This window comes from Rhodococcus sp. KB6 (genome assembly GCF_001445685.1).
Taxonomy (GTDB): Bacteria; Actinomycetota; Actinomycetes; order Mycobacteriales; family Mycobacteriaceae; genus Rhodococcus_F; species Rhodococcus_F qingshengii.
Genome location: NZ_LNAK01000112.1, coordinates 1 through 56199 on the forward strand (window position 1 = coordinate 1; position 56199 = coordinate 56199).

At 62.2% G+C, this 56199-nt stretch carries 59 protein-coding genes and 3 tRNA genes (1 of these 62 only partly in view); 42 read left to right on the plus strand and 20 right to left on the minus strand.

Annotation, left to right across the window (positions count from 1 at the left end):
* The first annotated feature begins 667 nt into the window (after positions 1-667).
* The 12 genes from amt to ASU23_RS15160 all read left to right on the plus strand — a co-directional run bounded on the left by amt (position 668) and on the right by ASU23_RS15160 (position 11327).
* Positions 668-2347, plus strand: a complete 1680-nt coding sequence (gene amt, locus ASU23_RS15105) for an ammonium transporter (protein WP_228117877.1) — start codon at positions 668-670, stop codon at positions 2345-2347.
* Between the two features lie 51 nt (positions 2348-2398).
* Positions 2399-2701, plus strand: coding sequence for an urease subunit gamma (locus tag ASU23_RS15110; protein WP_007731718.1), 303 nt, complete (start codon positions 2399-2401; stop codon positions 2699-2701).
* A gap of 29 nt (positions 2702-2730) precedes the next feature.
* Positions 2731-3168 (plus strand): urease subunit beta, encoded by a 438-nt coding sequence (locus ASU23_RS15115; protein ID WP_003943812.1) that lies wholly within the window; start codon positions 2731-2733, stop codon positions 3166-3168.
* A gap of 35 nt (positions 3169-3203) precedes the next feature.
* Complete coding sequence (locus tag ASU23_RS15120; protein ID WP_003943847.1) at positions 3204-4922, plus strand: urease subunit alpha; 1719 nt, start codon at positions 3204-3206, stop codon at positions 4920-4922.
* Between the two features lie 9 nt (positions 4923-4931).
* A complete protein-coding gene (gene ureE, locus ASU23_RS15125; RefSeq protein ID WP_058038191.1) occupies positions 4932-5579 on the plus strand; it encodes an urease accessory protein UreE in 648 nt (215 codons plus the stop codon).
* Complete coding sequence (locus tag ASU23_RS15130) at positions 5563-6276, plus strand: urease accessory protein UreF (RefSeq protein ID WP_047271507.1); 714 nt, start codon at positions 5563-5565, stop codon at positions 6274-6276. The genes ureE and ASU23_RS15130 overlap by 17 nt, the downstream gene beginning before the upstream one ends.
* 10 nt (positions 6277-6286) lie before the next feature.
* Positions 6287-6928 carry an urease accessory protein UreG gene (gene ureG, locus ASU23_RS15135; protein WP_007731713.1) on the plus strand — a complete coding sequence of 214 codons (642 nt, stop codon included), beginning with the start codon at positions 6287-6289 and terminating at the stop codon, positions 6926-6928.
* Positions 6925-7872 carry an urease accessory protein UreD gene (locus ASU23_RS15140; RefSeq protein ID WP_058038192.1) on the plus strand — a complete coding sequence of 316 codons (948 nt, stop codon included), beginning with the start codon at positions 6925-6927 and terminating at the stop codon, positions 7870-7872. Before ureG ends, ASU23_RS15140 begins: the two co-directional genes overlap by 4 nt.
* A gap of 34 nt (positions 7873-7906) precedes the next feature.
* Positions 7907-8950 (plus strand): urea transporter, encoded by a 1044-nt coding sequence (gene yut, locus ASU23_RS15145; RefSeq protein ID WP_030535783.1) that lies wholly within the window; start codon positions 7907-7909, stop codon positions 8948-8950.
* Between the two features lie 104 nt (positions 8951-9054).
* A complete protein-coding gene (locus ASU23_RS15150; protein WP_030535782.1) occupies positions 9055-9576 on the plus strand; it encodes a gluconokinase in 522 nt (173 codons plus the stop codon).
* Entirely contained in the window at positions 9573-10355 is a 783-nt protein-coding gene (locus tag ASU23_RS15155; protein WP_007731708.1) for an SDR family oxidoreductase, read from the plus strand. The genes ASU23_RS15150 and ASU23_RS15155 overlap by 4 nt, the downstream gene beginning before the upstream one ends.
* Before the next feature lie 45 nt (positions 10356-10400).
* Positions 10401-11327, plus strand: coding sequence for a D-isomer specific 2-hydroxyacid dehydrogenase family protein (locus tag ASU23_RS15160; RefSeq protein ID WP_007731707.1), 927 nt, complete (start codon positions 10401-10403; stop codon positions 11325-11327).
* Here ASU23_RS15160 and nac read toward each other — a convergent pair.
* The gene (nac, locus tag ASU23_RS15165) at positions 11321-12244 is read right to left on the minus strand and encodes a nitrogen assimilation transcriptional regulator NAC (protein WP_030535780.1); all 924 of its coding nucleotides are present in this window, start codon (positions 12242-12244) and stop codon (positions 11321-11323) included. The genes ASU23_RS15160 and nac overlap by 7 nt on opposite strands.
* Before the next feature lie 191 nt (positions 12245-12435).
* On the opposite strand from nac, the gene ASU23_RS15170 reads away from it, so the two are divergent.
* The 6 genes from ASU23_RS15170 (at position 12436) to ASU23_RS15195 (ending at position 18246) form a co-directional block, all read left to right on the plus strand.
* Entirely contained in the window at positions 12436-13239 is an 804-nt protein-coding gene (locus ASU23_RS15170) for a LamB/YcsF family protein (RefSeq protein ID WP_030535779.1), read from the plus strand.
* Positions 13236-13943 (plus strand): allophanate hydrolase subunit 1, encoded by a 708-nt coding sequence (locus ASU23_RS15175; protein ID WP_172403470.1) that lies wholly within the window; start codon positions 13236-13238, stop codon positions 13941-13943. Before ASU23_RS15170 ends, ASU23_RS15175 begins: the two co-directional genes overlap by 4 nt.
* Entirely contained in the window at positions 13936-15009 is a 1074-nt protein-coding gene (locus ASU23_RS15180; RefSeq protein ID WP_058038193.1) for a biotin-dependent carboxyltransferase family protein, read from the plus strand. The genes ASU23_RS15175 and ASU23_RS15180 overlap by 8 nt, the downstream gene beginning before the upstream one ends.
* Complete coding sequence (locus ASU23_RS15185) at positions 15006-16340, plus strand: MFS transporter (protein WP_042447696.1); 1335 nt, start codon at positions 15006-15008, stop codon at positions 16338-16340. The genes ASU23_RS15180 and ASU23_RS15185 overlap by 4 nt, the downstream gene beginning before the upstream one ends.
* Positions 16341-16435: 95 nt before the next feature.
* On the plus strand, positions 16436-17191 hold the full coding sequence (locus ASU23_RS15190) for an SDR family oxidoreductase (RefSeq protein WP_007731698.1): 756 nt from the start codon (positions 16436-16438) through the stop codon (positions 17189-17191).
* 11 nt (positions 17192-17202) lie between these two features.
* Entirely contained in the window at positions 17203-18246 is a 1044-nt protein-coding gene (locus ASU23_RS15195; protein WP_030535776.1) for an L-idonate 5-dehydrogenase, read from the plus strand.
* Positions 18247-18305: 59 nt separating this feature from the next.
* Here the strand turns inward: ASU23_RS15195 and ASU23_RS15200 are convergent, their stop codons facing one another.
* The 4 genes from ASU23_RS15200 to ASU23_RS15215 all read right to left on the minus strand — a co-directional run bounded on the left by ASU23_RS15200 (position 18306) and on the right by ASU23_RS15215 (position 21419).
* Positions 18306-18974: a 4-carboxy-4-hydroxy-2-oxoadipate aldolase/oxaloacetate decarboxylase gene (locus ASU23_RS15200; protein WP_058038194.1), complete on the minus strand. Its 669-nt coding sequence runs from the start codon at positions 18972-18974 to the stop codon at positions 18306-18308.
* A 25-nt stretch (positions 18975-18999) separates the two neighbouring features.
* A complete protein-coding gene (locus tag ASU23_RS15205) occupies positions 19000-20208 on the minus strand; it encodes an aspartate transaminase (RefSeq protein WP_058038195.1) in 1209 nt (402 codons plus the stop codon).
* A 160-nt stretch (positions 20209-20368) separates the two neighbouring features.
* Positions 20369-20773, minus strand: coding sequence for a DUF4259 domain-containing protein (locus tag ASU23_RS15210; RefSeq protein WP_054781385.1), 405 nt, complete (start codon positions 20771-20773; stop codon positions 20369-20371).
* A gap of 25 nt (positions 20774-20798) precedes the next feature.
* On the minus strand, positions 20799-21419 hold the full coding sequence (locus ASU23_RS15215; protein ID WP_007731691.1) for a LysE family translocator: 621 nt from the start codon (positions 21417-21419) through the stop codon (positions 20799-20801).
* A gap of 426 nt (positions 21420-21845) precedes the next feature.
* On the opposite strand from ASU23_RS15215, the gene ASU23_RS15220 reads away from it, so the two are divergent.
* The gene (locus tag ASU23_RS15220) at positions 21846-22829 is read left to right on the plus strand and encodes an alpha/beta hydrolase family protein (protein WP_092765342.1); all 984 of its coding nucleotides are present in this window, start codon (positions 21846-21848) and stop codon (positions 22827-22829) included.
* 8 nt (positions 22830-22837) lie between these two features.
* Here ASU23_RS15220 and ASU23_RS15225 read toward each other — a convergent pair whose 3' ends face one another.
* The 3 genes from ASU23_RS15225 to hisC form a co-directional block, all read right to left on the minus strand.
* A complete protein-coding gene (locus ASU23_RS15225) occupies positions 22838-23707 on the minus strand; it encodes an MYG1 family protein (protein ID WP_003943978.1) in 870 nt (289 codons plus the stop codon).
* 37 nt (positions 23708-23744) lie between these two features.
* The gene (locus tag ASU23_RS15230; RefSeq protein WP_058038196.1) at positions 23745-25439 is read right to left on the minus strand and encodes a bifunctional UDP-sugar hydrolase/5'-nucleotidase; all 1695 of its coding nucleotides are present in this window, start codon (positions 25437-25439) and stop codon (positions 23745-23747) included.
* A gap of 100 nt (positions 25440-25539) precedes the next feature.
* Positions 25540-26616 carry a histidinol-phosphate transaminase gene (gene hisC, locus ASU23_RS15235; RefSeq protein ID WP_007731684.1) on the minus strand — a complete coding sequence of 359 codons (1077 nt, stop codon included), beginning with the start codon at positions 26614-26616 and terminating at the stop codon, positions 25540-25542.
* 61 nt (positions 26617-26677) lie between these two features.
* Here hisC and ASU23_RS15240 point away from each other — a divergent pair, with 61 nt between their 5' ends.
* From ASU23_RS15240 to ASU23_RS15265, 6 genes are all read left to right on the plus strand, one after another.
* Positions 26678-27397, plus strand: coding sequence for a dienelactone hydrolase family protein (locus ASU23_RS15240; protein WP_003943860.1), 720 nt, complete (start codon positions 26678-26680; stop codon positions 27395-27397).
* Positions 27398-27493: 96 nt separating this feature from the next.
* A tRNA-Ser gene (locus ASU23_RS15245) sits at positions 27494-27585 on the plus strand.
* A gap of 82 nt (positions 27586-27667) precedes the next feature.
* Positions 27668-27740, plus strand: a tRNA-Arg gene (locus tag ASU23_RS15250).
* 237 nt (positions 27741-27977) lie between these two features.
* Positions 27978-28439 carry a hypothetical protein gene (locus tag ASU23_RS15255; protein WP_047271527.1) on the plus strand — a complete coding sequence of 154 codons (462 nt, stop codon included), beginning with the start codon at positions 27978-27980 and terminating at the stop codon, positions 28437-28439.
* A gap of 188 nt (positions 28440-28627) precedes the next feature.
* A complete protein-coding gene (locus ASU23_RS15260; RefSeq protein WP_058038197.1) occupies positions 28628-29848 on the plus strand; it encodes a cation:proton antiporter in 1221 nt (406 codons plus the stop codon).
* A 164-nt stretch (positions 29849-30012) separates the two neighbouring features.
* Positions 30013-30714, plus strand: a complete 702-nt coding sequence (locus tag ASU23_RS15265) for a DUF732 domain-containing protein (RefSeq protein WP_082661409.1) — start codon at positions 30013-30015, stop codon at positions 30712-30714.
* Positions 30715-30931: 217 nt separating this feature from the next.
* Here the strand turns inward: ASU23_RS15265 and ASU23_RS15270 are convergent, their stop codons facing one another.
* The 5 genes from ASU23_RS15270 to ASU23_RS15290 form a co-directional block, all read right to left on the minus strand.
* Positions 30932-32176 carry a S9 family peptidase gene (locus ASU23_RS15270; RefSeq protein WP_058038198.1) on the minus strand — a complete coding sequence of 415 codons (1245 nt, stop codon included), beginning with the start codon at positions 32174-32176 and terminating at the stop codon, positions 30932-30934.
* A 79-nt stretch (positions 32177-32255) separates the two neighbouring features.
* Positions 32256-32945, minus strand: coding sequence for a DUF998 domain-containing protein (locus tag ASU23_RS15275; protein ID WP_007731663.1), 690 nt, complete (start codon positions 32943-32945; stop codon positions 32256-32258).
* Positions 32946-32955: 10 nt separating this feature from the next.
* Positions 32956-33360 carry a very short patch repair endonuclease gene (locus ASU23_RS15280; protein ID WP_003943838.1) on the minus strand — a complete coding sequence of 135 codons (405 nt, stop codon included), beginning with the start codon at positions 33358-33360 and terminating at the stop codon, positions 32956-32958.
* A 10-nt stretch (positions 33361-33370) separates the two neighbouring features.
* On the minus strand, positions 33371-34231 hold the full coding sequence (locus ASU23_RS15285) for a hypothetical protein (RefSeq protein WP_003943911.1): 861 nt from the start codon (positions 34229-34231) through the stop codon (positions 33371-33373).
* Positions 34228-35373 (minus strand): DNA cytosine methyltransferase, encoded by a 1146-nt coding sequence (locus tag ASU23_RS15290; RefSeq protein ID WP_030535749.1) that lies wholly within the window; start codon positions 35371-35373, stop codon positions 34228-34230. Before ASU23_RS15290 ends, ASU23_RS15285 begins: the two co-directional genes overlap by 4 nt.
* Positions 35374-35611: 238 nt before the next feature.
* Between ASU23_RS15290 and ASU23_RS15295 the strand changes: the two genes are divergently transcribed.
* On the plus strand, positions 35612-36199 hold the full coding sequence (locus tag ASU23_RS15295; RefSeq protein WP_080712702.1) for a putative glycolipid-binding domain-containing protein: 588 nt from the start codon (positions 35612-35614) through the stop codon (positions 36197-36199).
* 11 nt (positions 36200-36210) lie between these two features.
* Here the strand turns inward: ASU23_RS15295 and ASU23_RS15300 are convergent, their stop codons facing one another.
* Positions 36211-37185 (minus strand): prephenate dehydrogenase, encoded by a 975-nt coding sequence (locus ASU23_RS15300; RefSeq protein WP_007731661.1) that lies wholly within the window; start codon positions 37183-37185, stop codon positions 36211-36213.
* A gap of 48 nt (positions 37186-37233) precedes the next feature.
* Here ASU23_RS15300 and ASU23_RS15305 point away from each other — a divergent pair, with 48 nt between their 5' ends.
* The 4 genes from ASU23_RS15305 to ASU23_RS15320 all read left to right on the plus strand — a co-directional run bounded on the left by ASU23_RS15305 (position 37234) and on the right by ASU23_RS15320 (position 38712).
* Positions 37234-37773, plus strand: coding sequence for a tRNA adenosine deaminase-associated protein (locus ASU23_RS15305; RefSeq protein WP_058038199.1), 540 nt, complete (start codon positions 37234-37236; stop codon positions 37771-37773).
* Entirely contained in the window at positions 37774-38235 is a 462-nt protein-coding gene (locus ASU23_RS15310; protein WP_003943976.1) for a nucleoside deaminase, read from the plus strand. It begins immediately after the preceding gene.
* A gap of 138 nt (positions 38236-38373) precedes the next feature.
* Positions 38374-38565: a CsbD family protein gene (locus tag ASU23_RS15315; RefSeq protein ID WP_003943869.1), complete on the plus strand. Its 192-nt coding sequence runs from the start codon at positions 38374-38376 to the stop codon at positions 38563-38565.
* Positions 38566-38621: 56 nt separating this feature from the next.
* Positions 38622-38712 (plus strand) — tRNA-Ser (locus ASU23_RS15320).
* Between the two features lie 53 nt (positions 38713-38765).
* Here the strand turns inward: ASU23_RS15320 and ASU23_RS15325 are convergent.
* Both ASU23_RS15325 and ASU23_RS34260 read right to left on the minus strand, forming a co-directional pair.
* Positions 38766-40253 (minus strand): DUF1254 domain-containing protein, encoded by a 1488-nt coding sequence (locus ASU23_RS15325; RefSeq protein WP_253741356.1) that lies wholly within the window; start codon positions 40251-40253, stop codon positions 38766-38768.
* Between the two features lie 98 nt (positions 40254-40351).
* A complete protein-coding gene (locus ASU23_RS34260) occupies positions 40352-40525 on the minus strand; it encodes a hypothetical protein (RefSeq protein WP_003943953.1) in 174 nt (57 codons plus the stop codon).
* A 246-nt stretch (positions 40526-40771) separates the two neighbouring features.
* Here ASU23_RS34260 and ASU23_RS15335 point away from each other — a divergent pair, with 246 nt between their 5' ends.
* From ASU23_RS15335 to ASU23_RS15345, 3 genes are all read left to right on the plus strand, one after another.
* The gene (locus ASU23_RS15335; RefSeq protein WP_058038201.1) at positions 40772-41455 is read left to right on the plus strand and encodes a YceI family protein; all 684 of its coding nucleotides are present in this window, start codon (positions 40772-40774) and stop codon (positions 41453-41455) included.
* A 123-nt stretch (positions 41456-41578) separates the two neighbouring features.
* Positions 41579-41929 carry a YidH family protein gene (locus ASU23_RS15340; RefSeq protein ID WP_003943804.1) on the plus strand — a complete coding sequence of 117 codons (351 nt, stop codon included), beginning with the start codon at positions 41579-41581 and terminating at the stop codon, positions 41927-41929.
* Positions 41930-42268, plus strand: a complete 339-nt coding sequence (locus ASU23_RS15345; RefSeq protein ID WP_003943794.1) for a DUF202 domain-containing protein — start codon at positions 41930-41932, stop codon at positions 42266-42268.
* Here the strand turns inward: ASU23_RS15345 and ASU23_RS15350 are convergent.
* The gene (locus ASU23_RS15350; RefSeq protein WP_003943902.1) at positions 42234-43175 is read right to left on the minus strand and encodes a sterol desaturase family protein; all 942 of its coding nucleotides are present in this window, start codon (positions 43173-43175) and stop codon (positions 42234-42236) included. The two genes, ASU23_RS15345 and ASU23_RS15350, sit on opposite strands and share 35 nt — an antisense overlap.
* Positions 43176-43303: 128 nt before the next feature.
* Here ASU23_RS15350 and ASU23_RS15355 point away from each other — a divergent pair, with 128 nt between their 5' ends.
* Positions 43304-43759, plus strand: a complete 456-nt coding sequence (locus ASU23_RS15355; RefSeq protein WP_003943908.1) for an Rrf2 family transcriptional regulator — start codon at positions 43304-43306, stop codon at positions 43757-43759.
* Between the two features lie 12 nt (positions 43760-43771).
* Here ASU23_RS15355 and ASU23_RS15360 read toward each other — a convergent pair whose 3' ends face one another.
* Positions 43772-44881, minus strand: coding sequence for a GGDEF domain-containing protein (locus ASU23_RS15360; RefSeq protein ID WP_003943790.1), 1110 nt, complete (start codon positions 44879-44881; stop codon positions 43772-43774).
* A 250-nt stretch (positions 44882-45131) separates the two neighbouring features.
* Here ASU23_RS15360 and ASU23_RS15365 point away from each other — a divergent pair, with 250 nt between their 5' ends.
* From ASU23_RS15365 to ASU23_RS15385, 5 genes are all read left to right on the plus strand, one after another.
* Positions 45132-45761 (plus strand): TetR/AcrR family transcriptional regulator, encoded by a 630-nt coding sequence (locus tag ASU23_RS15365; RefSeq protein ID WP_007731646.1) that lies wholly within the window; start codon positions 45132-45134, stop codon positions 45759-45761.
* Between the two features lie 71 nt (positions 45762-45832).
* Positions 45833-48187, plus strand: coding sequence for an MMPL family transporter (locus tag ASU23_RS15370; RefSeq protein WP_058038202.1), 2355 nt, complete (start codon positions 45833-45835; stop codon positions 48185-48187).
* A gap of 114 nt (positions 48188-48301) precedes the next feature.
* Entirely contained in the window at positions 48302-50035 is a 1734-nt protein-coding gene (locus tag ASU23_RS15375; protein WP_054188631.1) for an ABC transporter ATP-binding protein, read from the plus strand.
* Positions 50032-51963 (plus strand): ABC transporter ATP-binding protein, encoded by a 1932-nt coding sequence (locus ASU23_RS15380; RefSeq protein WP_007731644.1) that lies wholly within the window; start codon positions 50032-50034, stop codon positions 51961-51963. Before ASU23_RS15375 ends, ASU23_RS15380 begins: the two co-directional genes overlap by 4 nt.
* 70 nt (positions 51964-52033) lie before the next feature.
* Positions 52034-52777: an IclR family transcriptional regulator gene (locus ASU23_RS15385; protein WP_007731643.1), complete on the plus strand. Its 744-nt coding sequence runs from the start codon at positions 52034-52036 to the stop codon at positions 52775-52777.
* 5 nt (positions 52778-52782) lie between these two features.
* Here the strand turns inward: ASU23_RS15385 and ASU23_RS15390 are convergent, their stop codons facing one another.
* Positions 52783-53964, minus strand: a complete 1182-nt coding sequence (locus ASU23_RS15390) for a multidrug effflux MFS transporter (protein WP_058038203.1) — start codon at positions 53962-53964, stop codon at positions 52783-52785.
* A 7-nt stretch (positions 53965-53971) separates the two neighbouring features.
* Positions 53972-54823 carry an alpha/beta fold hydrolase gene (locus tag ASU23_RS15395; protein WP_007731641.1) on the minus strand — a complete coding sequence of 284 codons (852 nt, stop codon included), beginning with the start codon at positions 54821-54823 and terminating at the stop codon, positions 53972-53974.
* A 101-nt stretch (positions 54824-54924) separates the two neighbouring features.
* Here ASU23_RS15395 and ASU23_RS15400 point away from each other — a divergent pair, with 101 nt between their 5' ends.
* The 3 genes from ASU23_RS15400 to ASU23_RS15410 all read left to right on the plus strand — a co-directional run.
* Complete coding sequence (locus ASU23_RS15400) at positions 54925-55410, plus strand: MaoC family dehydratase N-terminal domain-containing protein (protein WP_058038204.1); 486 nt, start codon at positions 54925-54927, stop codon at positions 55408-55410.
* Positions 55407-55805 (plus strand): hypothetical protein, encoded by a 399-nt coding sequence (locus tag ASU23_RS15405; protein WP_007731636.1) that lies wholly within the window; start codon positions 55407-55409, stop codon positions 55803-55805. Before ASU23_RS15400 ends, ASU23_RS15405 begins: the two co-directional genes overlap by 4 nt.
* An 81-nt stretch (positions 55806-55886) precedes the next feature.
* Positions 55887-56199: the 5' portion of a Rieske 2Fe-2S domain-containing protein gene (locus tag ASU23_RS15410; RefSeq protein ID WP_058038205.1), read on the plus strand. The gene runs 977 nt beyond the window's last position; only the first 313 of its 1290 coding nucleotides appear in the window; it begins with the start codon at positions 55887-55889; its stop codon lies off the right edge, out of view.

The window sequence follows — 56199 nt, forward strand, 5'->3', positions numbered from 1 at the left end:
CCGCATTCAACACGCGGAGGACGACCGCCCGCCGCTTACCGCCGGCACCGCGTAACTAACGTCCGTTCCTCATACATCTAGGTTCTGCATAACAAAATAGTTACAGCGAAAATTATTTCACCTTTAAAGGTTATCGAAAGGTGATCTTCGACTTTCCGGTCGAAATATCCAGTACGGATGAATAACATATTAACGACAGGATTGCCCTCAGTGCGGTGAAGGTTAATCATCTGAGCAGGTGAGAAGATGTTCGGTGAAATTACCTACCCGATTGGATAGGCGGGTCACCGACGTTGGTAATCAAATAAGGCGCTCGCAGCTGTCTTGGTTAGGGAGCTAAGTCCCGAGCTGGAAACGGCATTTCTGCTCCGAAAGTGGCGCTCACCTGCGGCTACGTTCCCCATTTTGCAAGATTTAAACCACTTTCGGCGAGAATTAGTCCCGCAATTGTAGGTTGTGGAGCGTCCGCAATGTTTAGGCAAAGTCCCATCTTTTCCCAGAACAATGCTCTACTAAACGTGAAAACCGGATGTTCCCCCGATTTTGCTGAGAAGGTGCAACTATGGGACGTAGCGTAACTGTCGCAGCGAACCGGAACATCGCGAATTGCTGCTCTAACCAATGACTTTGTTCAGGTCCGAATAATGCTCGGAGGTCGTCGATGTCGATGGAAATGGTGTTAGCCGAAGCAGTGATAGACAGTGGGGACACGGCGTGGGTGCTGATCTCCGCGGGTCTGGTTCTCTTCATGGTTCCCGGACTCGCCTTCTTCTACGCCGGTCTGGTGCGTGGTAGCAGTGCGCTCGTCATGTTGCAGCAGAACCTCGTCCCACTCGGACTCGTCTCGATTACCTGGGTCGTGTTCGGATACAGCTTCGCGTTCAGTGGAGACTGGGGTTCCGGCTTCCTCGGTGACCTCAAATTGTTCGGCTTGCAGGACATACACACTGCCGCCGCCCCGGGCTTCCACCTGATCGAAGGTGCAGTCGCGGTACCGACTCTGGCGTTCGTGGTCTATCAGATGATGTTCGCGATCATCACGCCTGCGCTGATCACCGGTGCGACCGCAAACCGGCTCAAGCCCTTGGGCTGGGCCGTTCTGCTCGTGCTGTGGTCGATCATCGTCTACCCCCCGATTGCGCACTGGCTCTTCAATCCCGAAGGCTGGTTGGCGCTCCGCGGAGCTCAGGACTGGGCCGGCGGAATTGTCGTCCACGCATCCGCCGGCGCCGCCGCCCTGGCAATCTTGCTGGTGGTAGGTAAACGTCCGGGATGGCCCAACGCCGAGGCAGTCCCGCACTCGGTGCCTCTGGCGTTGATCGGCGCAGGCATCCTGTGGTTCGGCTGGTTCGGATTCAACGCGGGCGACGGATTGGCTGCCGATGGTGTTGCGGCACAGGCCTTGATGAACACTCACATCGCCGCAGCGGGCGGTATGGTCGTCTGGCTCGTCATCGAAAGGTACACCGAGGGCAAGGCCACGGCGATCGGCGGAATCACCGGCGCGGTAGCCGGTCTCGCGACCGTCACCCCTTGCGCCGGCTTCGTCAGCACCTTCTCCGCGTTGGCGATCGGCGCGCTTGCCGGACTGGTCTGCCACTTCGCGCTCGCGCTCAAGTCGATCTTCAAGTTCGACGACGCGCTCGACGTCATCGCGGTCCACTTCATCGGCGGCATCCTCGGTTCACTCCTTCTCGGTTTGTTCGGCGAAAAAGCCATCAATTCGATCGGCCGCGACGGACTCTTCTTCGGCGGCGGGGCAGGACTACTCGGCGAGCAGGCGCTGGCGTTGATCGTCGTCATCGCTTTCTCGTTCGTGGTGACCTGGCTGATCGCCACGGGCATCGAGAAGACCATCGGTCTCAAGCTGGCCCCAAAAGACCAGGTGGACATCGACCGTCGTCAGCAAGGCATGGACGCATACCGCTACAACGCCGCATTCGTCGACGCAGGTGGTGCGCCGCAGACCAGCGGGTTCGACTCGGGGGTCCTGGTCGAGGGGGCAAAACTTGTTCCGAACCTCGGCGCCCCGAAGCACGAACTCATCACCGCGGTATTGCAGACCATCGAGTCCGAGAAGCTACGGGAGGCGCTGCTGGCCGCCGGAGCGGAGTCGATAGTCGTATCGGAAGCGCATGTCTCCGCGAGTGACTCGGCCTCGCTCAAGTTCCGCGGACAACGCAACGACGTCGTGTTCACCGAGCGGTTGCGTGTCGAGGTGCTGGTCGCCTCGGAACATGCACAGGCGGTTCTGGACGCGATCAACGAGTACTCGGGCGGCAGGAGGAGCGGTTTCGTCCAGCAAGCGGCCGAACCTCTCACCGAAGCGACGGAACAGGGGAGCTGACATGTATTCGACGACAGGGAGTTACCGCATGATCGACAAGGAGCGTTCAGAATGCATCTGACACCGCGAGAACTCGACAAGCTGACAATCCTCATGTTGGCGGATGTCGCACTGAGGCGAAAGGCAAAGGGGCTCAAACTCAATCACCCGGAGTCCGTCGCAGTTATCACTGCAGCCGCCCTGGAGGGAGCTCGGGAGGGCAAGACTCTCGAGGAGGTCATGGCCGACGCATCGCACGCCTTGACGGTCGACGACGTGATGGACGGTGTCGCGGAGATGATTCCACGTGTGCAGGTCGAGGCGGTGTTCCTCGACGGTAGCCGGCTCGTCACCGTGCACTCTCCGATCCAGTAGCCCGACCGAGATGTCAGGAGCACTCCAAGATGGCAAGCAAATCGACGAAGAAGGATTCCGGCGGCGAGAAGAAAGTGCCGGTCGGCGGATACGTGTTGCGGGACGAGCCGATCGAACTCAACGAGGGCCGTCCACGTTTGAAGTTGCGAGTCCGAAACACCGGTGACCGTCCCATCCAGGTGGGTTCGCACTACCACTTCATGGAAGTCAATCGCGCGTTGTCCTTCGATCGTGAACAGTCCTTCGGCTGGCGCCTCGACATTCCCGCGGGCACGGCGGTCAGGTTCGAGCCGGGCGACGAGAAGGAAGTGACGTTGGTGCCGTTCGGCGGCAAGCAACGAGTGCAAGGCTTCAACGGACTTGTCGACGGTTGGGCGCCGACCCACGCCGCCTACCGGCCTCGGCTTCCCGGAGCCGTCCAGCGTGCCGAAGAACTCGGCTTTCTGTCCGAACCTCAAACCGACTGATTCTCGTTCACGGCGGACGAAGGAGAGCAACACCCATGACAAGCATTTCGAGACAAGAGTATTCGGGTCTGTTCGGGGTCACCACGGGTGACCAGATCAGACTGGGCAATACCGACCTGTACATCGAGGTCGAGGAAGATCTTCGAACGATCGGCGACGAGTCGATCTACGGCGGCGGCAAGACGCTGCGCGACGGCATGGGCCAGGATCCGGAGTCATGCAGCATCGACGGTGCCCTCGACCTCGTGATCACCAACGTGGTCATCGTCGATGCAACCATCGGCGTCGTCAAGGCAGACGTGGGAATCAAGGACGGCAAGATCGTTGGCTGGGGCAAGGCGGGAAACTCCAGCACGATGGAAGGCGTCACCCCGGGGCTGACCACCGGTCCGGCGACCGACGCGATTTCCGGTGAGCAGATGATCCTCACTGCCGCCGGCATCGATCCACACGTTCACCTCGTGTCACCACAGCAGGCGTACCACGCACTCAGTGGGGGAGTGACGACGCTGATCGGTGGTGGTATCGGCCCGACCGACGGAACCAACGGCACCACCATCACTTCCGGTATCTGGAACATGGAGATGATGCTCAAGGCCAACGAGGGTTTGCCGGTCAACGTCTGCATGTTGGGCAAGGGGAACTCGTCCGGGCATCAGTCGCTGGTCGAACAGATCAAGGCCGGTGCGGCCGGTCTGAAGGTCCACGAGGACTGGGGCGCGACACCGGCCACAATTCGTGAGTCTCTGCGGGTGGCAGACGAAATGGACGTTCAGGTCGCCATTCACACGGATACCCTCAACGAGGCCGGATACGTCGAGGACACCATCGCGGCCTTCGAAGGCCGTACGATTCACACCTATCACAGCGAGGGTGCGGGCGGCGGTCACGCACCCGACATCCTGCGAGTGACGGGCGAGGACAACGTACTTCCGGCGTCGACCAATCCGACGTTGCCGTACGGCATCAACACTCAGGCCGAGCTCTTCGACATGATCATGGTCTGTCACAACCTCAATCCCAAAGTGCCCTCGGATGTTTCGTTTGCCGAGTCCCGCGTTCGCGCCGAGACGATCGGTGCCGAGAACGTACTGCAGGACATGGGCGTCATCTCGATGTTCTCGAGTGACTCACAGGCGATGGGCCGGGTTGGAGAAAACTGGCTACGCGCGATCCAAACAGCGGACTGCATGAAGCGGTCCCGCGGAAAGCTGCCCGAGGATTCACCGACGCACGACAACTTCCGCGTGTTGCGCTACGTCGCGAAGGTCACGATCAATCCCGCGTTGACGTTTGGTCTTTCGCATGTGGTCGGGTCGATCGGTGTCGGGAAGATGGCGGATCTTGTTCTCTGGGAGCCCGCATTTTTCGGTGCGAAGCCGAAGACGATCATCAAGAACGGTCTGATCAGTTGGCATGCCATGGGAGATCCGAATGCTTCACTCCCGACACCACAACCGGTGATCTACCGGCCGATGTTCGGTGGATTCGGCAAGGCGTTGCCGCAGAGTTCGGTCTCGTTCGTCTCGCGAGCGGCACTCGACGACGGCATCAAGGACCGGCTCGGTCTCGAACGTCAGGTTGTTGCTGTCGAGGGGACCAGAACAGTCACCAAGCGTGATCTGGTTCGCAACTCGGCCACTCCGGAAATCAAGGTGGACCCGGAGACCTTCGCGGTGACTGCGGACGGCGTCCACGCATACGTCGAACCTGCCGAATCCATTCGCTTGAACCAACTTTACTTCTTCAGCTAGGGGTCTCCAGTGTCGGGAACAATCACACACACGCACGGCGCCGATGCGACGCCACACACGCACGGCGAGATGACCGCGCCGAGCGGAAAGCCGACGCGAGTCGACGTGCTGCTCGGGAAGGAGACCGACGAGGAGTGGGCCGGTCGACTCGACAATGCGGTAGTCGACGTCTTGTCGCTCGATCAGTGGGAAGCGCAGAAGAGTCGGTTACGACGCACCACGATCGGTGGCCGTGAATTGGCCGTCTCGCTCGATCGGGGTATTCAGTTGCAGGACGGCGACATTCTGCTGTGGGACGAGCAGGCGAACACCGTCGTCGTGGCGAGGATCAACCTCAAGGACGTGTTGGAGATCGACCTGAGCGCACTGGTCGAGGTGACGCCCGAGAAGATGATTCAGACGTGCTTGGAGTTGGGACATGCCGTGGGTAACCAGCACTGGCCTGCGGTGGTGAAGGGAATGAAGGTCTACGTTCCGTTGACGGTCGACAAGGCGGTCATGGGCTCGGTGATGCGGACACATGCTTTCGAGGGCATCGAGTACACCTTCATCCCGGGCGCCGAGGTCATTCCCTACATCGCTCCACACGAGGCACGCCGTTTGTTCGGTGCGGCCGCGCGTGAGGGCGAGGGGCATACCCATGACCCTCTCGTCTGAGGGATCCGGGCTCAGCATCAACCGCGCGATGCGGATGATGCAGTTTTCCGATTCCATGTTCCCGGTCGGTTCCTTCTCGTTCTCCAACGGTTTGGAATCGGCCGTGGCGCAGGGAATTGTCACGGGTGGTCCGTCGCTGCGGGAGTTTGTGCTCTCGGCCGCCCATCAGGGCGCGACGTGCGACGGTATCGCCGTACTCGCGGCGCACCGGGGTGCGGCAGCCGGTGATTTCTCGGCGATCCTCGCCGCTGATCATGCAGTGATCGAACGCAAACTCAACGAAGAAGCACGCACGATGAGTACCCGCATGGGTAAGAAGTTGGCCGAACTCGGCGGGCGCTTGGCCGGTGAGACCCTGTTCAACAAGTGGTTGGCCGCGATCGCATCGGGGGAGACGCCGGGTACCTACCCCGTCGGCCTCGGAATTGCTTTCGCGGAGATGGGTTCTCCGGAAGAGGACGCTTTCACGGTCAATCAGTACGGTGTCGCGATGACGTTGCTCGGCGCTGCCCTTCGTATCGTCCGAGTCGATCACCTCACGACGCAAGAGATTCTGTTCGAGGTCAATCAGAGCGCCGGCCGTGAGTACGCCGCAGTGCGTGACTACGGACTCGACGACATGTCCAATTTCGCCCCGATGATCGACATTCTGGCTGCGGTTCACGTCAAGGCGCACGTCCGAATGTTCATGAACTAGAAGGAGAACGATGAAGAAGACAACGCGCATCGGAATCGGCGGACCCGTGGGTTCGGGTAAGACCGCACTCATCGAGGCGATCACGCCGGAGTTCATCAAGCGGGGCACCAGCGTTCTGATCATCACCAATGACGTGGTCACCACCGAAGATGCCAAGCATGTGCGCAAGGCTCTCAAAGGTGTTCTCGTGGAGGAACGTATCGTCGGCGTGGAGACGGGAGCCTGCCCACACACCGCCGTCCGCGAAGACCCGAGTATGAATCTCGCGGCGGTCGAGGACATGGAGAAGACGTTCCCGGACACCGACGTGGTGTTCATCGAAAGTGGTGGCGACAACCTCACACTGACGTTCAGTCCAGCTCTGGTCGACTTCTTCATCTACGTCATCGACGTAGCCGCAGGCGACAAGATTCCGCGCAAGAACGGTCCGGGAATCTCGCAGTCCGACATCCTGGTCATCAACAAGACCGATCTCGCACCGTACGTCAACGCCGATCTCGGAGTCATGGATCGCGACTCCAAGGGGATGCGCGGCGACAAGCCGTTCGTCTTCACCAATTGCATGACCGGGGAAGGCATCAAGGAAGTGGTGGACCTCATCGTGCACGGAGTCCTCTTCGACGAAGAGGAAGTGGGAGCGAGCGCACCGTGAGCGCAACGTCCGTCCCGGGAGCATCGCGGTCGCTCCCGGGGCCGATCCCGACCATCCCGGAACTCGACCAGTACCAGGACCAGCCGAAGCAGGCCCCGGCCGGCAAGGTCGGGAAGACCGGCGTTCTCGAGATGCGATTTGTCGACCGTGGCGACAAGACGATTCTGCGGGACATGTACCGCAAAACACCGCTGCTCGTTCAGCAGGCGCTGTACTGGGACGAAGCGTTGCCGACCATGCCGTGCGTCTACATGATCTCGACGTCCGGCAGTGTGTTGCAAGGCGATCGACTGTTCCTGACCATCGAAATGGAGCCAGGTTCCCTTGCACACGTGACCACCCAGTCGGCTACCAAAGTCCACCGGATGGATGCCAATCACGCGTCACAACTCCAGAAAGTGGTGCTGGCCGAGAATTCGTATCTCGAACTGATGCCGGGAGTGACGATCCCACACCGCAGCGCGAGGTACTACGCGCGCACCGACATCACGGTGGATCCGACTGCAACGCTGTTGTTCTCGGAGATCGTGATGCCGGGTCGCAAGTACCACGACGGCGGAGAGATGTTCGTCTACGACCTGTACTCCACCTTGATCAAGGCGAAGCGCCCGGACGGGAAGAATCTCTTCACCGAGAAGTTGGTGATCGAACCGGCACGCTTCCCCGTGCGATACGGCGGAATCATGGGCGACCACGACGTCTTCGGCAATGTCATCCTACTGACACCGAAGGAGCACGCAGACGCCATTCTCGAGGAGATAGTTCCGGGCCGTGACGGCAAGGTCGTCTCCGGGGCGAGCCGGCTACCGAACGACGCCGGTCTCATCTTCAAAGTCCTCGGTCCGGAGAGCGAACCCGTCAAGGCGAAGGTCCGTGATTTCTGGTCTCTGGTACGAAAGGCAGTTCTGGACACCACCATTCCGCCCGTCCCGCTGTGGGGATGACGCGGATCGTCGGAGAAGGATCGAGGGACGTGCGATGACCACCATCACCAAACCCTGGGACGACGTCGCGGACAAGAACGTCGTGCTCAGATTCATCGACACCAATCTCAAAGGCTCCGGGCAGGTGATGTTCCAGGGCAATGCGCTGACGGGCCTGCTGTTTCTGGTCGGTATCTTCTGGGGAGCGATAGCCGCGGACACGATCACCGTCGCAATTGGTGCCGTGGTGGGTCTGGTGGTATCCACCGTCACCGGCATGATGCTGCACTCCGACGACGATTCGATGCGTATCGGCCTGTACGGATACAACGGAGTTCTTGTGGGAGCTGCCTTTCCGACGTTCCTTGCCGGCGGTGTGATGCTGTGGATCTACCTCGTGGTGGGAGCTGCCGCGTCGACGATCGCGTTCCTGGCCGTTGCCAATGTCTTCAAGACGTGGGGCGTACCGGCGCTGACCTTTCCGTTCAACCTCGTCAACTGGTTCTTCCTCCTCGCGGCGTTCCAGTTCCTGCGGATCGAAACGTCAGACCTCAGCGCGGGCCAGTTTCCCCAGCACATCGGGGACGCGTCAGTTCATGCCGAAATTACTTTCAGCTTCCTGTGGGACACGCTGTTCCGCAACGTCTCCCAGATCTTTCTGATCAACAACACCGTCACCGGCATTATCTTCGTGATCGCGCTGCTGGTCGCGTCGCGTTGGGCGGCGTTGTTCGCGCTCATCGGTTCCGCGATAGCGATGGGTTCGGTACTGGCGCTGGGCGCAAACACCGTCGACATCGGCAATGGTCTCTACGGGCTCAGTTCGGTGCTGACGGCAATTGCTCTCGGATCGGTGTTCTACAACCCGTCGTGGCGTGTGTTCGTCTACACCGTCTTCGGAGTACTGGTGACTGTTGTCATCCACGGCACGCTGGTGTCTGCCTTTGCTCCGATCAGCCTGCCGGCCGGAACGGGCCCGTTCGTCTTCGCGACGTGGCTGTTCCTGCTGCCGAAGAAGAAGTTCGTTCCCATCCAGCACGACACCATCGAGGGTGGAGCGGCCGAGGGCAAGGATTCGATCGCGAAGGCGAACGGATAGGGCTCGAACGGGCAGAAGTTCCTAGATCGTTCCGCTATGGCACCCTCGCGAACCGGTATCACTCGAGTATTGTCTGGCCTTCGGTAGTCGGGCATGGTCGAAGCATGACCGTGCAGGTAGTTGTGATGGGTGTGGCCGGTGCTGGAAAAAGCACCGTGGCAGTGGGTCTCGCCACGTCTCTCGGGGCAGACTTCGTCGACGGTGACGATCTGCACCCCGAGTCCAATGTCGCCAAAATGCGTTCGGGGACACCGTTGACCGACGAAGACCGTGTGCCGTGGCTCGACGCGATCGCGGCCTGGCTTTCCGAGCGTGCCGATGCGGGACGAACAGGCGTCGTTGCCTGTTCGGCTCTGCGAAAGGACTATCGGGGCCGGTTGCGCCCGGACGGTCTCGACGTGCAGTTCGTCCACCTGGCCGGTGATTTCGAGACTATCTCCGCACGTATGCGTTTCCGCGCCGGGCACTTCATGCCGGAGAGTCTGCTCATCTCCCAGTTCGAGGCTCTCGAACCGCTTACAGACGACGAGCGCGGCATCACGCTGAATGTCGTCTCCGAACCGAGCACACTGGTGGGCGAGGCAGTCGACTACATCCATACATCTCAGAGGAGCGTCACAGCGTGAGTAGCACCGCAAGCCCCGGCCCGTTCGACATTTCCGGGAAGGTCGCGCTGGTGACGGGTTCGAGCCGAGGCATCGGCTCGGCCCTCGCGACTGGTCTCGCCGAGGCGGGTGCGGTGGTGGTGCTCAACAGCCGAAATTCCGACGTGCTCGAAGCCGAGCGTCGACGCATCGCCGACGCGACCGGCGCAACGGTGCACGCATACGCGTTCGACGTCACCGATTCGGCCGCCGTCCGGGATGCGGCGACACGCATCGAGGCGGAGGTCGGCCCGGTCGAGATCGTTGTCAACAACACCGGCGTGCAGCACCGCGCCCCGCTTCTCGAGTTCGGCGACGACGACTTCCGGCGTGTCATGGACACCAACCTGACCAGTGCGTTCTACGTCGGACGTGAATTCGCCCGCGGCATGGTCGAGCGCGGACACGGGAAGATCGTCAACATCTGCTCGGTGCAGAGCGAACTCGGCCGAGCGGGAATCGCACCGTACGCGGCCAGCAAGGGCGGGCTCAAGATGCTCACCCGCGGAATGTGCGCTGACTGGGCACCCTTCGGTTTGCAGATCAACGCGATCGCACCGGGATACTTCGACACCGAACTGACCTCTGCGCTGGTCAACGATCCGGAGTTCACCGCGTGGCTCGCCAAGCGGACACCCGCCGGACGTTGGGGCCGTACCGAGGAGCTGATCGGGTCGCTACTGTTCTTGGCCTCCCCGGCTTCGGATTTCGTCAACGGTCAGATCCTCTACGTCGACGGCGGAATGACGGCCGTCGTCTGATTGTCCGCTGTTAGATCGTCCGCTACTCGAACAGAAAGCACCCACATGACAGACGCCAGCGCCCCTCGCATCCACCTCGGTCCCGTCGAGGATCCTCACGTCGCCGACGGAATACGCCGAGCCGGTGGAGTTCTCGTTCCACTGGCAGACGCCGAGGGCGTCGTGTGGGTACACGGGCCGGAGACGTTCCCGTCGTCGCTACCCGATTCGGTTCGTTGGGTGCAGTTGCCGTTCGCCGGCATCGAGCCCTGGTTCGACGCCGGGGTGATCGACGACAAGCGGGTCTGGACGTCTGCTGCCGGAGCGTACGCGGGCAATGTTGCCGAACATACGATGATGCTTCTCCTCGCCGGAGTTCGTTCTCTCCCCGAACAATTGGCGGCGCAATCGTGGCGCAAGGAAGAGTTCGACCCGCGGGTGGGCACTTTGCAGGGCTCGACAGTGGCGATCATCGGTTGCGGCGGAATCGGCCGTGCGTTGATCCCGTACCTCGCCGCGTCCAAAGTCAAGGTCATCGCGATCACCCGCTCCGGGACCCCTGTCGAGGGTGCTTCCGAAACGCTCTCGGCCGACCGCACCGGCGAAATCTGGTCCAAGGCAGATCACTTCGTGATCGCAGCACCGTCGACATCCGCGACGCGGCATCTGGTCGGCAAGGCCGAACTGGACCAGATGTCGGAGTCGAGCTGGATCGTGAACATCGCGCGTGGCACCCTCGTCGACACGGACGCATTGGTCGACGCACTGGAAGCCGGTTCGATCGGCGGGGCGGCACTGGACGTCACCGATCCCGAGCCGTTGCCGGACGGGCATCGGTTGTGGAAGCTGCCCAACGCGATCATCACTCCACACGTCGCCAACCCGGCTACGACGCTCACCCGCGTCCTGGCAGATCACGTTGCAGCCAACGTCGCCCGATTCGCCGCAGGTGAGGACCTCGCCGCCGTGATCGATCCGTCGGCGGGCTACTGACCGCTCGCGTTGGTTCCCTTCACGTAATCGGCAACGACGGTGCGCAGAACATCGCGCACCGCCTCGGCCGGTTTGGAGAGGGGCTGATTGGCCGGGGTGCCAAGGGAGACATGCACTTCGATGCCCGGCTCGATGCGTCGTAGCTCGAGCGCTTCGACGTCCATGACCCTGCGGGCCACCGACCACGGCAGAACCGTCGCGCCCAATCCGGTGCGTACGGCCTCGGACAGCGTCATCACCGATTCCACTTCGGCCACGACGTTCGGTTGCTGCTCTGCACGGTCGAAAGCCTGCTCCACCACCTTGCGGATGGTGTGCATCCGACCCGGAAGCAATAGTGGCAGTTCGGCGATCTCGGGCAGGGAGATGTCGGATCCCGATTCGCCTGCCAGTCCGGTACCGAACGGCGCAACCACCACCAGCTCCTCGGTGAGCAAGCGTTCGAACGTCACACCCTTGATCGGGCCGGCGTCGTACAACAACGCCAGATCCATGCGACCGGTCATCATCGCTTCGCTGAGCACGCCACCGAAGTTCTCGTTGATGTGCAACAAGATATTCGGGTGCTGCTCGCGCACACGGGCCAAGAGCGGCAAGGCGATTGCCGTCGCGGTGCTGTACGGGGCGAGGCCGACCGAGACGCCACCCGCCAGCGCCCGTCCGACCACGGACACCTCGGCCTGAGCACTCTCCACCTGACGCAGAATCACCTGAGCATGCCGATAGAGTGCGTGCCCCGCATCGGTCGGCTCGACACCCTGTTTGCTGCGGATCAGAAGTTGCTGACCGAACTGCGTTTCCAGAGACGTCATCTGTTGGCTCAGGGCGGGTTGTGCGATGTGCAGGATGTCGGCGGCTCGGGTGATGCTGCCGGCATCGACAATTCGTACGAACGAGTAGAGCCTTCTCGTGTCCATGCTGTGCAAACTACCAGCTCAACGGACATATCGAATTCCGATCACCCCAACGCGAAACGGTATTAACAACCCTTTGGCGTTCCTGAGTAGCGTCCCAGAAACACCGAAGTCGACACACAGAACTTCGACAGTCGGACCAACCACGGGCAACGGCGCCCGTACGAACAAGTAAACGAACCGGAAGGACCGAAATGGCAACCAGCATCGATCTTGTCGCCGATCTCGGCGAAGGTTTCGGCACGTGGACCATGGGCGCCGACGATGCTCTGCTCGACACGCTGACTTCGGCCAACATCGCTTGCGGATTCCATGCAGGCGATCCACGAACAATGGATGCGACCGTGCGGGGGTGCGTATCGCGCGGTATCGGCATCGGCGCGCATCCGAGTTTTCCGGACCTCGCCGGATTCGGACGTCGCGCGATGGATCTCAGTGAGAACGAGGTCCGAACCGACGTGCTGTTCCAACTCGGCGCCCTTCACGCCTTTGCGGTCGCGAACGGAACGTCGTTGTCGCACATCGCTCCCCACGGCAAACTCGGGAATCTTGTTGCTGTACGCCAGGATTACGCGCGCGCCGTCGTCGATGCGGTCGCGGCCTTCGATCCGTCGTTGATCGTGCTCGCCCAGGACGGGGCGTTGGCCGACGAGGCGACTGCCCGCGGATTGAGCGTCGGCATCGTCGGAATCGCGGATCGCGCATACAACTCCGACGGAACTCTCGTGCCCCGCAGCGAGCCGGGAGCGGTGATTCACGACGTCGACGTTCTGGTCGAGCGGACCGTTCGGATGGTGGTCGAGGAAGTCGTCGAAGCTGTGGACGGCACGTTGATCCCGGTTGTCGCCGATACGGTCCTCGTGCACGGTGACAACCCCGGTGCCGTCGCGAACGCGAAGGCGATTCGCGCCGCGCTCGAGGCCGCCGGTGTCACCATTGCGCCGCTGACCCGGGTCGTGGCGTCACGGCGGGCCCGTGATGTCGGGTGTTCCGCGTGAAGACCTACGTCGCCGACTGCGGTGACGCCGCCGTTCGCGTCAGTGTCAGCGGCGGGACCGCCGAGCAGAACTGGAACACCGTTCGATCGATCGCTGCACGTTTCGATCTCGGTGCCGACGGCATCGTCAGCGTCATCCCGACATACGACGCCCTGCTGGTCGAGTTCGACAACCTCCTCACGGACCACGACGCCGTCCGCGGCCTGGTTCGCGAAGCAACGACTATCCCCCGACCGCTGGAAGGTGAACCTAGGACGTTCGAGATCCCCGTCGTCTACGGGGGCGAACACGGCCCGGACCTGGGTGATACAGCGCGGTTTCTCGGCGTCACCGAAGCCGAAGTGGTGCGCCTTCACTCCGCAGCCCCGTTGGTCATGCGTTGCTACGGCTCACCCGGCGGCGCCCCGATGCTCGACGGCCCGGCGTTCGGCCTTCCCATCCCGCGCCGATCGAGCCCGCGACCGCACGTCGCGGCCGGTTCCGTTGCGGTGGCCGGACGTCAGGCAGTCGTTTCGGCCAGGCCTGCGCCCGGCGGTTGGGCAGTGATCGGCCGGACCCCGCTCATCTTGGTCGATCCGGCGTCGGAGCAGATTTCTGCCTACCGCCCGGGCGATCTGTTCGTCTTCCGTGCGATCGACGCCGATCGCTGGGACGACTTCGACGGACGCTCGCTCCTGCCCGTAGGGGGTGATCCCCATGGCTGAGACCGTCACCGTCCTGACTCCCGGAATCAGCTCCGTCCAGGATTTGGGGCGTGGATCGGCGTCACAGTTCGGTCAGGCGACGGGCGGCGCAGCCGACCAGATCAGCGCGGAGATCGCCAACGCGTTGGTGGGTAGTAGGCGCGAGGCCCCGCTACTGGAGTTGACGGCCCTCGACTTTTCAGCGTCGGCGTCCACGGATCTGCTGATCGCCGTCACGGGTGCACCCGCAACGGTGACGGTGGACGGACATCGGCAACCGCAGTGGGAACCGATCGTCTGGCGAGCCGGTCAGCGGCTTGCCGTCACCGGAATCCACGACGGATTGCGCGTCTACGTCGCCGTCCACGGAGAGCTGACGGCCGACTACCTCCTGGGCAGTTGCGCTCCCGACCAGGTCCTCGGATTCGGCCGTCACTTGACCGTGGGGGAGACGCTGGTCGTCGACACCGACTGCCCGCCGATCGACCACCCGGTCTTCCGGCTACCGCTGTTCCGGTTGTTGCCCGACCGACCGTCCTTCGGCAACGTGTGGACGCTCGACGTGACCGACGGCCCCGACATCGACGACTTCGGGGAGAGTGCAGCCGCGCTGTTCGGCACCGAATTCGTGGTGGGCGATCAGAGCAATCACATCGGGCTTCGGCTGGCATCTACCGATGAGCAGCCGCTCCCACAGCGCACCGGCACCGGCGAGGTCCTCTCGCGCGGCGTCCCCATCGGCGCCGTCGAAGTACCCGCTGGCAACGAACTTCTGGTCCTGCATCGAGGTAGAGGCGTCACCGCCGGTTATCCGGTGCTGGCAGTCGTCACCACCGTTTCACTCTCACAGCTGGGACAGGCCCGACCCGGGCACCGCGTCCGATTCCGGAACTGCAGCGTCGCAACGGCGGTTGCAGAGCACCGCGAACAGCAGCACCGCATCGCCTTGCTGAGGCGGCGTGTGGAGAACGTATTCACCACCCTCCGGATACCTCTTCACACCTCGGAAGCCCGAGTACCGAGCCACGTCGGCACCACACGCCCCGCGAGCGCTCCGCGCCGCGCGTCTATTTTGGAGACAGCATGACCAACACCATCGAAGCGGTAGACGGCCAGGTAGCCGACCCGCGCAAGGTCCGGAAAGTCGTCGCAGCGGGCTGCGTCGGCATCTTCGTCGAGCTCTACGACAACGGTGTCTTCGCGTTCATGGCGACGGCACTGGCCATCGTGTTCTTCGACGTATCGAAGTCGAGCGACGCGCTGATGCTGGTGTTCGCCGGCTACGCGGTCTCGTTCTTCGTTCGACCCCTCGGCGCGGTGGTCTGCGGCATCCTCGGCGACCGGATCGGTCGACAGAAGATGTTGGTGTTCGTCATCATGCTGATCAGCGTGGCGACCGCCGGTATCGGCTTGCTGCCCACCTACGCGGCCATCGGTATCGCGGCACCGGCACTGCTGATCTTTCTGCGGATCGTGCAGGGATTCTCCGTCGGTGGTGAAGCTGCCGGCGCCATGACGTTCCTCGCCGAACACGCACCGGAAGGCAAGCGCGGCTTGATCACGAGCTACGCGCAGATCGCGTCGTTCCTCGCACTGCTGACCGGAACGATGATCGCGTTTGCCATGTCGCCGTGGCTCAACGCCGACGCGATCAACGGCGGCGGACTCGCATCGTGGGCGTGGCGCATCCCGTTCCTCATGGCCATTCCGATGGGAATCATCGGCTGGTACATCCGCCGCGCGATCTCCGATACCCCGAACTTCGAGCGGCTCAAGGAATCCGGCGGTTTGTCGCGCAATCCGCTCAAGGAAGCATTCTCCACTCCCGAACACCGTCGCGCCATGATCCTCGCCCTGTTCATCCCCTTGATGAATGGTTCCGGCTACTACGTTCTGTTCTCGTACATGCCCACGTTCCTCAAAGGCGATCAGATCGGATTCTCGACCGGGACAGCGCTTCTCGTCACCGCATCCAGCCTGGTCGCGATCTGCTTCGCGATTCCGTTCATGGGTGCTCTCTCCGACCGGATCGGTCGCAAGAAGGTCATCGCCGGTGCAGCTGCGGCAATGGCGATCGGAGCGATCCCCTGCTATGCCATGATCGTGACCGGCAACGTCGGCCTCGCCGTTCTCGGTGCTTGCCTCATGGCAGTGATCTTCGCCGGGCACACAGCCGTCATCCACATCCTGATCGTCGAACTGTTCCCCACGCGGGTTCGCTACTCCGCCTACGGTTTGGGTTACAACATCTCGTCCGCACTCTTCGGTGGTACCGCACCGTTGTTGATGACCTGGTTGATCCCCGAATTCGGTATCTACGTTCCCGCCTTCTACGCGGTCATCACCGCAGTCGGCACGCTGATCGCGGTCAGCACCATCACCGATCGCGCCCACGTTCCGCTACGCGACACTCTGTGACTTCTCGCGTGAGTCACTCCTGATCCGGCCCGGTGGCCGCCTGCAGTCCGCGGCGGCCGCCGGGTCATACCAATTTCTTCCTGTAGGAGCACACAATGCCTTTCTCCGATTACCGCACAGCTCTCGTCACCGGCGCCAACACCGGAATGGGTGCCGCCGTCACCGAGATGTTCACCAAGCGCGGACTGACGGTCTACGGCGTCGCCCGCAATGCCGACAAGCTCGGTGAGGTTGCCGATCGCACCGGAATGATCCCTCTGCCCGTGGACATCACCGACACCGCCGCGCTCGCCGAAGCTGTCGGCGGACTGGAGATCGACATCCTCGTCAACAACGCGGGGGTGTCCGCAACCGGAAACATTCTCGACGCCGAAGAAGCATCGGTCGACGCGATGGTGGACGTGAATCTTCGTGCGGTGCTGCACCTGTGCCGCATTCTGCTGCCGGGAATGGTGGAGCGCGATCTAGGTCATGTCGTCAACATCAGCTCCATCGCCGGCCTGTACAACTTCTACGGCCACACTGCCTACCACGCGACCAAGGCTGCGGTGCACCAGATTTCGCGCCAGCTGCGAAACGACTGCATCGGCAAGCGGATTCGAGTGACCGAGATCTGCCCTGGCCGGGTCGAGACCGAGATCTTCGGTCGCAACCTCGGCGGCACGCCCGAAGCCATGAAGGAAGCGTGGGAGACCTTCTACGAAGGCTACGAATCCATCACTACCAAGGACATCGCGGATACCATCGAGTTCGCGATCGACGCCCCTGGCCACGTCAATCTTGGTCTCATCGAGGTGCTCCCCACCTTCCAGGTGCCCGGTGGCCTCGACTTCATCCGTCGCAACGACTGAGAGAGCGCATCATGAGTTTTGTACTACCGGAAACGACGCTCGGAGTGGTGGCCCATGCGGCAGGTGACCTGCGGGTCGAGCATGTTGCGTTGACTGCGCCGACCGCCGAGCAGGCAGTGATCGAGATCGCTTACGGCGGTGTGTGTGGATCAGATCTGCACTACTGGACGCACGGCGCGGCGGGGGAGTCGATTCTGAAGGCACCGATGCTGCTCGGTCACGAGGTGGTCGGCACGGTCGTGACGGCCGCGGCGGACGGAACGGGGCCGGCAGTTGGAACTTCCGTGGCCGTACACCCCGCAACGCCCGGTGGGACCGCGCCTCGGTTCCCGAGCGATCGGCCCAACCTCTCGCCCTGCTGCACATACCTGGGAAGTGCAGCGCAGTACCCACACACCGAGGGCGCCTTCGTGAAATACGCAGTGCTCCCGACACGCATGCTCCGGGAACTGCCCGAGGGGTTGGACCTGCGGACTGCGTCGGTAGCCGAACCGGCAAGCGTTGCCTGGCACGCTGTTTCGCGAGCGGGAGACGTACGCGGGAAGAAGGCGCTGGTCGTCGGCTGCGGACCCATCGGCGCACTGGTCGTGGCTGTGCTCAGACGAGCAGGCGCGCAGTCGATCACCGCGGTCGACGTGCACGACGTTCCGCTGCAGATCGCGTCGACGCTCGGTGCGGATCGGGTTCTCGAGGCCACCGACGCCGAGGCAGTCGCCGCATCCGATGCCGACGTGGTCGTCGAGTGCACCGGCAATCATCGCGGGCTCGAATCCGCTATTCGCGGGGCGACGCGCGGTGGACGGGTGGTCATGCTCGGGCTTCTTCCGTCCGGACCTCAACCGGTACACATTTCGCTGGCGATCACGCGAGAGTTGGAGTTGGTGGGCTCATTCCGCTTCAACGACGAAATCGACGAGGTGCTGCTCGCCCTCGCCGACGGTTCGCTTGCTGTCGATGCTGTTCTCACACACGAATATCCGGTCGAGGAAGCTCTGGAAGCTTTCGCAGTCGCCAAGGATGCTTCGGTGTCGGGGAAGGTGCTGTTGCGGTTCTGAGTCCTTCGACCCTGTGCGCCTTTATTAACCGCGGGCGGTTAATAAAGGCGCACAGCAGGTTATTCGACCACCAGGCCCTTGGCTTCCAGCAGGGCAGTCAGATTGCTCACCTCGAGTGGGGTCTCGCCCCGCTTGTAACGCTCGATATACCCGGCTTCGGCTTCGTCACGGGCACGCGAGAGTTCGATTGCCTCGGCAACCTCCTCGCGGCGGACCACGACAACGCCGTCGCAGTCACCCTTGACGACGTCACCGGGATAAATGACCTGTTCTCCGAAGACCAGGGGATGGTTGATCGGGCCGAGAGATTCCTTGACGGTTCCCTCGATGTACACGTGCTTGGAGAAGACGGGGAATCCGAGTTCGCGGATCTCCCGGGTATCGCGCACTCCGCCGTCGGTGACCAGTGCGGTAATGCCGCGCGCAACACAGGCATTGGCGAGGACATCGCCGAACTGGCCGGCGGCTTGATCACCTGAAGAGACGATCAGGACGTCACCCGGCTGTGCGTAGCTGATCGCAACCTGCAGCATGAGGTTGTCACGGGGATGGCACTTGACTGTGAAGGCGGAGCCGCAGAACCTCATGTCGCGGTCGATCGGTTTGATCGCCGGATGCAGCGACCCCTTACGTCCCTGTGCCTCGTGAATCGTGGCCGCGGAGAACGTCCCCAGTTCGGCAATCAGGTCCTTGTCCGCGCGATCAATTTTCGTCTTGACGTGAATCATCTTGTACTCCAGAAAGTATGAAAGATCAGGAAAGGCGTTCGACTGCCGCGGCGATCTGTGCCGCGGCCGTTTCGAGGACGGCCTCGGAGGTGGCGAAGGAGATACGGAAGTACGGCGATGCGCCGTAAGCCGAACCCTGAATGGTGGCAACCGACGCCTCGTCGAGGAGATAGAGGACGAGATCCTGGTCGGACTCGATCACGGTGCCGTCCGGGGTCTGCTTGCCGATCAAGCCGGCACAGTTGACGAACAGGTAGAACGCACCCTGCGGCACGACGGGCTCGAGCCCGGGGACAACACTGAGGAGGTGAGCCGAGAGGTCGCGTCGTCGTCGGTAACTTCGTACGGATTCGGTGAGGAAACTCTGGTCGCCGGTAAGGGCTTCCACGGCTGCGGCCTGGCTGATCGAGGACGGGCAGGAAGAACTTTGACCCTGCAGTTTGTTGACGGCGCCGATCAATCCGGAATTTCCGAGTCCGTATCCGAGTCGCCACCCGGTCATGGCATGAGACTTGGAGACTCCGTTGGTGACCAGTACCTGATCACGGAGGTGCGGAGCGACCTGCAGCAGACTCGGGATCGGAGCGTCGCCGAAGTTGATCTCGTCGTAGATCTCGTCGACCAACACACTGACATGGGGATTGGCCTCTATCACTTCGGCGAGGGCCTGCAGCTGCTCGCGGGTGTACACAGATCCGGTGGGGTTGCCCGGGGCATTGAGGATGACCCACTTGGTGTTCGAAGTGATTGCAGCGGATAGTGCTTCGGCTGTGAGAAGAAAGTTGTCGGACTCCTCGCACTGAACGATCACCGGAGTCCCGTCGTGAGCGAGGACCATATCCGGGTACGAAACCCAGTAAGGGGCGGGAACGATAACCTCGACGCCGGCTTCGACCGTCGCCATGAGAGCGAGGAAGATGACCTGTTTCGCGCCGCCGCCGACGGTGATCTGGTTGTCCGCGTACTGGATTCCGGTTCGCGAAGCCGCGCGTGCTGCGATTGCCTCGCGTAGAGCCGGGATGCCGTTGACTGCGGTGTACTTGGTCTGACCCGTGTTGATCGCAGTGATCGCCGCAGACTTGATGTTGTCGGGTGTGTCGAAATCGGGCTCCCCGACGGTCAGGTCGAGTATTTCACGGCCCTGGGCCTTCAGCTCGCGCACTCGTTGTGCGGCAGCCACACTCGGCGACTCCCTGATTCTGTCGACGCGCGCAGCCGGAACGAAAGTCGCCATGATGGTCTGCTCCTGGGTCCGGGGTGAGCGTGGATTCCCGTCGTCGACGAGCCACAGTTCTCACTCGGTGATCCGTTCGACCATAGGGTCCTACCAGGGCATCTGACCAAGACCGAACCGTTGTGGCCCGATAAGCAAACGTGATGGAGCGGCGACGGAATCAGACCGACAGAACGCGCAGATCCTCGAGACCGTCCACGACGGGAACTCGCCACGACGCAAGCTCTTCCGGTCCCTGCTCGTCCCACAGTTCGAACAGTTCCGAATCGGTCGATGCGATGGTGCGCTCCACCATTTCGATCAGCCAGGTGAGCCGTTCACTGGTCAGAGCCGAGGTGAAGGAGTCGAGATCGAGGTCCTGGGTGGCGGGGTCGCGCTTGCGATCGGCGCGCACGATCAGCACCAATTCGAGCAAGGCGATGGCGATTTGGCCGCCGTCCACCTCGAGGTAGTCGTCCTCGAATGCCCACTCCACCGATTCGAAGGTGAAGTCACCGTGCCCGATGGACGCGATCAAATCCCCTGCACCGTCGTTCTCGAACGGTCCCGATCCCCACGCGCCCACTGTCTACTCTTTTCCGATTGCCGTCTCAGCGCGCTTCGAGCGCGATCTTCGCTCCGAATCCTAGAAGAACTGTTCCGGTTATGCGCTCGAGTGCCTGTCGCACTCGGGGCTTTTCGAAGGTGCTACGCGCTCGCGAGAGAAGGACCACGTAGCCACTGAGCCACACGATGGTGATGGCTGCGTGGATGAGCACCAGCAATGCAAGCGACGGTCCCGTCGGCCACCCGGCCGGAACCAACTGCGGCAACAGTCCGGTGTAGAAGACGGCGATCTTGGGGTTGAGCAGGTTGGTGGTGAAGCCCGTCTTCCATGTCCCGGCCTTCTGCGATCGTGGAGCGTCGGCATTGTGTTGCATCCGCGACGTCCGGCTCTCCCACAGTGCTCGCACACCGAGATAGATCAGGTAAGCCGCGCCGGCGAGCTTGACCACCGTGTACGCCTCGGCCGACGCGGCGAGGATCGCCGAAAGCCCGAGGACGGTCAACAGACCCCACACCAGAAGGCCCGAGACGATGCCGGCCGCTACCCGGAAACCGGCGGATCTGCCCGCGCCGAGAGCAGCCTGCGTCACGACGGCCATGTCGGGCCCGGGGACCAGAGTCAGTAGGGCGAGCACAGCTGTGGCGGCGAGCAGAGCGGTCAGCATGCAACAAGTATGAAGTCGGGGTGGGGAGCATTGTCGGCCGGTGGTGTCGGGCCTGTGAACAAAGAGTGGCGCGGCGGTGTGAACTGCATGGACACGCCCGGAAACCGGCGTCTCGCGAGCCCTGTTCGACAGAGTTATGCACACTGTGGGGAAACGAATCGTTGCAGGTAGGAGGAATAACTCTGTTGTAATTCATCCTTTTGTCCACAGGTTATGCACAACTGGGAAGTGGATGTGAATGAAGTTATCCACACCTGTGTGTGCATCGGTGGAGAACTGTCCAACTCCATTGGATACCCGCGAGTAATAAATCCCAACCAGTGGGTTGACCCCGGGACGTTCGTCCTGTCCAATCGAGGGTCAGCGGTAGTCGTGCGATGCTCAGGGGGCGCTTGACGGATGCGGAGATTTGGGTTTGTCGGGATTGTGTTGGTCGTGCTCGCGCTTGTCGTGGGCGGAGTGGCGTATGCCGAACCGGCACCTGAAAACCCACCAGGAGATTCGGCCGGTCAGGCCGGGGCTCACATCAATCGCATAGAGCAGTTGTCGCCCACACGCAGTGCCGTCTTCGTCGAGTCGCCGGCCATGCGGCGCGAGGTGCAAGTGCAGGTTCTGCATCCAGCGTCGAGTGCCGGTTCGCGTCCGTCCTTCTACCTACTCGACGGCGTCAGTGCCGGTTCGGAATCCGGATACTCCGAAAGCACCTGGACTCAAAAGACCGACATCGAAGCGTTTTTCGCCGACAAGAACGTCAACGTCGTTCTCCCTGTTGGCGGTACCGGCAGTTTCTACACCAACTGGAAGAACGACGATCCGAACCTCGGTGTGAACAAGTGGGAATCGTTTCTCGCTGAAGAGCTTCCGGCGTTGATCGATTCTGCGTTTTCCGGAAATGGGACGAATGTGGTCGGCGGGGTGTCCATGGGTGCGCTCGGCGCGGCCAACCTCATCACACATCACCCGAAGCTCTATACCGGATTGGCCTCGTACAGTGGCTGTCTCGACAACTCCGAATCGTCCTCGCAGGATTCCGTGCGGCTCACCGTGGCCAGCAAGGCGGGCGACGCCACCAACATGTGGGGCCCGGCGTCGGACCCCGACTGGCAAAAGCACGACCCGTCCACCAACGCGGAAACGCTGCGAGGGAAGACGATCTACGTGTCCTCCGGTACAGGTGCGCCCGGAGAATACGACAACGTCTTCACCCCGAGTGGACTGCAGACTGCCATAGAAGGCGGACCGCTCGAGGCGCTCGCTAATACGTGCACACAACTGTTCGAAGCGAGGTTGGGCGAGTTGTCGATTCCCGCAGTATTCGCGTATCGGAACGACGGCACCCATTCGTGGCCGTACTGGCAAGACGCGCTTCACGATTCCTGGCCGACGGTGAAGACGGCGCTGGGAATGTGAGCTGAGAACTACTCGGCCAGTGCCAGTTCGAGCAATTGGAGGGCGCCGTCACGGGTCTGCGCAGCCGCGATGAACCCGGCCTTGTGGCAGAAGACCGAACTGTCGACGCCTGTCTGGGCGGCAAGATCCGAGCCGTTCAGGCCGCGCCACGGCTCCGGCAACAGCTTTCGTGAACCGAACTTGGAGTCAGCAGGCTTGACCGTCTGAATCGACCAGCCGCCGTTGGTGTTCGGGAAGATGGTGAACAGCAGTTCCGGCTGGGCCGACGCGGCGCGGCCGTGGGGAACGAAGCGTTCCAGGACGACGAAGCGCGGATCCGTTGCTTTTTCGTAGGTCTCGGTGAACTCGCGCTCGGCGGCCGCGTCGCCGGCGTACTTGGCGCGCAGGCGAATCAAGACCTGGGTTGCGAGAACGACGGCCAGCTCGAACTGGGTGTCGAACTCCTCGTCGGTGGACGAGATCGGATTGAAAAGGTCCAGCACGGACGACAGATCAAAAGGCTTGGTGCCGTAGTCGTTGAGGGTGTAGATCTCTTGGCCGTTGTCGACGGCGTCGATGCCCTCGACCAGTCGGCTGTCGATACGGCGGAACACGGAGGCGTCGCCTTCACAGAACTGCAGGCCGTATTCCTGCCAGAGCAGACCGAAGGCGGAGTACAGGATGCCGTTGCTGCGCTCGCCGGCATCACGCTGGTGATGGTCGAAGCGCCCCTCGGCAGGGTTGTAGCGACCGCCGACGTCGAGCACGATGTCCGCGCTGTCGAGGACGGACTCGTCACGGCTGCGAACGACGGTGGCGTCGGGGTACAGCTGCTTGAGCAGCGATACGCCGAAGACGTCGTCTGCATGGAACTTGCCGTTATGGGTCGCGATGATCACCCGTCGAGACTAGGCAATCGAGCGCGGGGATGCCTAGTCAGCCGATGGTGCGGATGCGGTCGGTGGCAGGTGGCGAGACCGGCGACCCGGCTGCGAACAGGGCGGTCAAGGCGTCGAGGTCGTTGCCGGCACCGGTCATCTGGGTGGAGTTCTTCAGCGCGGTGAAGCCGTCCCCGCCCTCGGCGAGGAACTTGTTCACCGCGACGCTGTAGACGGCGTCGGGCGCGATGTCCTGCCCGTTCAGACGCATTTCCGAGATTCGCGCGCCTGGTGCCGCCCGCCGGTCCAGGGCGTAGGTGAAGCCCGCGGACGGGGAGAGGATGCGCTCGGTAGCGGTGCCGTCGAGGTCGATCTGGAATTGCTGTTCGAGAGCGTCCTTCAACACCGCTCCTGTGACGGAGAGCACCTCGAGGCTGTTACCGAATGGCTGAACACCGTAGGCCTGGCGGTAGGTGACCTGGCCGGAAGTGCCGAAGTCCAAGTCCTCGCGCATGCCGCCGGGGTTCGTCAACGCTAGTTGGGCGCCTCGTGTCGATCCGGCGGCGAGTTGAGCGTCGGCGACCAGGTTGCCGAGTGTCGATTCGCCGCTGGGGACGCGGTCGCGTGTCAGATCGGCGGTAATGGTCCCCACCGGCCGCTGAGCGCTGTCCGACGCCTCCGACCAGGCCCGGTCGGCGAGAGCCTGAATATCGGGATCCGGCGAAATATCGTGTGTCACTATCTGATTGAACGCGGACGTCTGATCGCGAACGACCTCGCGTGTGTTGCGATCGATGGTGACGTCTGCGACGGACACGATCCGGCCGTGCGAAGCGCCCTGCATCACGACTCTGGGATTGCCTGCGGGATCAGGGAATTCGCAGTTGTACTGCTGGTGGCTGTCGGCGGTGAAGATGACGTCCACCTTCGGTGACGCACGAAGGGCGATGTCGCGGGCCGGCCCGGACTCGACGTTGCAGTCGTTGGGCCCACCTTCGACGGCCGGTTCGTCCCCACGGTGCAGGAGGACGGTGATGGCTTTGACGCCGAAGAAATCGAGGACGTCGGCGGTGCGGTTGATCGCTTCGACCTCGTCGCCGAACTGCAGATCGGCGATCCCGCCTGGTGTCACGATCTGCGACGTGTTGGCGGGGGATATCGCGATTACTCCGAGCGGAATGCCGTCGACCATGTTCACGGTGAAGGGCAAGGTGGCCGGGGTGCCGTTGGTGTACGTCATGTTCGCGGCCATCAGTGGGAAGTTGGCGCCGTCGAAGGACGGACTGAACGTGCACGCATCGACAGCGGAGCAACCGCCGGACTGCATGCGTCGGAACTCGGCGAGTCCCTTGTCCAGTTCGTGGTTGCCGATCGCGGAGGCGTCGATCTTCATCCGGTTCAGGAGTTCGACCGTCGGTTCGTCGTTGAACATCGCCGACTCGAGCGCCGACGATCCCCAGTTGTCACCGACCGAATACAGCAGCGAGTTGGTGGCTTGGCTGCGAAGTTGCGTCACGTAAGCAGCGAGATACGCCGCGCCACCTGCGGGGGTAAGAGAGCCGTCGGCCTGCCTGATCTCGCTGCGAACACCTTCCGGCGGGCGGAGACTGCCGTGCAGATCGTTGAACGCCAACAGACGTACCGACACCGTGTCCTGGGACTCTGCGTTGGCGACGCCACTCAGGGAGGTCGCGGTGGTGGCGAGAAGGGTCGTTGCGAGCACGGCACACGTTCGTGTCATGCGTCGCGTCATGCGTCGTGCTCCCTCACTCGGACCGGCTTCGAACCTCCCTGAGTGTGCCCGTCTGCCGAAACGAATTCCAGTCCCCGGCGTAACAGTTATGTATCGAGTGTCACGCGGTGACGCCGATGCCCGCGGCCTGCTTCGCGACGTCGGTGTTCGCGAAAGCGAGGAACGCGTCGTTCTCGTGTGGATCGCCGATGGTCATCCGGACGCCCTCGACGCCGTACTGGCGGATCAGAATGCCCGCTTCGGTACTCGCCTCGGCAAAAGCGGGAGAGAGTTCTCCGAGGGGGAGATAGACGAAGTTCGCCGACGACTCGGGGACGGTGTACCCGGCTTCGATCAGAGCGGTTCGAACTCGCGTCCGCTCGGCGATGACACCTTCGGTGCGGGCAAGCAGTTCGTCTGCTGCAGCCAGGGAAGCGATTGCGGCGGCCTGCGCGACAGCGCTCACGGTGAACGGGGTGTGCACCTTGCCGAGGGCCACGATGATCTCCGGATCCGCGACCGCGTAACCCACGCGGATTCCCGCGAGGCCGTACGCCTTCGAGAAGGTGCGCAGAACAACCACGTTGGGGCGGCTGCGGAACAGCTCGATGCCGTCGGCGTCCGAGCGTGAGTATTCGAAGTACGCCTCGTCGAGTGCGACGACGACGTGCGCCGGGACCGCGTCGAGGAAGCTCTCGAGCTCTGCCTTCGACAGTGCATTGCCGGTCGGGTTGTTGGGGTTGCATACGAAGATCAACCGCGTGCGATCCGTGATCGCGGCCAGCATCGCGTCGAGGTCGTGGCCGAAGTCCTCGGTCAGCGGAACCTTGACCGAGACGGCATGGCCGACCTGGGTGACCACGGGGTACGCCTCGAACGAACGCCACGCGTAGATGACCTCGTCACCCTGATCGCACGTGATCTGCACGAGTTCCTGGCACAGCGTCACGGAGCCGCAACCAGCGGCGACGTTGGCCGGCTCGACTTTCAAGAAGCTGGCCAGCGCCTCGATGAGTGCAACCGCGGCATTGTCCGGGTAGCGGTTGGCATTGGCGACCGCGTCGGCGACGGCGTCACGCACACCGGGCAACGGCCCTACTGTCGTTTCGTTGCTCGCCAGCTTGATCGCACCCGGAAAATTGCGTCCGGGAACGTAGGCGGGGATGGAGGCGAGGTCAGGGCGAATGTGTGCGGTCACGAGTCGATTATGCGCGCACTGATTTGGTGCGTAGCGGCCGTCTGCGTGTCAGAGTTAGAAGATGTCGGAAATCTTCCGAGCCACCGCGTATCTGCGCGGAGCCGAAGGGGAGGTCGCCACGGCTGTTCCGCTGACCGTGGTGGAGCCGGACGGCCCGACGCGGGGCGGGATCGTCGTCCTGCATGAAGCCCGGAAGTTCAGCCCGGCTCTGCTGAATCTGATGTGCGCGCTTGCCGGCGAAGGGTGGGTGAGCGTCGCACCTCACCTGTTTCACCGCGAACCCGAACACATGCAGGGTGAGGTGTTCGGTGACAACCTCTTCGCCGACTTCGACGCGACCCTCGATTGGCTCGTCGGACGCGAAGTTCTCGCAGACACCATCGGGGTGCTCGGATTCGACGACGCCGGTACCGCCGCGATGCTCGTGGCCACCAGCCGTCCCGTCGGCGCCGCGGTGAGCGTCGCCGCCCGGGGAATCGTCGAAGCCTTGTCGGTGGATGCTCAGGCGCTTGTCGACGCGGCCACTTCCCTGCAGGCGCCGTGGCTGGCGCTGTACGGCGAGGACGATCCCAGCACGCCTCGCGAACACGTGACTCTGCTCCGGGAAGCGACCGCGAAGGCCGACGTCGCGACACTGGTGGTCAGCTACGCCGGACTGGCTCACCGGGCGGACGAGCCGCCACAGCTGTCCGAGGACGCTGACCTCGACGACCCTGATTCGGCCTCGATCATCGAAGCTCAGACCCGGATCTTCGACTGGTTCGACAGCCACCTGCGGTAAGTCCACAAAACAGTCCGCTGACCACACGTTTTGCCTTTGGTGGCGAAGGGTGTGTAATCTTTCGATCCGGCGGTCCGAAAGGATCGGAACCCCCAGGGAGGCGTGCCAGAGCGGCCGAATGGGACTCACTGCTAATGAGTTGTCCCTTTTACGAGGGACCGGAGGTTCAAATCCTCTCGCCTCCGCCAAGCCGGTGATTTTGACCGGCGGGTTAGAAATGATAGAAATTACGACGGTAAGACACGCAAGACCAGCAAGACAACAGAACATGCGCCCGTAGCTCAACGGATAGAGCACTTGACTACGGATCAAGAGGTTAGGGGTTCGAATCCCTTCGGGCGCACAAAAGGAAGCCCCTCACCAGTAGAGATGCCGGTGAGGGGCTTTCTTGTATGCAAGTGTCCTTTCATGGCGACGTTGGTCACATCTTGACCCGTTTGGCGGCTGACCAGACCTGACCTCCGAATTGACGTTCTCGATCCTCGTATCGCGCCGCGGTGTCTCGGGCGGGCGGCTCGCGACTCTCGGGACTGCGCCAAATCGCCATTTAGCGGTCCGATCGGTCTGGTATGCATTGCTGATGAATCGGACTATCTCGGTTGTGCTCGTGATTGGTGTTGCGGTCGGAGCTCTAGTTGGGTGTTCGGGTAAGTCCGACACTGTTGTAGTTTCATCGACGCAGTCGGCCTCGTCATCCGCAGCGACGACGATTGAGGCCGCACCGCAGCGTGGCGATCAAACGCAGGAGGGCTTGGAGGCCGCGCTGGACGAGCAGTGGGCACTCGCGCAGAGTGCGGACTGGGCTGGGATCTATGATTTCAGTTCGCCTCGTTGCCAGGTTCAATACTCGGTTGAAGAGTTTGTGGCAGCGCTCGACGACGCGTACGCGGATCGGGATTTCAGCGGGACGCCCGAGTATCTGATCAACATGAACGGTGACTCGGTAGCGACCGTTGTCATCAAGGCTCCGGACGGCAAGAGTCCGATGACGCCGGGGACATGGAGTTACATCAACGGTTCTTGGTACGACGACGACTGCTAGGCCGATCCTGCGGGCGAAGCTGTGGGATCCGTCGACGTGGCCCGCATCCGATGAGGTGCCGAGTCTGCGCGACATGATGGCGGAGCGACACAGCCTGCGCGTCGAGGACCTCGAACCCGCCAGACAAGAGGCGTACCGCAAGTACCTGTACTGAGCGCAGATCCGTCACCTATGTCCGATAATGATCCGTGCCTTCAATTGCCTCATCGCTGTTCTGGATCGCGCTGATCGCGGCCATCGCGCCGATAGTCACGGGCCTGATCCCGCGTCGACTGGTTCCCGAAGTGGTGTTGCTACTGGTCGCGGGCGCAGTGGTCGGGCCGTTCGCCCTCAACATCGCAGCTGACAGCGAAGCGATCGGCATCCTGCGCGAACTCGGCCTCGGCATGCTGTTCCTGCTCGCCGGCTACGAGATCGACCGACAGGAACTCAGTGGGCGCGGCGGACGTCGAGCGCTCTACACGTGGCTGTTCTGCCTCGCGCTGGCGTTCACGGTGGTCGCGCTGCTTGGCATGAGGAACGTGATCTCCGCCGAAGCCGCTGTTGCCATCGCGATGACGTCGACCGCTCTGGGCACGCTGCTGCCGATCCTCAAGGACAACAAACTCCTCGACACACGCTTGGGTAAGACCGTCCTCAACCACGGGGCCGTCGGCGAGCTCGGGCCGGTCGTCGCGATGGCGGTGCTGCTGAGTGCCCGTGGTGCCGTACTGTCGCTGATCGTTCTTGCCGTCTTCGCCTTGATCGCTGTCATCGTTGCGGTGCTGCCCGGCAAGCTGATTCACGAAGGCTCGTGGACACATCGCCTGGTGCGGGCAGGGGCGGACACGACGGCGCAGACGACGGTCCGCCTCACCGTTCTGTTGTTGGTCAGCCTCGGAGTGCTGTCGGCCGTGTTCTCACTCGACGTCATTCTCGGTGCGTTTGCCGCCGGCTTCATCCTGCGGCGACTGATGCCAGAGGGCGACGAGCGCCTCGAGATCAAGCTCGACGGGATCGCCTTCGGGTTCCTCATCCCGATTTTCTTCATCACTTCAGGCATGGCGATCGACGTCTCGGCGGTCGCCGCCAGTCCCGGCATACTGATTGCGTTTTTGATCCTGATCGTTGTCGTCCGCGGCGTGCCGGTGTTCTTCGTGACCAAGTTCGAGAAGGTCGAACCACCCTTCACCACGCGTGAGAGTGCGCAAGTCGCGTTGTACGGGGCTACCGGCCTGCCCATGATCGTGGCGGTCACTGGCGCGGCCGTCGACGCGCATCAGATGTCGTCGGACAACGCGTCGATTCTTGTCGCGGCCGGGGCGATCACCGTTCTATTGCTCCCGATGCTCGCCACTCTTGACGAAAAAGGAGAAAGTGTCCTGATTCAGAGATCCAACTGCTCGTCGAGCCAGTCGAACATCCGCTGATCAGTCAGACGCCTCGCCATGGGCTGACAGTGGAAGCTCGTGCCTTCAGTTGGTGCATTGGGACGACGATCTTTTTCCAGAAGAAATTTTTCGAGAAGGAATAGGGAGAGCAGTCGGCTGTTATCGGATCGGCGGCGCAGGTAACGGGAGATGTCTGCATTGCGATGTTTCGAAATGTGTGGACAAACAATGCCCTACCGGTTCGAGCGCATCGACGTTTTGGACGCAGAATTCAGATCGTTGCCGCGTGGGGCCTATGCAGCATTGGGCTTATCGTGGGATGCAGCTCACCCACTGCGATACCCGAGTCTGCGGACAAAAGCTACCTGCGTGAGGTTTATGTCGCTGAGGTACCTTTCGCCAGCGAGGAAGTCGCGATCAATGTTGGGAAAGGTATGTGTGAGCTGATCGAACGAGCGGTCTCGGGTGGCCAGACAATTGCAGATGCGCTGACCATATTGCAGCAGCAGTCCGATCGCGCCGGGGTCTACAGTTCCGCCCAGAACACAGTAATAATCAAAGCCGCAGCGAAGTCGTACTGTCCTGAATACGGCGACACCAAGGTGCAGGTGGTTGAATCCACGCCTCGGGCGACGACCGCAACCATGACACCCGAAGACACCTTGAGCAGGATGATCAAGCAGTTCGACCAAGATGCCTTGCCGTACGAAAGTGTTCAGTGGCTGCAGGAACGGGCCAACGAGGTGTGCGCGGACTGGGATGAGTTGGGTGGTGACCGCGGCTTCGAATATGCAGTTCTAGGTCAGACGTTGAATTTTCGTCCCGTTGACTTCGAAAAGGCCGCCTTAGCGGTCACCCACCTGACGCAGTACGGCTGCCCGCAGTGGTACAAGTACATTCGCTGAAGCTTTGATTCAGGCTCCCCGTTACCGCAGCTTTGTCCTACACGATGGACCTGATTCGCGGTTCGGTTTCGAAGTGGCTAATTTGCACAGTGTTTTGTGCTCAAAGTGGATGTCACGTCGGAATAGATTGCATTTGGCAGTGTTTCGAGTTATCCGATCCTTCTCCGGCCGACGCCTCCGAAAGAGTGGTTGACGAAGAATGAGAAAGTGTCCTGATTCAGAGATCCAACTGCTCGTCGAGCCAGTCGAACATCCGCTGATCCGTCAGACGCCTCGCCATGGGCTGGCAGTGGAAGTTCGCGCCCTCGGCAGCGGTGAAGGGAACCACCGTCGTCGGTCCGCCGGCGAGGGCGGCAAGCCGCTTGGATTGACCGGGCCAGAATTGCTCGCCTTCCGGATCGGTGATGAGCAGGGGAGTGGAGATCGAGCCGGCGACGTGTTCGAGGTGGTACTTCCGAACCTCGGCGAGAGTGTTGTAGTAGCCGTCGGCGAGGTACGGACGCGCTCGGAAGCGCCAGATCCGGGCGCTGTCCTTCGAGAATTTCATCCCCAGCCCTATCGCCATGTCGCGGTCGAAGGCCTCCGACTTCCCCTCGTCGAGCAGCTTCTGCATGTTCTTGGGGATATGGGCGAGCCACGACGCGGCCACGTCCACGACCCCCGGATCGGCGATCGCTGCCGCGATCCGATGCTCGAACGCCAACGACTGGGGCACCCAGTACCCGCCCTGACTGATCCCGTACATCGCCAGCTTCGACGTATCGACGTCCGGCCGGTCCACGAGATAGTCGACGACGGGCGTGATGACGGCTTCCCAGTCGTGACGGAACGGGATGTTGCGCTCGAAGAGCATCGACTGCTGACCGGGACCGTCGAACATCAACACGTTGTAGCCCCGCTCGAGCGCCCCGGCACCGCCGCTGCCCCACAGCCCGCTGATCGGGCCGTCGCTACCGTTCACCATGATCAAAGTCGGCCGTCGCACGTCCCCGGGCGGCCGGAAGAAGTACCCGGGCAGGTAGGTGTCCTCGTAAGGGATCCGGACGCGTTCGACGGGCTGGGCGGTGGTGTCGACGAAGCGGTCCCACGCCTGTCGGTGACGTTTGAAAGTGGGGACCAGAACCGAATCGTCGCTGAGACCGTCGACGGCGTTGATCGCCACACCGAAGTACGACGCCGCCCGCAGGTACGCGTTGGACGCGCTTCGCGAATGCCCGGCCTCGGCTGCCTCTACGGCCTGCCCGAATACCCGTGTACCGAGGTCGAACCAGGCCTCGTACCAGCCTTCGAGGTCCTTCTCGCCGACGTGAGCGATGGCCGAGAGCACTTCGCCGGTGTCTGCCGCGCCGAAGGTGGCTTGCCCGAGAACGACTCGTAGCTCGAAGTCGAAGGATTCGTTGCGATAGAAACCAGCAGTGAACGCCTGGTGCGGATGGGCGAAGAACGACGACGCGAGAGACATGGGCACACCTTCGCTAGTTCGGGGCAGCCATTTTCAGTTGTAGTTCCAGGATCGCCCGAATCGCTTGCCGGAAAACCTGTCAGCGCGGCGACGCCGGGAGCCCGGTGGATGGCGGCCTCGACATCGCAAATGCCAGGGTGCACAACCACAACGACATTCCCAGCACCTGCGCACGTTGAGCGATACCCAGTCCGAGATTACCGCCGCCGGAGACTTCGATGCTGTTGGTCGTCAACATCCACACCGTCGCAAGGGAAGTCAGGATCAGAATGGTCAGACCCGTCGTCCGCAAAGAAGGGTGCTCGCGATACCTGAACGCTCCCACGGTGAATGCGATCATCGCGGTGAAGATCGCGAAGACCGCCACGCTGCTCGTCAACGCGTGAACATGGTGGAGCTGCGGAAGTAGACCGTCGGGTGCGCTCGACGGGCAACCCTCGCCCGAGCATTCGAGGGGGAACGACGCGTCGGCGATGGTCGCGATGCCGAACACTGCCAGCGCAATCCAGCCCGTGACGTAGAGCCTTCGCCGGGGCGTGATCAGCAGGCCCAGCGCTCCGGAGATCAACATCAAGATTGCGGACAGGACATCGGCGTTACCGAAGACATCGCGGTATTTCTGGTTCTCGGCATCGAGTTCGCTGAGGAACGATGTCACCGGGTCGAGGCCGGTGTCCAGGAAGAATTCGAGAATCCACGACGAGTAGACGATTCCGCCCAGAGCCAGCGCAGCCACCAAACCCCACCGCGCAACGTTGCGTTCCTTCACGAAATCGAGCTTACGGACCGAGCAGGGCTTTCTGGACGCGTTCGGCCGCTACCAGCGGATCTTCGTGCTCCCAGACGCGGATGACGGTCCAACCCTGCTCTGCCAGACGTGCATCGGTGTCGCGGTCTCGAACCACGTTGGCGGCCAACTTGTCCGTCCACCACTGCGCGTTGTTCTTGGGAAACGTCGCATGCTGCGGGCAGCTGTGCCAGAAGCATCCGTCCACGAACACCGCGACTTTGCGGCGTGGAAATACCAGATCGGCCCGTCGGCGAACACCTTTGATCGGCGCTCGGTCCACGAAGTACCGGAGTCCGCGTCGATGCAGCTCGCGTCGAAGTGCGATTTCGGGTTTGGTGTCGCGCCGACGCTGAGCGCTCATCCGAGCGCTGGTGGCAGGATCCGTCGCAGGCACCGTGGTTCCCTCAGCCGTCGGAATCTTCGCTGTCTTCGGGATCGGACCAGGTGGGCGCAAACCTGTTGCGACGCTCCACTTCACCGTGCACGACGGTCACGAAGTCGGTGAACGAGAGCGTCTGAGCTTCGGTGGGGCGGCCGTTGCGCGGCGGCGGCTCGTCGACGTCGAAGAACCGGACTGCACCATCGGGTTCGTAGAGTCCGATGTAGACCTTCTCGAAGAGGTCGTAGCGGGTGTCCTCGGCGCCGAGATCCACCCAGGCCTTTCCCGGAACGCCGACCACCGCGCGCTTGCCTCGGCCCGAGCGCTTCGAGAGCGTCGTGACGTGGTGTGCAAAAGAGGATTTGCCGGTGTCGCTGGTCTTGGTCGGGTCGCCGTCGTCGCACGTGGCGTACGGCTCGAACATGACGGCGACCAACACGCTGTACGGCTGACGCTGATGCAGAACCATTGCCTCGCCACGCAATTCGTGGTCGTTGCGGACGATGTTCTTGGTCCACCGTCCCAGCTTGCCGCTGCGGGGACTGTAGTCCTGGAAGTTGTACGTCTTGATGGAGACGCAGAGGATCAGGCCGAGAGTGGGGTCGAGTGCCTTGACATCCAAGCGCTTTCGGCCCTTGGCGACATCGACTGTTGCCTCCTGGCCTTCTCCGGACGCCGTCGGGGTGATGTTGGGATACAGCGGACGCAGAGCGTCGGCCACCGTCTGTGCCAGTTGATTGGACAGTCGCTGGGCGTAGTTCTTCTTCTCGCCGCGATCGGCGTCGGCCGGGGGCTTGTCGCCCGCGAGTTGCAGTGCACTCCACAGTGGTTCGTGTTCCGGTTCGGAAAACAGCGTTTCAGGTTCGGGGAACAGCGAGTCCGTCATGCTGCGGCCTCGGGGTATCCGCCCATCCGCTCGAGATGGCTTTCGACGTCCTCGATGAAACCGGGGATGAACCGAAGATTACCCATGCGTGCGCGCTTGAGGAAGCCGGCGGTGGCCCGAGCCGACAGCAACCGCGTGTCTTCGAGGAAGCCGCTCAGATCCTCGTAGTCGTACTGGACCGGCCAGGTCGAGGTATGGACGCGGAAGGCCTGGCGGTTACGGCCCCAGGCCGCACTCGGCCAGGCGTCGCCCGGTTCGAGTGGCGTCTCGCCCGCGGCGTCGTATTCGATGGGATCGCTCAACCGGCCACCGACCCACGACGCCATCCGCACGCTCACGGCATTGCCGACGAGCTTCCAGCGATGGCTGTGGCGTAGGCCGGGAACCTCGACGGACGGCAGCGTCCAGTCGGGATCGAAACCCTGCAGTCGCTCGGCATCGACTAGACCGGGAGTGACGATCTCACCTGACGGCAACCGGACTGCCGGCTGACTGGGGATGCCGACGGACGAGCCGCCCTTGAGCGTCGGCACGGCATTGACGGCCCATCCGAGACCGCGAGTGCCTTCGGTCCAGTAGAAGCCGCAGGGGTAGTCCGCGGGATCGCCACCCAGGCGCTCGCCGGCGTCCTGGCCGAACAGGATTTCGCGGGGATCATCTGTGCGCGAGGCAAGCATGATGACTCGCTGGCGACGCTGGGGGAGTCCGAAGGCGCGGGCGTCGACCACCCGGTACGCCCAGGTGTATCCGAGGTCTTCGAGGGCGTCGGTGATGTGCCGCATGGCGGCGCCCTTGCCGAGCTGGAGCATGAACGGAACGTTCTCGATCAACAGCCAGCGCGGGCCCTTCTTGCGCTTGACCAGACGGAACACCTCGTCCACCAGGCCTGAGCGTGCGCCGGTGATGCCTGCCGTTTTGCCGGCCTGAGAGAGGTCCTGGCAGGGGAAACCGGCGGCCACCAATTCGATGTCACTGGGCAGCGCGCGAAGTTTGGTGACGTCACCGTGCAACGGCACGTCGGCGAAACGCGAACGGAGAACTGCCTGCGCGCCCGGATCGATTTCACACAGCAGTTCGGTGTTCCACCCATGTTCCGAGAGCCCCAACTCGAGACCACCGATACCGGCAAACAAACCCACCATGCTCCGCGACGACGTCACAGCACCCTTCCTCACGAACCGACCTAGAAGCACGGTACTCGAGAACTCCGACACCGTTTGCCAACTATTCGGTCCGCGGCGTGCTCCTTACGGAAGAACCGTTGTGAAACGCCTTACATCGAGATCTTCGGGGCCGATCGAAGTCCCTAAAAGGTCCCTGATCGAAGCAATAACCCGAACCAGCGGTGCTCCGTGCCCGTTCGTCCATTACCGTGGTCGGGTGAGCATCCAACCTTCCGGTGACGCGTCCTGGCCCGCGGTATTGACCTGGCAGGCCCACAACGCTCCTCGTATGGAGTCTGTTCGTGTGCAGCTGAACGGAAATCGCATCAAGGCTTCCGGCCGGATCATCGGTGGAGCCTGCAGTGAGCACCCGGCATTCAGCGCGTCGTACGACCTGGTCACCGACGAGGCCGGCATCACCCGCCGGTTGTCCGTGCGGACCGCCCTGGCCGCCGGTGAGCGTCAGATGTCGATCAGCCGGGACGAAGAAGGCACCTGGATGGTCGAGAACGGCGCCAGTCACCAGCGCTCTGCGTTCGATGGCGCACTCGATGTCGACGTGATCCTCAGCCCGTTCTTCAACACGCTGCCCATCCGCCGCGTCGGTCTGCAGAACGACATCGAAGACGCCGAGGTGCCGGTCGTCTACGTAAACCTTCTCGACCTGCGCGTCGAGGGTGCGACCATCACCTACAGCTCCGGCGCCGACGGAATCAGTGTGCTGTCCCCGGTGTCCAGCTCGACGTTGTCCGTCGATGCCGAAGGCTTTGTCCTCGACTACCCGGGTCTGGCAACTCGTATCTAGGTTTCGTATCTCTAGGTTGCGGATCGCCGGATGACGCCGCCGCGTCGACCGGCGTCTCGCATCCGGTTGATCCAGTCGGGTTCTCCGGCCTGAACGTCTTCGATGTCCCACCGCTCGTGCGACTCGTAGGCGCCGCGCGCCGCGAACCCTGCGTCCACCAATCGTGCCGTCGAGCCGTTGTCGAGCAGATCGGTACGTGCACCCTGCAAAAGGTCGAGCGCCTCGTCCAGCGCGACCAGCAGGGCGTCGCGGTTGCCCTCGCACATCGCCCGCACCAGGCCAGGAGCGCTCCCGGCCACGCGAGTGCCGTCGCGAAATGATCCGGCAGCCAGCCCGAGAGCCAGTTCGCCTCCGGCAGCTCCGGTGATCGCAAGCGTTTCCGCGAGCAGGTGAGGCAGATGCGAGATTCGCGCGACTGCTCGATCGTGTTCCAGAGATTCGGCCGGCACGACGACCGAGCCGCAGTCGAGTGCAAGGTCGGCGACCTGCGACCACACATCTGCGTCGACGCCGCTGTCGGTGGCAACAACCCATACCGCGTCGACGAACAGATCGGCATCCCCGACCGCCCAACCCGAAGCTGACGTCCCCGCCATCGGATGACCGCCCACGAACTTGGCGCTCAAGCCCGCTCGTTCGACCGCGGCCTTCACTTCACCCTTGACGCTGACGACGTCCGTGATCGGATTGTCGGGCGCATGCGCGGCGATTGCCTCCAAGGTGGCGTCGACGGCAGGCATCGGCACGGCGATCACAATGATCGCGCCGCTTTCGTTTGCTCTCTGCAGCACTGAAACCAGATCGGTGTCGGCGTCGAAACCGTCGGCTCGGGCCGCGTCGGCGGACTCGCTGGAACGGTTGTAACCCCACGCCCGGCGGCCGGATCGGACGGCGGCGCGAAGTAGCGAACCGCCGATCAATCCGAGGCCGAGAACGCAGACTGGTGGGGCGGAATCGATCGCAGACACGAGTTCAGGTTGGCACATCGATGCTCGGACTTCACTCACTGGCACCAGGCGGGCTACCGTTGCGCCATGGGTGCACAGCGCGCGGGTAACAAGAGCGCCTCTTCGAACCAGTCGGAGGAGCTTGAAGGCTTCGGTGTCGCGGTGGTCCGTGAAGAGGGGCGTTGGACGGTCAAGGCACTGACGCCCGACGCGTTGACCTCGCTCTCGGCCGCCGAAACGCAGCTGCGTGAGCTGCGAAGTTCGGGTGCCGCCTTCGGTCTTCTCGACGTCGACGACGAGTTCTTCATCGTGTTGCGTCCGGCGCCGTCGGGCACGCAGTTGCTGATTTCCGACGCGACCGCCGCCATCGACTACGACATCGCAGCCGACGTCCTCGACGCCTTGCACATCGAGATCCCCGACATCGACCCGGACGACCTCGACGATGTCGAACCCTGGGAAGAGGGCGATCTGTCCGTGCTGGCCGATCTGGGCCTGCCGGAACCCGTGCTCGCCGTCATCGCGGCCGAGACCGATCTTTATCCGGACGAGCAGTTGGGGATGATCGCGCAGCGACTCGGGTTCGCATCCGAGTTCGGCGCAGCGCTCGACAAGCTCCCGCGCTAGATGACTCTCGCTGACGACCAGCGCATGATCCGTGCGGCCATCGTGGCCGCACGTTCCGCCTCCGATGCAGACGTCCCGGTCGGGGCAGTGGTGTTCGACGCAGACGGCGTCGAAGTTGCTCGGGCCTCCAATGCCAGGGAAGCGTCGTCCGATCCGACCGCGCACGCCGAAATCCTCGCGTTGCGTGCTGCCGCAAAAACCTATGGTGACGGCTGGCGCCTGGAAGGTGCGACGCTTGCCGTGACCCTCGAGCCATGCACGATGTGTGCGGGCGCTCTGGTCCTCGCCCGGGTTTCTCGGGTCGTTTTCGGGGCGTGGGAGCCGAAAACCGGAGCCGTCGGATCATTATGGGACGTAGTTCGAGATAAAAGATTGACCTATCGGCCGCAGGTGCGCGGCGGGGTCCTCGAGGACGAATGCGCTGGGCTTTTGGAAGATTTCTTCCGCGAGCAGCGGGCCTGAATTCGGTATTCCCCATCGAGAGTGATCGCACACTCGGGTAGCCGGATCCATCAATCGAGGGCATGGTGGAGGCAGATGCCGTCAGGGCATCGGCGGATCGTCGGAAGGCGATTCGTTCGCGTTCACAGAGGAGTACTCATGGGAATCGCAGACAAGGCTCAGAACAAGGCCGAAGACCTCGGGGGCAAGGCCAAGGAAGCTGCTGGCAGCGCTACCGGTGACCGGGACCTCGAAAACGAAGGCAAGGGCGACCAGGTGAAATCGGCCGTCAAGGATGCAGGCGAGAAGGTCAAGGACGCCGCTTCCAGCATCAAGGACAAGCTCACGTAATACCGCTCCACCTGGCGATTTCAGCCACGGGCACTCCATCCGGTAAAGTCACCAACGGTGGCGTGTCCGAGCGGCCTAAGGAGCACGCCTCGAAAGCGTGTGACGGGTAACCCCCGTCCGAGGGTTCAAATCCCTCCGCCACCGCCAAAGCTCCCCACCTGTTCACGCAGGTGGGGAGCTTTTTTTGTGCTTGGTGGCGCCTATAGTCCCGTTGCTCGGACGACGTCGGGGAATCGGTAGGTTTCATCGAGGACTGATTTGTCGGGGACATAGCTGCGAATGATCAGTCGAAATTCGTCGTGCGGAGCGGGTAGCCAGTTGGCACGAGCATCCGGATCGGTCGGCTCGTCGTGAGACAGGTGCAAGGTGAGCTTCCCGTCACGAAAGACGAGATCGCCCGCGTCGAGATTGACGGTGCCGAGGTTGACGCGGTTACCGGGTGCGTCGGCGAGCATAAATGCGTCCTTGTCGTACATGGTCAGAGACCAGAAGCCGCCGCGACTGCGGTCGACGGGTGGGAGTGCGTCTTCTGTGAAGGTCATGGTGTACCGCTCGCGGCCGTGGAGCAACGCTCCGTCGTGGTCGGTACCCCGGATGAGGTAGACAGCCTCGTGAAAGTCGTTGACGTAAATGTAGATGACGGCCGCGAGCGCCCGTCCGAACCAGTCGGTGCCCCACAGGCCACTGTTGCGTTGCCGTTGCCATCCGTTGCCTGCGTCGACCCCGGTTTGGACGTAGCTCGCCGATTGATGGAGGGCGACGTCGGCGCGGAGCGCGGCGCGGTCGAGCAGCGCTCGGTACGACTTGTCCGAACGATGCAGTGCGACAAGCGTCTTGGCTTGATCAGCCATCGGGGTGTCTGCTGCGCCCATGGTCGGGTTGAAATCGAGCATTGCTGCAAGATCGGTCCAGAAAGATTCCGGCTTCACCCATTGAGGTCGACTGGAGTCGGGATCGGCCGCCAACATTTCGGCGGTGACGCCCTGAGGGTAGATCGAGTTCGCGGCGTGGGCCTCGTAGCCGAAGGACCGCGGGCCGGGTCGATCCTCGCTGAACGGGTACATGCCGATCTGGTCGAGCACCGACCGCGCCTGCTGCTTGGACGCCTCGGAACGTGCTGCGAAACTGCGAGGGAAGACACCAGCCACGTTCGTCGGTGATCGAAGCACATCGAGGAAGTTTTCCGGCAACTCGCCATCCCAATCAGGTCCGACCAGAAGGAACTTTCCGCCGGGAGTGCCTGTCGCCGAACCAAGTTGGTGAGTCACATTTGTCAGCACGTCGACGATCTGGATAGTCCAGTAATGGCCGTCGGGTACCTCGGTCGGGGTCTGTATCACTGCGGTTTCGTCGGTGAGATCGGCGAATCCTGCGCCGTAGATCGTGTCGTTGTTGGGTGAGACGACCCACCGCTGCGCCGGGCTCATGTAGTCGGTGAGGGCACCTGTGTAATTTTTGGCGGCGCCTGGCAGAAGGCCGAGTTGGAGTCCGGTCTTGCCATCCATGATCTCCCACATGTTTGTACGGCCGAAGGTGTCCACAGCTGGATAGCCCCAGTAATAGACGATCCGGGCGAGGGCTTCCACGTAACTCTCAGCGGCGAGCGTTGCTGGAACTCCGGCCGATCTCGCCAGTTGAGCGTGTGCCGGCGTGAAACCTTGTGCGATTGAGTCGGTCGGGGAGTCCATGAAGTCATGGTGCCGGTGACCGTCCGCTGCATCATCACCCTTGCGGGGTGAACCGGTGAGGAAATCGAATACCGGTTCTGTGTGCGCAATTCGAACGTTCAGGAGCGGCGGGCGATCCACTCTGCAGCGGCGGCATCGATGTCCTGCTTCAGCTTCTCGAAGAACGAAGGTGGCGGGGTGGGGATCAAATCTGCTGCGGTAGTGAGGGATCGACTGAGGGCGATCCGACGCTCGCGTAACTCGTCGTCGGTCAGGAGCGTCAGGTCCGCCATCGCGAGCTCCCTCGATCGGTGTGATTCGTGTTTCGGGCAGACCGTGCGCATCGGGATCGATGCATGATTCGATGCGCACGGCCCAGGCATTCCAGGCTGGGGGCCGGAATGCACAGTCGACTTTACCAAATGATTACTAATGGCTGTAGACGCGGCTCACCCTTCGGTGTTCGTGGAGCACTTTCACAGGTTTCTCCCAGGTCGTAAGTCCTGACAACTGTTGAAGCTGCAACTATCGTCGAGCCCATGAAAAAGATCTGGTGGATCGGCGGAGCAGTAGTTGTGGTCGTACTCGCCCTGCTCGTGGGGCCGTGGGCGTACGGGAAGTTCATCGCTGAAGACGATGCACCGGCGGCCGTGGTGTCCACTGAGGGCGCGGAGGCGGCGTCCGGATCGATCGACGGGCAATGGACCGTCGTCGCCGGGCAGGGGGACAACCAGGCGGCAGCTGGGTACACCGTGCACGAGATTCTCAACGGATCGAGTGTGACCGTCGTCGGAACCACTGGCGAGGTGAGCGGAAACGCGGTTGTCGAGGGTGAAAAGCTCACTTCCGGCGAAGTAACGGTGCAGGTGGCAAGCATCAAGACCGACTCGGATCGGCGCGACGGCCAGTTCACGGGCAATGTGATGGATACCAGCACGTATCCGACGGCGACGTTCACGATCGACTCGCCGGTGGACTTGTCTGCTGTACCGACGGACGGAACAACGGCGACGGTCACGGTGTCAGGAACGCTGACGCTCAAGGGTCAGTCCAAGCCGGTGTCGGTCGACATGACCGTGCTGCATTCGGGTGATTCGCTGATCGCATCGGGCTCGATTCCGGTCACCTGGACCGATTTCGGAGTCGAGCCTCCGTCCCTCGGTTTCGTCACCGTCGACGGCAGCGGCTCGGTGGACTTCCTGGTCTCACTCGCCGCGAGCTGAATTACGTCCACCCGATTCGCACTGCTTCGGGGCGGGCAGGGAAGATTAAGGACATGACCTTCCTTTCTTCTTGTCCGTTCCGAAGGCAGTGCGCGATCTCTGCCCGGACGGAATGAACAGGTGATGCCCCGGTGGAGACCGTTCCGAACGGGCGAAGACCCCGATCCACGGTTCACGCTCGCCAATGAGCGGACATATCTGGCTTGGATCCGCACTGCAACGGCCTTCGTCGCGTCGGGCGTCGGACTCGAAGCGTTCGGCGGCGACATTCTCAATCCGACGGTTCGATCCGGCTTGGCCGCGTTGTTGCTCGTCGGCGGTGCTCTGATCGCCATCACTTCCTTTGTCCACTGGATCAGCGCCGAGCGTGCACTGCGAACTGAGCGCTCGTTGCCGGTGCCGCTCATGGCGCCGGTCGTCGGCATCGTGCTGGTGATCTGCGCGACCGTCCTGGTGGTCGAGGTCGTGAACTGATTGACCGCGCTGGAACCGTCGGAAGGTGTCAAGCCTCCGGACAAGGGCTTGCAGTCCGAGCGCACATCGCTCTCGTTCGTGCGTACGAGTCTGTCGATCCTCGGCTTGTCTGCCGCCTGTCTGAGATGGTTGCCGCCGTTCGGGTCGGTGGCCCTGATCGGCCCGTCCGTCGCTGCCGTGCTCGTCGTCGCGGTGACGGTCTACGAACGTCGGTCGCGGCCCAGGCGGTTGGCCCAGTTTTCGGCCGAAAAGGCAACGCCCGCTTTGGGTATGGGAGCAACTCTCGCGGTCGCTCTGCTCCTGCTCAGTGCGACGGGGCTGTGGATTCTGCTGAAGTGACCTCGGCTTTCGGCGCCCAGCCGGGCGGGCCGAACACGTAGCCGGCTCGCTGCCGCCACGATGTCGACGCCTTCCAATCGCGAGCAATGGCAGCATATTCGCGCGTTTGGAGCTTCCAGATGTTGTACGTTCCGACCGGCGTCGTGAGTCCGTAGGTGGGGCGGTGGGTTTCGGCTGCGAAGGTTCCGAACATCCGGTCCCAGATGATGAGGATTCCGGCGTAGTTGCGGTCGAGGTACTCGGCGTCGGAGCCGTGGTGGACGCGATGGTGTGACGGCGTGTTGAAGATGAATTCGATGGGCCGCCAAAGTTTTCCGACACGTTCGGTGTGGACGAAGAACTGGTAGACGAGGCTGACGGAGAAGCCGACGAACACCATCCACGGCGGGATCCCGAGGAACGGCAACGGCAACCACATGATGATCTCACCGCTGTTGTTCCACTTCTGCCGCAGTGCGGTGCTGAAATTGAAGTACTCGCTCGAATGGTGAGCCTGGTGTGTGGCCCAGATGACTCGAACTCGGTGTGCGATGCGGTGATACGCGTAATAGAGGACGTCGATTCCGAGCAGCAGGATCACCCAGGTGTACCAGGCAGTCGGCGAGAGGTGCCACGGAGCGAGATACACCCAGATTGCGGAATAGCCGATCAGCGCCAGCACTTTCCAGAAGGTGCTCGTTGCGATCGACACGAGTCCGAGTAGAACGCTGGTTCTGGCGTCGACGCTTCGGTAGCCGCCCTGTGCCGGCCGTGCGCGTCCGTCGGCGTCGTCGGGATGATCTTCGAGCGCACGGGCCGCGAACCATTCGATTGCGAGGAAGATGACAAACGCGGGGATTGCGAGCGTAACGGGATCATGGAGCGGTTCGAGCAGTGACTTCCATGATTCGAGAAGGGTTTCCCACACGCGATTTGTCCTGTTCTCTAGCTCTGATCGTTACATCATGCATCAAAATGTAACGTCAGGGAACCCTTTGCGGCGAAGAACTCGCAGGTTTGTTGCGACTATTCATAGAACGATGGTAGGAATTGCCGGTGCATATCACCGCGAAGGTGGACTACGCCGTGCGGACTCTGGTCGAGCTCGCGGCAGTTGGTCCTGACCCGGCCAAGGCCGAGTTTCTCGCCAAATCCCAGGTAATACCCCACAAGTTCCTGGAAGCGGTGCTCTCGGACCTGCGGCGCGGCGGCTTGGTCAACAGCCGTCGAGGCCCGGACGGGGGATACTGGCTCGCTCGGTCCGCGGACGAGATCACGATTGCCGACGTCATACGAGCTGTCGAGGGACCGCTGGCTTCGATTCGGGGTCAGCGACCGGAAGACGTCGACTACGGGGGACCGGCAACGCCCCTCAAGGAGGTGTGGATTGCAGTGCGAGTCAACCTCCGTGCTGTGCTCGAAAATGTCACACTCACCGATGTTGCAGGTGGAGAGTTGCCCGAGTTCATTCACGAACTGACGGCAGATCCCGAGGCGTGGAATCGGCGCTGATACAGCCCGGTTTCAGTGTGCCCGTCGACGCGGAACTGCCATAGGAGCAGTGTTCGCGGTGTTGCCTCCCGCGGATTTTGCGTCGTACATCAGATGATCGGCCGCAACGATTGCTCGGGAGAACTCGTTGTAGTCGAACTCTTCCTGATGTGGGATGAAAGGTAGCGTCGCTGCGCCGACGCTGACCGTGGCCAGGGGGTCGTCGGAGGCGTTCACCACGGCTTTGGGGAGCGTCGCGATTCGTTTGCGAAGTCCGTACGGAGTACCGATCATCACAACGGTGAACTCCTCGCCGCCGGTGCGCGCGGCGTAACCGAAACCGTTCACATGCGCCTGCAGGCGCGTTCCGGTCCGGATGATGACGGCGTCACCGACTTCGTGGCCGAACGTGTCGTTCACCGCCTTGAACTTGTCGATGTCGACGACGGCAACAGCAATGTCGGCACGATTTGCCGACGCGACCGACCAGATGCGCTCCGACATGTCCCACAGTCCTCGTCGGTTCAACAGGCCGGTAAGCGCATCCACTTTGGATCCCGTTGCGCGCGCGAGTAATTGCCGCCAGGTGAACTGAATCGTGGCCGGAATGAAGATCACGGCACACAGGACGACGTCCGTGCGTGCGATCACGCTGGTTGTCGAGTAGTCGCCGTTCGTCAGGCCGAGCACCGTCAGGGCGATGACAAATGTCGTGGCAAAGGCGAGATGGAAGGCCAACCAGCGGTAATCGAGAAAATAGGTGAAGTATGCGCCGGTGGCGACAAAGAGTGCCGCGCCGAAGAGGGCGGCGTTATGGCTGGTGAAGGTGATGAGAATCGAGGCAGTTCCGAGATCTGCCCACAGTCCGTAGAGCTTGAGCATGCGTGAACCTCTGATTCGGCCGACAAACCAGAGAATCGTAGGGATCAGGTTGACGGTCGCAATGCCGACGAGCCAACTGCGCGCAAACGGTCCGTCCGGGCCCTCTCCGCTGAGGAGAAACAGGAACGCCACGATCGAGAAATTGAGTGAGCAGAACCCGATGGTGAGACGGACGAGACGTAGTACGGAGCCTCGTCCGGACTTCGATCCCCACAGCATCACCGTGGACGAAACCGGCCAGGTGTGCAGGAGCGGGTCCATCAGATTCCTTCGCCGAGCAAATTACGGTTAATTCACCGCAAAGTATGTCAGGCCATGTTGATTCACGCGTCAACTTGGCAGGGGGCGTCAGGCGGTGGAGTTGCTCGCAACTCTCTCTGTCGCGCTGTTCAGGCATTTGCCGTGCGTGAGTGTGAGGTACGCCTCGAGTTTCCGTGCCGTGTGTTCGATCGCACAATATTGCAGACCTCTGCAAAGTTGCAGAGCTCTGCAAGTTCGGTACCGTGTTGGGGTGATCATCGAACAAGGCCTTCGTGACCGCAAGAAGGCAGCAACCCGTGCCGCACTCAGCGGCGCGGCAGCACGGCTCGCTCGTGCGCTGGGGATCGAATGCGTCACCGCTGACGCAATCGCCTCCGAGGCCGGAGTGTCGACGAGGACGTTCCACAACTACTTCTCCAGCAAGGAGGAGGCAGTGCTCGCCAGTTTCGAGGAATCGGTGAACCTGTGGATCGAGGCGCTTGCGTCACGGCCCGCGGACGAACCAATTCTCGACGTCCTCGAAGAACTTGTGGTCGAAATCGTGAACGACTCAGGTCCGAGTGGGAGTGAGAAGGCAAGTATCTGGCTGCTGTCGGATTCGAGTCCCGCGCTCTACCGGGATGCCGCAGACATGCATCAGCGGATCAACCGTGCAGTCGTTCAGGCATTGGCGGAACGCACCGGTACCGACGCCGAGAAGGACCTGTACCCGACGCTCCTCCTGGGAGCGGTGGGCGGAGCCGCTAAATCGGTGATCGACGTCTGGACTGGCGGAAAGTCGGAGGCTTCCAGTCCGGAAGAGTTGGTTCACGACGCTTTTCGGCAGATTCGTGCCGGGTTGCCCGCGCCGCCGCCTGCCCCTGAGATGTCGCGTCCCTGAGATGTCTCGTCTCTGAGCCCCACACGTAATACCTGTCCACGTACACGCACCGAAACAGCAAGGAGCCCGTCGTGGCCACCTATCTTTATCGGATCGGCAAGTTCGCCTACCGGCGAAAAGGCGCGGTCCTCAGCGTTTGGCTGATAATCCTGGTCCTGATGGGCGTCGGGGCAGCGACTCTGTCCGGCCCCACCAAGGACTCGTTCTCCATTCCGGGAACCCCGGCGCAGCAGGCGCAAGACCTGATGGCGGAGCGTTTTCCCGACGCGCCCAATCCTATGGATTCGTTGAGCGCGCGATACGTAGTGCAAGCTCCGGCAGGCACGACGCTGGCCGATCCGGCGAACGTCAAGGCCATGGACGACATGCTCGCGAGTATTCGTGGCATCGACAAGGTCGCCGACTCTGCCAAGGTGGACCCGGCGACTGTCACTCCGGAACAGGCCGCGAAGGCGTTGGTCAATCCGGTTACCGGCAACGACTCCATGGTTGCGATGTTCAAGGAAAAGGCTGCTGCGGCTGGAACTTCCGAGACACAGGCCGTGGACGACGCGCGTGCGTTGTCGCCGCTCAGTGCCGACGGCACAGTCGGGTACGTCGAGGTTCCGTTCAGCGGTGACTTCGCCGATCTCGATCAGGCGTTGCGTGATTCGATCAACTCCGCAGCCGATGTCGGTCGGGCCGAGGGACTCAACGTCCAGGTCAGTGGTTCTGCTGCTCAGGAAGCGGAGATGCCCGGTGGTGTCACCGAGCTGATCGGTATCGCCGTTGCCGCAGTCGTTCTGGCCATCACGTTCGGTTCGCTTGTGGCCGCGGGGCTTCCGCTCCTCACCGCGATCATCGGTATCGCTATCGGCAGCCTCGGAATCACGGTTGCCACCGGATTCATGGATCTCAGTTCGATGACTCCGACGCTGGCGATCATGATCGGTCTGGCTGTGGCGATCGACTACTCGCTGTTCATCATGTCCAGGTTCAGGCATGAGCTCACCCTTACCGACAACCGTGCCGAAGCAGCAGGTCGCGCCGTCGGAACCGCCGGTTCCGCAGTGGTATTCGCTGGTTTGACGGTCATCATCGCGCTGGTTGCATTGCGCGTCGTCGGCATCCCGTTCCTCTCCGATATGGGTGCGGCAGCGGCCTTTACCGTGCTGATCGCGGTTCTGATCGCCTTGACCTTGCTGCCTGCGATCCTGGGTATGTTCGGACGCAAGGCTTTTGCCGGCAAGATTCCCTTCCTCAGCAAGCGCGCTGAGGAGTCCGAAGACGAAGATTCGGGCAAGCCGAAGTTGGCTCTGCGCTTCATCAGTGCCGTCGTCCGTCGTCCGCTGGTGCCGCTGATCGGTGGAGTAGTGCTTCTGGGCGCATTGGCTCTGCCCGCAACGGGATTGAGCCTGGCACTGCCGTCGGAGGCCACCGGTGACCCGGCGACCAGTGCGCGTCAGGCATACGACCTGATCGACGAGGGCTTCGGTGACGGTCGCAACGGACCGCTCATCGCCGTTGTCGACGCCAAGGATGCCAGCGTTCCCGCCGGGGAGGCCTTTGCGGAGGTCGTCTCGACCATCTCGGGCTTCGATGACGTCCAGAACGCACAGGTCGTCGGGGTCAACGAGGCCGGCGACACCGCGCAGGTACTGATCACTCCGAAGAGTGGTCCGACCGACCCCGCCACGATGGATCTGGTGTCCAGCCTTCGTGGAGCCGAAGGCGGACTCAACGATTCGATCGGCGTCAGCTACGGCATCACCGGTCAGACCGCACTCGAAGGCGACGTCTCGGACACGCTGAAGGATGCATTGGTGCCCTACCTGGCCGTCGTCGTCGGCCTTGCATTCATCTTGTTGCTCTTGGTGTTCCGTTCGATCCTGGTTCCGCTGACGGCGACGCTCGGCTTCCTGCTCAGCGTGCTCGCGACATTCGGTGCGACGGTGGCGATCTTCCAGCACGGTTGGTTGGGCATCATCTCGAACCCGCAACCACTCGTGAGTTTCATGCCGATCTTCCTGATCGGTGTGGTGTTCGGACTCGCGATGGACTACCAGGTGTTCCTCGTGACGCGTATGCGTGAGGAGTACGTCCACGGCGCGAGCGCGAAGGAGGCCGTGACCATCGGCTTCAACCATGGCGCCCGGGTCGTCAGTGCGGCCGCGGTCATCATGATCTCCGTGTTCGGTGCCTTCATCGCGGAACCGAACTCGTTCATCAAGTCGATCGGCTTCGCGCTTGCCGCGGCGGTGTTCTTCGACGCCTTCATCGTGCGCATGGTGATCATCCCGTCCGTCATGGCACTGCTCGGCGACAAGGCGTGGTGGTTGCCGAAGTGGCTGGACAAGATTCTGCCGAACGTCGACATCGAGGGCGAGAAGCTCAGCAAGGCCCTCCGTGAAGAAAAGGAAGCGGAGCTTCAGTCCGCATCTGCTTGATCTCTGCTGTGCGCCTTTATTAACCCCCCGCGGTTAATAAAGGCGCACAGCAGTTTTTGTGTATCGAAATATCCAGCGGCACATGTCGGCCAGGATTGGTAACCTTCGCTCACTATGCTGATCAGGCTGCTGCGCACTTATCTGATGCCGTACCGGGGTGAACTCACGGGCGTTGTCGTCCTGCAGTTTATTTCGACTATGGCGGCCCTTTACCTTCCGAGTCTCAACGCCGACATCATCGACAACGGCGTGACGAAAGGCGACACCGGCTACATCCTCTCCACCGGCGGGATGATGCTGATGGTCACGCTCACGCAGATCCTGTGCTCGGTGGGTGCCGTCTTCTTCGGTGCGCGAGTCGCCATGGGCGTCGGACGCGATCTCCGGGCTTCGGTGCTGCATCAGGTCGGGACGTTCTCGGCCCGAGAGGTCGGGCACTTCGGTGCGCCTTCGCTGATCACCCGCAACACCAACGACGTCCAGCAAGTGCAGATGATGGTCGTGATGAGTTGCACCATCCTCGTCATGGCGCCGATCATGTGCGTCGGCGGCATCATCATGGCTCTGCGCCAGGACCTGAATCTGTCCTGGATCCTGGGGATCAGCGTCCCGCTGCTCGTAGTCTCGATGGGTTTCCTGATTGCCCGGATGGTCCCCGGATTCAGGGTCATGCAGGGCCGCCTCGACGCCGTCAACCGTGTTCTTCGCGAACAGATCACGGGCATCCGCGTCGTCCGAGCGTTTGTACGGGAACCGTACGAGGTAGAGCGTTTCGGCGATGCCAACCGTGAGCTGACGGAGACTGCACTCGGCGTCGGCCGCCTCATGGCACTGATGTTCCCGCTCGTGATGCTGATCAGCAATGTCACCAGCGTCGCGGTCATCTGGTTCGGTGGCCATCAGATCAACGAGGGCTCGATGCAGATCGGCTCGCTCACCGCGATGCTCAGCTACATCATGCAGATCCTGATGGCCGTCATGATGGCCACCTTCATGGCGGTGATGCTGCCGCGTGCGTCGGTGTGCGCCGAACGTATCTCCGAGGTGCTCGACACGGATTCGTCGGTGATTCCGCCCGAGAACCCGGTCCGAGAACTGAAGGACCCGGGAGTCGTCGAACTTCGTGGCGCTCAGTTCCAGTTCCCCGGAGCCGAGGAACCTGTATTGCGCGACATCACGTTCCGTGCCGAACCCGGCAAGACGACGGCGATCATCGGCGGCACCGGATCGGGAAAGACCACTCTGCTTAACCTGATTCCGCGTTTGATCGACTCCACCTCCGGATCGGTATCGGTGGGAGGAGTCGACGTCCGCGACATCGACACGGAACTGCTCTGCTCGGTGATCGGTCTCGTCCCGCAGAAGCCGTATCTGTTCTCGGGCACTGTCGCCACCAATCTCCGCTACGGAAACCCCGAAGCTACCGACGAATGGCTGTGGGAGTGCCTCGAGATCGCCCAAGCTGCCGACTTCGTCCGCGCCATGCCTGAAGGCCTGGACACACCGGTGGCACAAGGCGGTACGACGGTATCGGGCGGTCAGCGTCAGAGACTCGCCATCGCCAGAGCGTTGGTGCGTAAGCCACAGATCTATCTGTTCGACGATTCCTTCTCGGCACTCGACCTCACTACTGATGCGAGGCTGCGTGCGGCGCTCCGGCCGGTCACGCAAGACGCCTGCATCGTCGTTGTCGCGCAGCGCATTTCCACCATCGTGGAAGCCGATCAGATCATCGTGCTCGACGACGGCGCCATCGTGGGGATCGGCACGCACGACGAACTCGTGGTCAGTTGTCCCACCTACGGCGAAATCGTCGCCTCTCAGCTAGCCGTACAGGACGCATCATGAGCAATCGACCGACTTCCTCGCCTCCCATCGGCCCGCCCGGCGGCGGCGATCCCACAAAGAAGGCCATGAACTTCGGCCCTTCGCTCAAACGTCTCCTCGGTCGCTTGAGCCCCGACAAGCCGATCGTCGTCCTGATCTTCGCTTTGGTGACCGCAAGCGTCGTACTTTCCTCGATCGCGCCGAAGATCCTGGGAAACGCCACCAACCTGATCTTCGACGGCATCGTCAGCAAGCAACTCCAGCCGGGGACGACCAAGGAACAGGCTGTCGAAGGATTGCGCGCTTCGGGGCAGGGTCAGCTCGCCGACATGGTGTCCGGCATGGCAGTTGTGCCTGGAACCGGAATCGATTTCGACGCCGTCGGCAAGGTCTTGATGATCGTGCTGCTGCTGTTCGTCTGCGCGTCGCTGTTCAGTTGGCTGCAGGCGTATCTGCTCAACATCGTGGTCCAGCGAACCGTTCGTCGTCTGCGTGAGGACGTCGAGCAGAAGATTCACCGACTTCCCTTGCGGTACTTCGATACCCATGCCCGCGGTGATGTTCTCTCACGCGTGACCAATGATATCGACAACGTCGCGCAGAGCTTGCAGCAGACGCTCAGCCAGTTGGTCATGTCGGTGATGACCGTCCTGGGCATTCTGGTGATGATGCTGTGGATCTCACCTCTGCTCGCCTTGATCGCGGTGGCAACTGTTCCGCTGTCGATCATGGTGACGGCGTTTATCGCGAAGCGTTCACAGAAGCACTTCGTGGCGCAGTGGAAGAGCACCGGCGGAATCAACGCGCAGGTCGAGGAAGCATTCAGCGGCCACGAGTTGGTCAAGGTGTTCGGTCGCCAGCAGGAGGTCGAGGAGCGCTTCCGCAAGCAGAACGAGGATCTGTACGAGTCCAGCTTCAAGGCGCAGTTCATTTCCGGTCTGGTCATGCCGGCCGTGATGTTCCTGGGCAACCTCAACTACGTCGCCATCGCAGTGGTGGGTGGCATGCGCGTCGCATCCGGAACGATGACGCTCGGCGATGTGCAAGCGTTCATCCAGTACTCGCGGCAGTTCACCCAGCCGCTCACGCAGATAGCGTCGATGACCAATCTGCTGCAGTCCGGCGTCGCTTCGGCCGAGCGGGTCTTCGCGCTGCTCGACCAAGACGAGCAGTCGGAGGACCCGAAGAGCGCGAAGTCGCCCACTGTCGACAAGGGTCGCGTCAAGTTCGAGAACGTCACCTTCAGTTACAAGCCGGAACAGCCGCTGATCGAGGACCTGTCCCTGACTGCCGAGCCGGGCCAGATGGTTGCGATCGTCGGACCCACCGGCGCAGGCAAGACCACCCTCGTCAACCTCATCCTGCGGTTCTACGAACTCAATTCGGGCCGAATCACTTTGGACGGCATCGACATCGCCGACATGACGCGAGACGATCTGCGCTCACGGATCGGCATGGTTCTGCAGGACGCATGGCTGTTCGGTGGAACCATCCGCGAGAACATCGCCTACGGCAAGCCTGGTGCCACCGACGAGGAGATTCGTCGTGCGGCCGAGATGAGCTACGTCGACAAGTTCGTGCACTCTCTGCCTGAGGGTTACGACACGGTCATCGACGAGGAAGGCAGCAACGTCAGTGCGGGCGAGAAGCAGCTCATCACTATCGCCCGCGCCTTCATCTCGCAGCCGTCCATCCTGATCCTCGACGAGGCGACCAGTTCGGTGGACACGCGCACCGAACTGCTGGTCCAGAGCGCCACCGCGGTTCTGCGCAACGACCGAACCAGCTTTGTCATCGCGCACCGTCTTTCGACAATTCGTGATGCGAACCTGATCGTGGTGATGGAGGAAGGCCGGATCGTGGAGCAGGGGAGCCATGAGGCTCTGCTCGAATCCCGCGGCGCGTACTTCCGTCTGTACAACAGCCAATTCGTGGGCGCGGAGATCTGATGCCTCAGTAGACTGGAGCAGACTTGGTCCGCTGGGTGGACCACATTCTGTGTACTGGAGGCGCTCGGCGATGCATTCGTTGCTGGGGAAAGCGCGCCTGATACTCGATTCCTTCGATGCGGATTCGGGTGCGCTGTCGCTGACCGAACTTGCGAATCGGAGTGGTGTTGCGAAGGCGACGGTGCATCGAATAGCCGGTGAACTGGTGTCTCTTGGTCTACTGGAACGGGTCGGAACCAAGTACAGGTTGGGGTTACGGCTCTTCGAACTGGGGCAGTTGGTTCCTCGTCAACGTATTCTGCGCGAGGTGTCCTTGACGTATGTGCAGGATCTTCACGCGGCGACCCGGGAGACGGTTCACCTCGCGATTCGCGACGGCCTCGATGTTCTGTACATCGACAAGATCTCCGGTCATCACGGGGTGGACCTGCCGTCGCGGGTGGCTGGCCGGCTGCCGATGTATGCCACGGCAACCGGCAAAGCGATACTCGCGTACTCACCGGATTCCGTTTTTCGAGCGGTGACAGGCAACGGATTTGTCGAGTTCACCGATCGGACGGTGAACTCGGAAGACGGGTTACGTAGGCAACTCGACGCTGTTCGTTCGCAGCAGTTGGCGGTCGAGACCGAGGAGGTTCGCCTGGGAACATCGAGTATCGCTGCCCCGATCTTCGGTGGACTTGGTGAAGCAGTTGCCGCGATCGGTGTGTCGAGTCCGCGGTATCGAATGGATACCGAGCGTTTTGCCGAACCGTTGCGCGCGGCGGCCGAAGGGATCAGCCGGAAGGTATCGGTTCTCGAACGCTCGGCATAACCGTTTTATCGACGCACGCAGAGCAGCGCGATCACGCCGAGAACCGAAGCCCCGGTCATGGAGATGGCCACGGCAAGACTGGTGTTGCCGAGAAGGCCGACGATGGGCGCAACCACAGCTGCAGCGCCGAACTGCGCAAATCCGATCAGCGCGGCTGCTGAGCCTGCGGCTTCTCCGTGACGGGACAGTGCAACCGCCGGTGCGTTGGGCATGACAAAACCCGTTGCGCAGAGCATCAGCAGGATGGGGACGGCAAACCCGACGAATCCCCACGAGTCGGTGGCGGCAACAACAACAAATGCAGCGCCGACGGCACTACTGCCCCACATTGCCCAGATCGTGATGGAATTCGGCGACCACCGGCCGAGAAGCACGACGTTGAGCTGGGACGAACCGATCAGAACGACGGCGCCGCCGGCAAAGGCAAATCCGTATGCGGTGGCGCTCAGTCCGAACTGTTCCTGCATCACGTAGGACGACGCGGCGATGTACGACCACAAAACGCCGCGGCCGAGACCGCACACGAGCACCAACACCATGAAGTGGGCATCCTTGCCGAGCGCAATGTAGTTTCGCGCGATGGCGCCGATGCCCTTGCCCGACCGATTCTCGGGTGGAAGTGTTTCCGGCAGCGATACTGCCGCGAGTGCGATCATCGCGATGCCCAGGATGAAGAGAGCGAGAAAGACTCCGCGCCACTGTGTTACGGACATCAGTGCCCCGCCGATGGAGGGGGCCAGGATGGGCGCTACGCCCATGACCAACATCAGCCGCGAAAGTACAACTGCCGCATCGTGTCCGGTGAATAGATCACGAACGATTGCCATCGCGATCACGCCTGTCGCGGCGGCGCCGAAACCTTGAAGGGTTCGCAGCGCAGTGAGGACTTCGATGGACGGAGCAAAGAAGCAGGCCAACGACGCGCCGACGTGAATTACTGTGCCCACGAGCAGGGGACGTCGACGTCCGTAGATGTCGGACAGTGGGCCGATGAGCAACTGGCCGAAAGCCAGACCCAGCAGTGTGCCCGTCAGGGTCAGCTGAACCATCGTGTCCGACGTGCCGAATTCCTGCGTGATCTGTGGCAGCGCAGGAAGATACATGTCGACGGTGAACGGCCCGAGGGCGGTGAGAATTCCGAGAAGCAGTACCAATCGGATCCGTGCACCGCCCGTCGGGGCGATCACCGTTCGTTCAGTTGTGCTGTTGGTCAAGGAAACCCGAAACTACACTGTAGTAGTCGTATGGTCGTTCTTCCTGAAGATGATGCGACGCCTTGTCCATGATGTAGAGATGGCCATGGGGAATCATCCGCGCAAGCATGAGCGGGTAGTCCGGGGTGAGGAATGCGTCGTGCATGCCCCAGGCGAAGAGCGTCGGCGCCTGGATCTGGCCGAGTTCAGCTGTGAGATCCTGCCAATCGCCACGAGGTGAGTCCGCCGAGGCAGCCAGGGCCATTTCTTCGGGGTCGAGACTTTGCTCGTATCGCATCTGGAGGGTTTCGGCGGGCAACTTCGATCCGTCGAACCATTCGAGACTGGTGATCAAGGTGCGGAGTTTTTCGAGGGTGGGGCCGGTGCCGCCGTAGTAGACGTCGCGGGCGTTGCGGCCACGACGGCCATCCTCGGGGAGCGGCGCGAGTGGACCGTAGAAGACGGGCATGCTGCCCGTGATCACCAGGGAGCGAACGCGTTCCGGGTACTTTGCCGCAAGATTGAGCGCTATGGTGCCGCCCCACGAGTTGCAGACGAAGTCTGCGCGTTCGATTCCGAGTTCGTCGAGCAGGGCAACCACCTTGGCGGCGTGGAAGTCCCACATTGGGCCGGCGATGGTGCACTTGTCGGACCGACCGTATTGCAGCAGATCAACGAGAATCGCTCGTCGATCCGAGGCGAAGAGCGGTGCCACTGGCCCGAAGTCGGACCACGCAGTGCAGCCGGGGCCGCCTCCGTGCAGGAAAATCGTGGGGTCGCCCTCGCCGAGGTCGTAGTAATGGAATGTGACGCCATCTGCTTTGGCGTACAAGCTCTTCGGTTGATCAGCCATGGCTATACCTGACCTCGAGGTGAGCGGTATGGGAAGTATCGCGGTCCGGCAGGCGAACCCGGTTCGTGGCTGTGAGACTTCCGAATGCCTAGCGTGCTGGCATGAGAACAGAACTCGAGCACGCGCGTGATCGCGCGGAGGCGATGATCGGTACGCGGGAAACGCGAGAGTTGGGAACGGTGCGTCCGGCGGAGTCGGTTGCGTTTGCGGTTGCCACCGCCGAGACGGACCCCCGGTTTCTCGACCCGGAGCACCCGGCATTTGCCGTCCATCCGATGTATCTGCCTTCGCTTTTGCGAGGACCGCAAGGTGGCTCCGATCGAGAGTACCGAGCAGACGGCATGTTCCGTGACGAAGTGCCGGGCACAGACGGTATCGACGTGCGCTTGATGGCCGGCGGGCAGAGTGTGACTTTCTTGCGACCGGCCCCGCTGGGTGAGGCTGTCGTCGTAGGGCGAGTAATCGATACCGTGACGACCAAGGGCCGGGCTCCGGACGAGTTTCTGCTGCTCTCGGTCACCAAGACTTACCGGGGTGCGCAGTCCGGCGCATTCGCCGAGGTCGTCGAGAAGTTCATCGTCCGATGACCGAAACAGTAGTCGTGGGCACGCCGATCGAATCGGTGACCTTGGTCTGCGATCCGGTTCGGATCCTTCGATTCGGGGCGTCGACGCACAATTCGCACCGTATTCACTACGACGCCTCATATGCGCAGACGGAGGGGTTGTCCGCACCGGTGGTCATGGCCCAGTTGCAGGGCACGCTGTTCTTTCGTGCCGCGTCACACTTTGCCGGTGGATACGAAGGAGTTGTGTCCGTCTCCTGGCAGAATCGTGCGCCCGCGCCCGTCGGAACCACACTCGAGGTGTCGGGTGAAGTGTCCCAAATCAACAGTGACCAACTAACTTTGGCATTGCGGGAGCATTCGGACAATGGCGTGCTGTGTGCCGTCGGAACCGCTGTGGTGGTCCGGGTCTGCTGAGCGAACCGAATCCATTGGCGTAGACCGCAATCTCACCCAAGATCTGTTTCATTCAAACGTTCAGTGTCGAGAGGACTTCACATGACTGGTGTCGAGGCGTCGGAAGCCACGTTCGCGCTGCCCGAGCGGCCACGAGCGGCCGGTCGGCAGGATTGGACGGCATGGCCGGGTTACAACGCAGCCGGCAGCGGATACCGCGGTTACTGGTACCCGGTCACGTGGTCGAACCACATCACCAAAGACCCCAAGAGCTTCACCATCTGTGGTGAAAAGCTGGCGATCATCCGCGACGCAGGCAAGGCATATGCCCTGCACGATCGGTGCCCGCACCGCGGCGTTCCGTTGTCCGAGGGCGATCAGCAGTTCCCGGGAACTGTCAGCTGCCCGTACCACG

Bases quoted from the DNA above. Each gene is read 5' to 3' on its own strand.
- amt (WP_228117877.1), top strand. From the start codon at position 668: ATGGAAATGGTGTTAGCCGAAGCAGTGATAGACAGTGGGGACACGGCG.
- ASU23_RS15110 (WP_007731718.1), top strand. From the start codon at position 2,399: ATGCATCTGACACCGCGAGAACTCGACAAGCTGACAATCCTCATGTTG.
- ASU23_RS15115 (WP_003943812.1), top strand. From the start codon at position 2,731: ATGGCAAGCAAATCGACGAAGAAGGATTCCGGCGGCGAGAAGAAAGTG.
- ASU23_RS15120 (WP_003943847.1), top strand. From the start codon at position 3,204: ATGACAAGCATTTCGAGACAAGAGTATTCGGGTCTGTTCGGGGTCACC.
- ASU23_RS15130 (WP_047271507.1), top strand. From the start codon at position 5,563: ATGACCCTCTCGTCTGAGGGATCCGGGCTCAGCATCAACCGCGCGATG.
- ureG (WP_007731713.1), top strand. From the start codon at position 6,287: ATGAAGAAGACAACGCGCATCGGAATCGGCGGACCCGTGGGTTCGGGT.
- yut (WP_030535783.1), top strand. From the start codon at position 7,907: ATGACCACCATCACCAAACCCTGGGACGACGTCGCGGACAAGAACGTC.
- ASU23_RS15150 (WP_030535782.1), top strand. From the start codon at position 9,055: ATGACCGTGCAGGTAGTTGTGATGGGTGTGGCCGGTGCTGGAAAAAGC.
- ASU23_RS15160 (WP_007731707.1), top strand. From the start codon at position 10,401: ATGACAGACGCCAGCGCCCCTCGCATCCACCTCGGTCCCGTCGAGGAT.
- nac (WP_030535780.1), bottom strand. From the start codon at position 12,244: ATGGACACGAGAAGGCTCTACTCGTTCGTACGAATTGTCGATGCCGGC.
- ASU23_RS15170 (WP_030535779.1), top strand. From the start codon at position 12,436: ATGGCAACCAGCATCGATCTTGTCGCCGATCTCGGCGAAGGTTTCGGC.
- ASU23_RS15180 (WP_058038193.1), top strand. From the start codon at position 13,936: ATGGCTGAGACCGTCACCGTCCTGACTCCCGGAATCAGCTCCGTCCAG.
- ASU23_RS15185 (WP_042447696.1), top strand. From the start codon at position 15,006: ATGACCAACACCATCGAAGCGGTAGACGGCCAGGTAGCCGACCCGCGC.
- ASU23_RS15190 (WP_007731698.1), top strand. From the start codon at position 16,436: ATGCCTTTCTCCGATTACCGCACAGCTCTCGTCACCGGCGCCAACACC.
- ASU23_RS15195 (WP_030535776.1), top strand. From the start codon at position 17,203: ATGAGTTTTGTACTACCGGAAACGACGCTCGGAGTGGTGGCCCATGCG.
- ASU23_RS15200 (WP_058038194.1), bottom strand. From the start codon at position 18,974: ATGATTCACGTCAAGACGAAAATTGATCGCGCGGACAAGGACCTGATT.
- ASU23_RS15205 (WP_058038195.1), bottom strand. From the start codon at position 20,208: ATGGCGACTTTCGTTCCGGCTGCGCGCGTCGACAGAATCAGGGAGTCG.
- ASU23_RS15215 (WP_007731691.1), bottom strand. From the start codon at position 21,419: ATGCTGACCGCTCTGCTCGCCGCCACAGCTGTGCTCGCCCTACTGACT.
- ASU23_RS15230 (WP_058038196.1), bottom strand. From the start codon at position 25,439: ATGACGCGACGCATGACACGAACGTGTGCCGTGCTCGCAACGACCCTT.
- ASU23_RS15240 (WP_003943860.1), top strand. From the start codon at position 26,678: ATGTCGGAAATCTTCCGAGCCACCGCGTATCTGCGCGGAGCCGAAGGG.
- ASU23_RS15255 (WP_047271527.1), top strand. From the start codon at position 27,978: ATGAATCGGACTATCTCGGTTGTGCTCGTGATTGGTGTTGCGGTCGGA.
- ASU23_RS15265 (WP_082661409.1), top strand. From the start codon at position 30,013: ATGTTTCGAAATGTGTGGACAAACAATGCCCTACCGGTTCGAGCGCAT.
- ASU23_RS15270 (WP_058038198.1), bottom strand. From the start codon at position 32,176: ATGTCTCTCGCGTCGTCGTTCTTCGCCCATCCGCACCAGGCGTTCACT.
- ASU23_RS15285 (WP_003943911.1), bottom strand. From the start codon at position 34,231: ATGACGGACTCGCTGTTCCCCGAACCTGAAACGCTGTTTTCCGAACCG.
- ASU23_RS15290 (WP_030535749.1), bottom strand. From the start codon at position 35,373: ATGGTGGGTTTGTTTGCCGGTATCGGTGGTCTCGAGTTGGGGCTCTCG.
- ASU23_RS15300 (WP_007731661.1), bottom strand. From the start codon at position 37,185: ATGTGCCAACCTGAACTCGTGTCTGCGATCGATTCCGCCCCACCAGTC.
- ASU23_RS15305 (WP_058038199.1), top strand. From the start codon at position 37,234: ATGGGTGCACAGCGCGCGGGTAACAAGAGCGCCTCTTCGAACCAGTCG.
- ASU23_RS15310 (WP_003943976.1), top strand. From the start codon at position 37,774: ATGACTCTCGCTGACGACCAGCGCATGATCCGTGCGGCCATCGTGGCC.
- ASU23_RS15315 (WP_003943869.1), top strand. From the start codon at position 38,374: ATGGGAATCGCAGACAAGGCTCAGAACAAGGCCGAAGACCTCGGGGGC.
- ASU23_RS15325 (WP_253741356.1), bottom strand. From the start codon at position 40,253: ATGGACTCCCCGACCGACTCAATCGCACAAGGTTTCACGCCGGCACAC.
- ASU23_RS34260 (WP_003943953.1), bottom strand. From the start codon at position 40,525: ATGGCGGACCTGACGCTCCTGACCGACGACGAGTTACGCGAGCGTCGG.
- ASU23_RS15335 (WP_058038201.1), top strand. From the start codon at position 40,772: ATGAAAAAGATCTGGTGGATCGGCGGAGCAGTAGTTGTGGTCGTACTC.
- ASU23_RS15340 (WP_003943804.1), top strand. From the start codon at position 41,579: ATGCCCCGGTGGAGACCGTTCCGAACGGGCGAAGACCCCGATCCACGG.
- ASU23_RS15360 (WP_003943790.1), bottom strand. From the start codon at position 44,881: ATGGACCCGCTCCTGCACACCTGGCCGGTTTCGTCCACGGTGATGCTG.
- ASU23_RS15375 (WP_054188631.1), top strand. From the start codon at position 48,302: ATGCTGATCAGGCTGCTGCGCACTTATCTGATGCCGTACCGGGGTGAA.
- ASU23_RS15380 (WP_007731644.1), top strand. From the start codon at position 50,032: ATGAGCAATCGACCGACTTCCTCGCCTCCCATCGGCCCGCCCGGCGGC.
- ASU23_RS15385 (WP_007731643.1), top strand. From the start codon at position 52,034: ATGCATTCGTTGCTGGGGAAAGCGCGCCTGATACTCGATTCCTTCGAT.
- ASU23_RS15395 (WP_007731641.1), bottom strand. From the start codon at position 54,823: ATGGCTGATCAACCGAAGAGCTTGTACGCCAAAGCAGATGGCGTCACA.
- ASU23_RS15400 (WP_058038204.1), top strand. From the start codon at position 54,925: ATGAGAACAGAACTCGAGCACGCGCGTGATCGCGCGGAGGCGATGATC.
- ASU23_RS15405 (WP_007731636.1), top strand. From the start codon at position 55,407: ATGACCGAAACAGTAGTCGTGGGCACGCCGATCGAATCGGTGACCTTG.